The organism is Ochrobactrum sp. SFR4 (genome assembly GCF_019730395.1).
Taxonomy (GTDB): domain Bacteria; phylum Pseudomonadota; class Alphaproteobacteria; order Rhizobiales; family Rhizobiaceae; genus Pseudochrobactrum.
Genome location: NZ_JAAPBB010000007.1, coordinates 173,015 through 230,685, shown reverse-complemented (window position 1 = coordinate 230,685; position 57,671 = coordinate 173,015). Strand labels below are relative to the sequence as shown.

Sequence of the window (57,671 nt, the reverse complement as noted above, 5' to 3'; positions counted from 1 at the left end):
TGGCAGGGCTTTGCATAAAATTGTCATCCGAAAATCGAGTATATCTCTGTCCCTTCAAGTAAGGATACGTTTTTGAGTTCACATAATTCACAACCGTTATCGAGAAAAAAATACGCAGATATTAAAATACATAATGAGTGCAGGATGATGCTGGCAATTAAGGAAGCTCTCAACAACGCCTGCACACAAACAGCGAATGAATTAAAAGCCGCCGGCATTGAAAAAGATGCTCCGTCCCAAGATTATTATATCGCTGTTGCGCATCAGCAGTTATTCGCTCTCCTTTGTGGTGCCGATCCTGTTTCTCTTGAAGGGGGAAACCCTGAAATTGCAGAGTTTGTGATTAAAAATGCTCAAAATATTCGAGACCATTATTGGTTAAAAAATACCGAATAAACCGAGGATGATTATATAATCCATATGCATCATGTTAGCGTCCTAATGCATATTGAATTAGAGATTTTAAAAGCTAAAGCACTGTTTTGTATGCAGATTTATTGTGCCCCCTCGCAAATTAGGAGCATTAAATATTTATGAGCCCACTCCAAGCATGGGCTCATAAGGTAACCTCTTAGCCGAGGATTTTATTTATGGAATTTACTACCCAGATACATCATCCCAAGACCAATCACAGCCAATAATCCGCCTGCAAAAGACACAAAGGCATAGCCCAGTCCCATGCTGATTACCCCGGCTCCGATAGCTGCTCCCACTGCATTGCCAAGATTGAACGCTCCGACATTGATTGAGGAAGCAAGGCCCGGAGCCTCTGAGGCTGCCAGCATGACACGCATCTGAACAGGCGGAACAATAGCAAATGCAGCCGCGCCCCAAAAAAGCAGAGCAAGGGCAGCTCCGATATGCGTACTAAAAGCAAAAGGCAGCACAAACATAATCAATGCCAATGCGACGAGAAAAATCTTTGTCGCACCATCCAATGACCAGTCTGCAAGACGGCCACCCAACCAGTTACCAATGGTAAAGCCAACGCCAATCAAGGCTAGCCCGAAGGTCACAAACCGGCCGGATGCACCGGTCAAAGTCTCCAAAGCAGGCGCAACATAAGTGTACAAAGTAAACATGGAACCAGCCCCCATGACCGTAGTCGCCATAGCAAACAATACAGCTGGCCGTGTCAGAACCCGCAATTCCTGCCGGACATTAGACATACTTCCCCGCTCTCCATTGGGAAGAGCAAATAACAAAGCAAGAATAGCAACAACGCCGATCAGTGAAGTGCCGGCAAAAGCCATCCGCCAGCCAATTTGCTGACCAACCCATGTCGCAGTCGGTACACCGCCAATATTAGCGATGGTCAATCCCATAAACATTGCGGCCACAGCACTGGCCTGTTTCTCTTTCGGCACCACACTGGCCGCAACCACTGCCCCAAGGCCGAAAAATGCACCATGGTTTAAACTGGTTACCAGTCGCGCAAACAGCAAAGTATAATAACCGGGAGCCATGGCTGACATCAGATTGCCAATAGTGAAAATAGCCATAAGCAGGATCAGAGCCGTACGCTTGCCAAAACGACTGAAGGCAAGTGTCATAACCGGCGCGCCTGCCATTACGCCGATTGCGTAAGCGCTAATCAGCAACCCTGCGGCAGGAATAGAAACATCGACGCCCTCAGCAATAACAGGCAACAATCCCATCGGTGAAAATTCCGTTGTGCCAATGCCAAAAGCACCAATTGCAAGGGCCAGCAACGCCCAACGGGCAGACGGAGACGCTGCGGCCGTTTCTACAGCCGCCGGAGTATATGTGCTCATTGTGATAATTCCTTAGACATCCCAGACCGGAGCCAGCCCTTGCGGACTGACCAGACGACCATCCGGGCGCGCCAGTCCGGAAATGGCCGTCATATCGCTTTCATCGAGAGTAAAGTCGAATATTGCAATATTTTCAGCTGCACGCGCAGGGTTCGCTGTTTTAGAGAGCGCAATATATCCCTGCTGCACCAGCCAGCGCAGGCCGACCTGTGCAGCACTTTTACCGTATTTCGCACCAATCTGCTTCAAAAGTGTATCCTGAGGCACAGCGCCATCAGCCATACTATAATAAGCTGTTACTGCAACATCGCCGGCCTGCGCGGTCGCAGCCAGATTACGCTGTGGTAAATAAGGGTGGAGTTCAACCTGATTGGTGATGATTGGCGCAGCAGATCGTGTAACAGCTTCCTGCATCTGCGCAATATTGTAGTTAGAGACGCCGATAAATTTAGTCTTTCCGGCTTCTTTCACAGCATTGAGCATGTCAACCTGTGCAGCTACCGGCACCTGATCAGCAGGCCAGTGCAGAAGCAGCAGATCCACCTGATCCGTTTTCAGTTTATCGAGGCTTTCATCAACTGAAGCTGCAAAACGACTGATATCATAATTATCAACCCAGACCTTTGTGGTCAGAAACAGATCGTCACGACGTATTCCGGCCTCTTGCAAGGCTTTACCCAGTGCCGCCTCGTTCTGATAAATCTGGGCCGTATCAAAATGACGGAAACCAGCTTCAAGGGCAGCCGGAATAACCCGCTCCACCTCTGCGTCAGACATACGAAAGACACCGAAACCGAGAGCGGGAATAGTGGCACCATGTGTTTTAACAGCTTGCATAATATAATCCTCACGATGTGATCCGGCAGACCTGTCCGCGCCGCTCACAAATGATTTGTGTTGCAGCATTAAATAAAGCGTCTGTCAGGACTTGATAATCAGCTCAAATTCCACATCATCTGTGAAACAAAATCACAAGTGAGGTCATGATGGATAATCGTACCGGAGAAATGCAGGTCTTTCTGCGTGTGGTGGAAACGGGCAGCTTTTCGGAAGCGGCACGACTGCTGCGTATGACCCCGTCGACCATCAGCAAACTGATCTCCCGTATGGAGACGCGGCTGGGTGTTCGTTTGATTGAACGCTCGACCCGTCGTCTGTCGCTGACCAATGAAGGACGGTTCTACTATGAGCGCGGGCTGACATTACTGCGGGATCTCGACCAGATTGAACAGGAGCTTTCACAAGGAGCTGTAACAGCAAGCGGCGTTGTTCGGGTCAATGTTTCAGTCGGCCTGGGCGCACTCGGACTGGAACCATTATTGCCTGCATTCTGGGAAGCCTATCCGAATATTATCGTTGATCTTTCCTTGTCCGATGAACTCGTCGATCTCTATCTGGAGCGCACCGATATTGCATTTCGGGTGGCAACATTGCCGGATTCCGGCATGAGCGCACGGCGGATCGGAGTTGCTCGACGCAAAATCGTCGCCTCACCGGCTTACCTTGAACGCTATGGCATTCCTGAAAGCATTGAAGATCTGGCTCAGCATAATTGTATCGGCTTCAATTTCCGCCGCGCCGCTCCGGTCTGGCCATTGAAGGAAAGCGGACGGATTACAGACCGCGTGGTAAAAGGCTCATTACTTGCCAATAACGGCGAAACGGTCCGTCGAATGACATTGGCAGGCATCGGATTAGCACGCATGGGGGATTATCATGTTCGGGCAGATATTGCTGCGGGGCGCCTTATTGAGGTACTCGCCGATATAATCGAGCCCGATGAAGAAGAGATACATGCTGTTTTTCTCGGTACGCAACGCATGCCTCAGCGTGTTCGGCTATTTCTTGATTTTATTGTTCCAAGACTACAAGCTTTTCTTAAAGCACCCTGATACGAGCTCTTAAATAAGAGCCTCTTCGAGATGTTTGATGTCACATAATGATGATAGCGGACACGCTGGATCCGACGAACGGCTTCAGCCTATACATCTTCGCCTGAAGGACATTCTATCCTTAGCCACCGACCCTTTTAAGGAAAGGCGCATAATGTGACGAGCGAAAACACAGATCTGAAAGAGAAACTGCGTCAAATTCCATCACTTAAAGCACCGCTACCGGATATGAAGCTCGAAATATTTCCGGATACTCCGCATCAGGCCTTCTCCTTGTGGCTGGATGAAGCATTAAAGGCCGGAATACGCGAGCCGCATGCAATGACGCTTTCAACGACAGACGAAAATGGCTGGCCGGATGCCCGCATTCTGATTTTGAAAAACGTTGATGCGCGTGGCTGGCATTTTGCAATCAAGGCGGAAAGTCCGAAAGCAAGGCAAATTGCAGCCAAGCCGAATGTCGCTCTGACGTTTTATTGGCCAGTACTTGGCCGGCAAATCAGACTGCGCGGCCTGGCGACTTTACTTTCGGCGGAAGAATGCGCCGCAGACTATCTTGAGCGTCCGCAGCACTCTCGGGTAAGCGCGCTTGCTTCGCGACAAAGCACACAGCTTTCAGACACAACTGAGCTGGACAGGAATTTAGTAAAAGCAGAAGTATTCCTTGCTGCAAATCCGGATTATATTGCCCGTGACTGGCAGGTTTATGCGGTTGCCCCAACGGTTGTTGAATTCTGGCAAGGAGCAAGCGACCGTAACCACAAACGTCTATGCTTTACTCTCTCTGAAGATCATAGCAAATGGGATCGAGTCCGGCTTTGGCCTTAATTGCAAAAATGCTCTGCCGGATCGCTTTTAAAGCAGTTGTTATGAATTCTGTATGCCCAGAGCCTTTGGCCGGATGAAAAATAGTGAAACGAATTTTATGGATAGCATCACCGGGGATTGCGGTTATTCTGATCGCTATGTTTACCGTTGACCCGCTAAAAGCCAAACAATGGTCATTTATCGTCAACTGGGTCGGCCCGTTCTGGACGATTTGGATTTTCCGCAGTTTTTGCGTGTTTTATATCGTATTTTCCTTGGTAGCCGTCTGGAAGGGGTGGTTCAGAGGGGATCACAAAACCAGACAGAACACGCCAAGAGACTAACCGGCTTACGGATGAGACAGCCTTAGCCCGGTTGGATCGGCCCGCCAAACTGAACCTGACACCATCATAACGGCAAGCATTTGGAGCCTCCGTCATCATAGCATCTCAAACAGTTTTTCGATTTTACAGATGGCGTCATTTCTTTAATTATTATTATCGTGGCATTATGAGGAAGCGTTTCATTGATCTTTTTGCAGGATCAGAGATGCCATCGCTTGATTCAACTCAAACGAGATGACAGGGTATTTTGCAATCAAGAAAATCCAGATATGCTCTCTGCGTTAAAGCTCATCACGGGTAAACCCCGCCCCATCCTGCCAAATGACAAAGCGCGTCTTCAAGTCAGCAGCGTTTCATATACCGGTTATGACTGTTCTTATTAATCAACCTCATCCATCCGTCGACAAAACGTCAATCCAGACATTGGTTGCCAGATTTTACGGCCGTGCCCGTGAAGATGCATTAATTGGCCCGATTTTCGCCGATGCAGTGCATGACTGGGATCATCACATTGCGCAGATTTCAGAATTCTGGTCGGCGGTCATCCTCAAAACCGGCGGTTATGAAGGCCGTCCGATGCCGCCTCATCTGAAGCTCAATTTAAAACACGAACATTTTGACCGCTGGCTCAGCTTGTTTGAGCAAACTGCACGGGAAATTTTTCCTGAAGAAGCCGCTATCATCTTTATTGATCGGGCGCGCCGGATTGCCGACAGTTTTGAAATGGCAATCGCCGCCCATGCCGGAAAAATAATTGCACCGCGCCACACCCGCCGGATTACTTAACTGTTTCGCAAAAACAGGCACATCATACAGTCCTGACTGATTTCAGATATGAAACTGTATAGTCACTTCTTTTTTTGAATACATAAATTGCTACCGGCCGGAAGCTCGGAGAATAATTTTGCATCCATATCATAGCTATACGCGATGATATGTGTTGTGCAGCTATCCTCATACCGCGTGCAGGCTTGCATCGATACACAAAGATGGTCACGGACACCCCAGACTTTAGCGGGAGGTCTGTCGTAAATACCGTCATAAATAGTTTGTGACTGCTTCTCGCCATCGTGCCAGTGCACCATAATTTCCGAGCGAAAATGGTCATAACCGATACTGCTATATCCGACCTGATATTCAATAGTTACAGGCCTGGACATATATGCAGTGCCTGATGATATATTTTCCCAGTCTGCAATATCTTCGGAACTGGCAGAAGCCGGAACAAAAACAACAAAAGCGCAAAGCAGACAGACTGCCCCTCTTATACCTCTGCTGGCAGACAAAAGATAAGAAGCGTTTCCTGCGAAGAGCCGGCTGACAATCATAATGGTCCCAAACATCCTTTTATGAGTAGCCAGACACTTTACTTTGAGCTGGCACTGCACACACTACTCTTGCGGATCTTAACTGATTACCTGCCTGTAGAACAAAACTTTCATAGCGAACAAAACTACAGAAAATTATAGCTGGGCAACACACCCTCTGACTTGCCATTCTCCTCTGACAGGAGATTGTTATGGCAGGGTTTTGGATATGTATATTTGTGATACTCGCCATAAACGGGGTCATCGCACTTTATTATGTTGGTGACGGGCGTGACAGCTAAACCAGTCAGACTGATAACCGTTTTTTCTGTCCGGCCGTGGCAGCCCCTCACGCTATCGACTCTTGCTTTACTCCGGAAGTCGCGTTTTATTTCCCTCGGGCCTTAACAGGCATCCATATTTAAATCAGGGGGGCAGAATGCGGCACATTTATTTTCTATTGATGATTATAGGCGCAGCATTCCCTTTATATTTTTTCTGTCTGTTTCTGATCGAAAACGGGTTCAACTCAGTTTTATTTTTTGAGCATTTATTTGCAAACAACATCTCACGTTTTTTCGCAGCAGATGTCGCTCTATCCGCATTGGTGCTGATTGTTTTTATCATCCATCAGAGCCGGAAGCTTAAAATGCCTTACGGTTATTATGCCCTGCTTGGCTTAGCTGCAGGTGTATCCTTCGCGCTGCCGCTATTCTTATATCTGCGGGAAAGTCATATTGAGAAAATGAGCATCCGCACGGAACTGTAAGAGACCCGCCACCCTCAACTTCTTTGGAACATTCTGCAGATCACCACGTTTTCCTCTTCATCAGCACAAAGATGCGAGGAAGTTGATGGAAGCGTTTCAGACAGCAATCACAACTACGTTCAGCGCAGACAATTTCAATGTCTGGCCACATGTTATCGCTCTCGCAGCAGCCTATATATTAGCCCTGCCCATAGGCTGGCACAGAGAAAGAGAAGAGAGAAGCGCAGGGCTTCGTACTTTTCCGTTAGTCGCCGTCGCCAGCTGCGGCTTTGTTCAGGCAGCTGAAACTATCACCGCAGACAATCCGGAGGCGCTTGCCCGTATTATAGAAGGCGTCATTACCGGTATGGGTTTTATCGGCGGCGGTGCAATTTTACGCTTGAGCACTTCAGTCAAAGGGACTGCAACAGCCGCAAGTCTTTGGGCGACGGGTGCAGTCGGCATCGCATGTGCGATGGGTACGTTTGATGTCGCGATCATCATTGTCGTTTTTGCATTACTCACCCTGTGGATGTTCTCAAACGGAAAATCTCTGACAGATGATCCCGACACTTCTGCGCCTGAAACAGCGATCAATAAAAAAGGCAGCCAATAAATAGCTGCCTTTCCTATCTTGTAAGATCAAACCAGTCAGCGTCGAAAAATCACGGGCATTCCTGATCCCGCACAAAACGGGCTTTAACAAAACCGTGCAATGTCCCGTCTTCATAGGAATAGCTGACCGGACACCAGCGCTGTCCCCACGAAATTGTCTTTGGAGTGCATTCCCCTTTCAGAGCCAATACACCATAATTATTGGCAGGGATTGAAATCACAACTCTGCTTTTTGCAGAGGGTCTCGCACGGACATTCAGCGCATCACCGGCATCAACATTCACAACGCGAAGACAACCCGGCCCTGTTGTTGCATGTGAAGAAACCGGAAAAACAGCCAGTGCTAAAGCGATAATTATAGGTTTTGAATACATACCGGATTTCCTGTCGTGAATTACAGTTGTACTATAACATTCAAAACTGTACCGGGCATGAACATAGCTCCGGTAAGATCAGATTATCTAATTTATTTACTTTTTCGACACATGAAAGTTATACGCCCCTTTCATCAATATTCATAAATATGACTGAGGTAATATGTTAGGGCGTATTCTGAACGGTGTTGAACGCACATATCTGATCCGTGCCTGGTTCATTGGTGCTTGCTTCTTCGCTTTAATGGTCACGGTAGCTTTGCAGGCAAAAAACGGCGCACAGTTCGCCCCGCTTTTCTATTTTGCAATCTGCACGCTTATGTTCCCGTGTTCAAAACTCGTCTGGGATGAGTTGAAAAATCTTGTCATGGGGCAGAATATATTCCTGATGAATGCACTGATCCTGATGACGCTGAAAGTATTCATCAATGCGCTGCTATGGGCTTTCGCACCATTTATCGCCATCATTGGGATCGGATATATTTGGTATCGCACCAAATCGAATGATTGATGGCACTCAAAACCATCAGCAAAAAAGGCAGCCTTCGGGCTGCCTTTTTCATTTAGAGCGCCATGCGCCAGACTTGACACACAAAACTCGCTCTAACACTGTAAAATTAGAGCATAATTTTACCTTAAGCTGATCCAGGTTTAAGGAATTATGCTCTAATCACCGCTTTAAATGACCGTCAGCCTTTGGACATATCCAATGGCGGTTCAACACCTTCACTCAACGGGCTGATATAGGGTGTGCGGGCAGTCTGTGCCGCTAATGCAACCTTAGCATCCGCCATCAGCACCGGATCGCTCAGCACGGCAAGACCGGTTGCAGCCATTGCTTTTGCCACATGCACCATCGCTTTGTGTGCCGCCGGAGATTTACCCTGCGCCACCACCTGCCATGTATGGAAAGGCGTGCCGATGGCCACTGTCGGCGCATGAACCTGCACAGTCGGCACCACCCAGCTGACATCACCGATATCGGTCGAGCCGATCTGCGGCTTATGCGGCTGATCCAACGGCACTAAGAACTCTGCCAGCGGTGCATCCGTTTCCGGCATACCGATCACATTATAGACGGAAGAGATTTCTTCCGGTGAGAGGGTGGCACGGATTTTGCGGGCATAATCACGATCCTGATCGTCAAATTCCGGTGCCCCCAGCTCCTGCATGGTGCGATACAGTGCCTGTTCCAGCGGCTTGTTACCCAGCGTATTGGAAACCGCGCTGACGATCTTCATCTCCACGCGGGTTTCGGTCATCATCGCCGCGCCCTGCGCAATCTTGTTCACGCGGTTCACCAATGACAACATGGTCTGTAAATCCATCGCACGGATAGAATAGCGCACGCGTGCATGGGCTTGCACCACATTCGGCGCAATGCCGCCGGTATCCAGCAAAGCATAATGAATACGCGCATCAGACGGCATATGCTCGCGCATATAATTGACACCGACATTCATCAGCTCAACCGCATCAAGCGCGCTGCGACCAAGATGCGGCGCAGCAGCGGCGTGGGAAGCACGACCGGTAAAGATGAAGTCCGCACGGGTATTGGCCAGCGACAAAGCCGGAGCCACTTCCCAGAAGCTGTAAGGATGCCACGAGATTGCAACATCTGCATCGTCAAAGGCGCCGGCACGCACCATGAAAGCCTTGGCCGCACCACCCTCTTCCGCAGGACAGCCATAATAGCGCACACGCCCCGGGATTTTATGCTCAGCGAGATAGTTTTTGAGTGCAACTGCCGCAAGCAATGCGCCAGCGCCCAGCAGATTATGGCCGCAGCCATGGCCATGACCACCCGCATCAATCGGACTATGCTCGGACGCTCCGGCTTCCTGACTGAGACCCGGCAGCGCATCATATTCGCCCATAAAAGCAATAACCGGCCCGCCTTCACCTGCTTCACCGATCACAGAGGTAGGAATACCGGCAATGCCTTCGGTCACACGGAACCCATGATGCAGCAACTCGGCCTTATGTTCAGCCATAGAGCGCTCTTCGGTATAGCAAACCTCCGGCATTCCCCAGACGCGGTCGCTCATTTCGATGAGGCGCTGCTTTTCGTCCTCAACCTTCTGCCACAAGTCCTGACGGTCATTCATGCTCATTGATCATTCCTGCATAAAATTAGAGATTGGTTGCTTCTTCAAAGACCAGCTCGGATGCGGGCGGAATACGCCCCTCAAACCAGTAAGCCGCAGCTGCACGCGACATAGCCGCACCGTCATGGCCGACACCGGCCACATCAATCAACTTCCAGTTGAACGACATGCCTAAGCTTTGTGCTTGTTTCTTCGCAAAATCATAGACGAAATATGCGCGTTTATAGCGGGAAGGTCCCTGCGCGAATGCTTCCGGCTGATCCGGCAAATTGGGATCAGCCTCATCAATATCCTGATCACCGGCAAAAATATGCATCGGATAGGCAAACCAGCGGGCAAGCTGCGTCTCATCGAGACCAATGCCGCCCATACCTTCCGGAAATTTACGCGACAGATCAGGCAGTGTGTACCAGCCCGGATTGGCCGCAACCACATCCGAGAAAATACTGTGATCCTGCGTGGCAAGCAGACGATGCGAGAACTGCCCGCCAGCCGAATGACCATATAAACGCGCCTGTTTCTGCGTGGTCACACCTCCGGCCTGAAGGGCTGCAAGAACACGCGCAGGCACACCATAAAGCCAATCCTGCTTTTCACGCACAAGCCCTGCGCTCTCATCAAGGATCAGCCCGTTATTATAGCTTTCCGCCATCGGAAATTGCTCATCGGGGAAAGTCGGGGCAACAATCAGCAAACGGTGTTTTTCAGCCGCCGGAATCCAGAAATCACGATATTCATCGCCATTACGCAGCATACCATGCTGAACGATAATCACCGGATCTTCGGGGCGATAGCTTTCAGGGCGGTAGAAATTTACTTCCAGCGGTCTGTCCGGATGATACTGATCAATAAACGGCAGCGTACTGCGTCCGGTTTCTGGACGAAGAATGGTGGTAGTCATTATGTCTCCGGATTATGCAAGTGACAGGCAGCACTCTGGTCGGCTGTCACATCTTTTAGTTCGGGGCGGCGCTCGCGGCATACCGGCATGGCATGGGCGCAGCGCGGATGAAACGGACAGCCGGAAGGCGGTGCCAGCGGTGATGGCAGATCACCGGTCAGCGGCTGGAAATCACATTTACGACGGCTGATCGACGGGCTGGCATTAATCAGTGCCGCGCTATAGGGATGCGCAGGCTTGCTGAAAATTGCTGATGCGGAACCAATCTCAACGATACGGCCGAGATACATGATCGCAATCCGGTCGCTGATATGCCGGACAACGCCGAGATCATGGCTAACAAACAGATAGGTCAGCCCGTAGCGGGCACGCAAATCCATAAACAGATTGATCACCTGCGCCTGAATAGACACATCAAGTGCAGATACAGGCTCGTCGCAGACCAGAAAATCAGGCTTCACCGCTAAGGCACGGGCAATGCCAATACGCTGACGCTGGCCACCGGAAAACTGATGCGGATAGCGGTCACGATAGGCGAGATCAAGCCCCACCTCCTCCAATGCTTTGTTCACCGCACCGGCAATCTCGGCTTTCGGCATCAGGCGATGCACCTTCAGTGCCTCACCGACAATCTGATTGACCTTCATGCGCGGATCAAGCGAGGCGTAAGGGTCCTGAAAAATCATCTGTACTTTCAAAAGAAAGTCGAGTTTCTCACGGCCTTTGAGCTTTTCAACGGCCTGCCCGCCATAAAGCACATTGCCTTCGGTCGGCTGATAAATGCCTGTTGCCATGCGGGATAGCGTAGACTTTCCGCAGCCGGATTCCCCGACTAGCCCCAGCACTTCACCCCGTTTGATGCTCAGATCAACACCATCTACCGCACGCAAAACCCGCGCCGGTGCAGCCTGTCCTGTCAGACGCAGAATGCGGTCAGCCATTGTGGATTTGGAGTGAAAATGCTTCTTCACCCCGCGCATTTCAAAAAATGCATCACTCATGGTCTTGCCTCCTGAGTAAATGCCTCACGGACAGGCAGTGATACCGGATTGTGACAACGGAAAATCCGCCCGTCGATCACCTGCTGTTCGGGACTAACTTCTGCACAAACCGGTTTGACGCGCTCGCAGCGCGTGCGGAACGGACAACCGCTTGGCCGGTCATCAATACGTGGTGCATTGCCGTCGATCTGGTGCAGGCGTTCCCCCGGTTTTACCGTGCCGGAAGACGAATTCAGCAGACCTTGCGTATACGGATGCAGCGGTCTGTCCAGCACATCATCGACCGCACCGGTTTCAACAATCTGCCCCGCATACATTACCGCCACACGATCGGCGAGTTCAGCCACGACTGCAAGATCATGAGTAATCCACAGCACGGCCGTACCGGTTTCCCGTGCCAGCTTCTGCACTTCATAGAGGATCTGGCTTTGAATGGTTACATCCAGAGCCGTGGTCGGCTCATCGGCAATAATCAGATCGGGATTATTGAGCAATGCGGTGGCAATCGCTACGCGCTGGCGCATACCACCGGAGAACTCATGCGGATATTGCTTCAGCCGCACTTCCGGTGAGGAAATACCCACACGCCTCAACGCATCCGCAGCCTCTTTCATCGCCTGCGATTTGCCACAGGAACGATGCTCAAGGATCGCCTCGCACATTTGCTCACCAATGGTCAGCACCGGATTGAGCGTGGAGAGCGGATCCTGAAAAATCATCGCAATGCGGTCGCCGCGTAAATTACGCAAACGTTCATCGGATGCTTCACGCAGATTTTCACCATTGAACAGGATTTCGCCTTCAACAATTTCCCCCGGCGGATCAATCAGTTGCACCAGAGAAAAACCGGTGACAGATTTACCGGAGCCGGACTCTCCGACAAGGCACAGCACTTCGCCGCGCGCAATGCTCAGATCAATGCCGTCAACTGCCGACCATGCGCCACCCAGCAGATGAAATACGGTTCTTAAGCCCTTTACTTCAAGCAAAGCTGTCATCACACGCCCCTCACATTAAAGCTGCGACGCAGGCGGTCACCGACAAAATTGAGCGAGATAATCAGTAGAACCAGTGCAATCCCCGGAAAGACTGCAATCCAGTATTCGCCCGACAACAGATAATCAAATCCATTGGCAATCAGCAGGCCGAGCGACGGCTGCGTAACCGGCACACCAACACCGAGGAAGGACAAGGTCGCTTCCAATGTGATGGCACTGGCAATACTGATGGTGGAGATCACCAGCACCGAGCCGATAGAGTTCGGCAGCAAATGCCGGAGCATAATATAATGGGTCGGCAGGCCGAAATTGACAGCCGCTTCGATATATTCTTTACGGCGCTCAACCAGAGCGGAAGCACGCATCAGGCGGGCATATTGCGCCCATTGCACCAGAATAATCGCGAGGATCACTTTATCAACGCCGCGCCCGACAGATGCGAGCAGCACCAGTGCCACCAGCATTGACGGAAAGCCGAGCATAAAATCCACCACACGCATGATGATCGCATCGGCAACACCACCGAGTTGTGCGGCCAGCAATCCGGCACTCACACCGATGGTCATGGCACCAAGTGTCGACAGCAGACCGACCAGCAGGCTGGTACGCAAACCATAGAGGATGGCGCTGACCATATCGCGGCCTTGCGCATCCGTGCCCAGCCAGTAGACCGAACCCGTCATACTTGTTGAGCCCGGTGCAAGCCGGTTATCCATCACGCTCAAAGAGGCCAGATCATAAGGATCTTGCGGGGCAATAAAAGGCGCCAGCACCGCCAGCAGAACCAGCAGCCCGAGCAGGATACCCGCACCGCGTGTTGTCGGTTTGTTGCGGATGCTGCGCAGCACTTTCTGGCGTAGCGGTGTATTGGCATAATCCGGAATAATCGGCTTATTCATACCATATCTCCGGAAAGTTTTACCCGTGGGTCGAGAACCGCATAGAGCACATCGACCATGAAATTCACGGCGACGAACAGCAGCGTGGCCAGCAGCACATAGGCAACCACCACCGGCCGGTCGAGCTGGTAGATACTATCGATCAGCAGCTTGCCCATGCCGGGCCATGAGAACACGGTTTCGGTAATGGTGGAGAAGGCAACGAGACTGCCGAATTCAATACCGACAACAGTCACAACCGGTATCAGAATATTGCGCAACACATGGCGGTTGACGATACGTTTGCGACGCACACCTTTAGCGCGGGCGAATTTCACATAATCCTGTGTCATCGCTTCAGTAGTACCCGCGGCTACAAGGCGGATCATCAAAGCCATATTCGGAATAGCAAGATTAAGCGCAGGCAGGATCAGATGGCGCAGACCATTGGTGGTGAACAGACTGGTCTGAATGCCCAGCACTGAGACCGTTTCGCCCCGTCCTGCGGTCGGCAGCCAGCCAAGTGCCACGCTGAACAGCAGCACCAGCATCATGCCTTTCCAGAAACTAGGCAGCGAAAAGCCGATGACTGTTCCCGCCATAATGAAACGCGACGGGCGGCTGTCCGAATTGAGACCAGCCAACAGTCCGAGCGGAATACCGACAACGGCCGCAACTGTCATCGACAGCAGTACCAGTTCAAATGTAGCTGGCAGGCGGGCAAGAATAAGCGAGACCACCGGCACACCGTGAACGAAAGATGTGCCGAGGTCGCCTTTCAGGGCATTGCCCAAAAATGTGAAATATTGCTGCCATACCGGCAGATCGAGCCCCAGCCGCTTAATCAGAGCCAGCCGTTCGGCAGCACTCACCTGCGGCGGTACAAGAAGTTCAATCGGATCACCAATGCCATATACGGCAAAGAAAACAGCGACCGACACGGCAAGCAAAACCAATGCGCTCTGAATAAGTCGCTGTAGAATATAAGCTGTCATGACATGCTTCTCGGACTATCATTCTGTCAGGATGGCTAAGGCATGGCACAGTGAAAAACTGATTAAACTGCGCCATGCGGCCATGAAAGAATCCGGAGCGGTCTCAATATTCCAGCAGGAATGTAAACCGCTCTGGCTTAGCCTTCAGTTACTTGGCCGGCTTGGCAGACATAGCCATCGTGAACTGATCTGAACGACCGGTATAAGTGACATTGGCCTTATGCGCCCAGATACCGCTTTCGAAATGCAGCGGAATGAAAGCATAGTCTTTCATCACTTCGGTCTGCGCCTGCTGGAGCAGCTCCGAACGCTTATCATTGTCCATTGTTGCAACAGCTTCATAGATCAGCTTGTCAAAAGCAGGGTTGGAATAGCCGCCATAATTGGAGCCGCCCAAAGTGCCTTCTTCATTCGGTTTTGCCGGCCACTGACGCAGGAAGGATGAAGCCTCACCGCTGGTGGAACCCCAGCCGCCGATTGCCACACTCAGCTCCTTCTTGGAACGGCGCGGGAAATAGATGGCGCGGGTCATCGCATCCACATCCGATTTAATGCCGATCTGCGTCAGATATTGTGCCACTGCCTGCGTGATCTGGCTGTCATTGATATAGCGGTCATTGGTGGTGGAAAGTGTCAGCTGGAAACCGTCAGGATATCCGGCTTCAGCCAAAAGTTTCTTGGCTTCTGCAGGATCATAACGCAGTTCCGGCGGGTTTGGCAGTGTACCGAACATACCGGTCGGCAGGAACTGATAGGCAGGTTCCGCCGCACCGTCCATCAGACGGGAAACAATAGCATTACGGTCAATCGCCAGCGACATAGCCTGACGGACACGCACATCTTTCAGCGGGTTTTTACCGTCAGCAGCTTTGACATAAGGGCTTTCATCACGCGCCACATCAAGCTGGTAATAAATTACGCGTGTTGAAGGTGTGATCGTGTAGCCGAAACGCTTGTCATCCTTGATACGGGACAGATCGCGGGCAGCCGGATTTTCAATAATATCATAGTCACCGGCGAGAAGACCGGCGAGACGCGGACCGGCATTCGGAACCGGCAGGAAACGTACAGCTTCCCATGGCTCAGCTTCGCCCCAATATTTATCATTGCGTTCCAGCTCGATGGCAGAACCGCGCACATAGCTTTTCAGCTTATAAGGGCCGGTACCGATTGCAAGCTTGCCGTCATTGAAATCACCAACAACAGGCCACGCACCGGTCACACCGCAATTCTGTTCAGGTGCAAAACTGATCTTGTCGTGTTTAACGATTGAGGAACTCAGAATACCAACAGTGCCGATAAAGGTCGGAAGCAGCGGCTCAGGCGCTTTGGTCTTAATCACCAGTGTTTGCGCATCCGGCGCTTCAACAGACTCAAAATTCGCGGTAATGTCCGCAAAAGAACCGGCAATCGCTGTTTCATTTTTCAGCGTGCGGCAGAAAGTAAAAATCACATCATCGGCAGTAAAAGGTGAGCCATCAGAGAAAGTCACGCCTTCCCGTAATTTGAATGTCCAGGTATTCTTGCCGTCATTCTCCCATGAACTGGCCAGAGCCGGATGTACATTTTGCTTTTCATCCTGACGGGTCAGCCCGTCAAATATATGGGCTGCCAAAGCATTATTCGGTGTCAGATCATGATAATGCGGATCAATTGCAGTCGGTTCTGATCCAAGCGCAATACGCAGTGTTTCAGCAGATGCCGCACCGCTCATCAAAGCAGAGCTCAGCAGAGTTGTTCCCAGCAGACTCGCCACGAGCATTTTTTTATACATAAAAGTCTCCGTTCCCCAACGAATATCATTTTTGATATGATTGTCATTATATTTGACATGGTTATTTTCAAAAATAGAGTATATGAAAATTTTATGCCGTCAACACCGGAAACCATCATGTCGCAAACTTTGAATCCCAAGTCCGATTTTGCCAACCGCATGTCTGCGGCATATCCTTCTTTCAGCAAATCCTATCGCCGGATTGCCGATTTTGTTCTGGCAAAGCCGCTGGATGTTGTTGCCATGTCGATTGAAGGACTGGCTCATGCCAGTGGCAGCTCGACCGCCACAATCACCCGTTTTGTACGCGCGGCGGGCTATAGCGGCTATGGTGAATTCCGTGAAAAAATCGTCTCGGATTTTCAGTTTTCACCGTCAGTTAACAGATTAAACAGCGCTGAAAACGCCCAGTCCGGCCAGCAAAGTGCCTATTTGCATACTGTTCTGGCCGATTGTTCCGACAATATCAAAGACACGATTGCCAATATTGATACGCCTTCATCGGAGGCATTTATTGAAGCCATTATCAATGCCAGACGCATCATCATTCTCGGTACCGGCGCCAGCCATTATGCGGCTACACTGCTGGAAGAAGGACTGGCTCTTTATACGGAGAAAAATGTATCCAATATTCTGTCACGCGGCGCATCCCAGTATTCCAACAATTTTGTGCGATCGGTGGATGAAGGTGATGTGGTAATCGCTATCTCCATGCCGCGTTATTCCAACAATACCGTACAGCTTTCCAAAGCTGCCAAGCAAAAAGGCGCAGTGATTCTGGCAATCACCGACAGCCCGACATCACCGCTCGTTCAGGTTGCTGATACGATCTTTTTTGCACCGGCGCGGAACCGTTTGCTGCCGAATTCTCCGGCAGCAATCTTTGCGCTGGCAGATTCCATTGTGACGGCTGTAGCAGCACGTCGTCCCGACATTGTAGCCTCCACAATCGGAAGCCCACCGGAAGATCTGTTTTTGTAAACAAAAACAAAATCATCCGGCAAATTATTGAATCAAAATCAGATCTTTACCCGTTCGGATTTCGGATCATAAAGGCTGCGCAAATGCATCTGCGCAGGATAGTGCTGACCGGCAACATCAACCTCGAAATCCCCCTGCTCCAGCCAGTCTTTACTAACACCCTCCGCATGACTGACCAGCCCCAGCGCAACAGCACAGCCCAATGTATGACCATGGGCAGCAGAACGGATTTCTCCGGCAGGCACGCCATTGCGCAGGATCAGTTCCCCGCCCCACAAAACGGCATCTGCCTCATCGAGGGTCAGCTGCACAATGCGCCGCTTCAGAATATTATCAGCCTTGAACTTCACCAGCGCATCCCGCCCGATAAAACCGCCGGCCTTGTCCATCGCTACAGTAAAACCCAGTCCGGCCTCATAGGGATTAATATCCGGTGTCAGTTCGCGGCTCCATGCACGATAGCCTTTCTCAAGGCGCAGAGCTTCCAACGCATAATATCCGGCATCACGCAGGCCGAATTCCTGCCCCGCTTCCTGCAGCGCTTCATAAACACCAACGGCAAATTCCACAGGGACAATCAGCTCCCAGCCAAGCTCCCCCACATAGGTCATGCGGTTGGCAAAAGCGGTTGCATAGCCCACACCGATTTCACGCACCTGACCAAACGGAAATGCTGTATTGCTGAAATCCATATCACTCAGTTTTTGCAATAGGCTGCGGGATTGCGGCCCCATCAGTGCCAGCACTGCATAGGCAGAGGAAACATCGGTGACCGTTACATAATCACCTTCAGCAATATGCCGGTTAATCCAATCCGCATCGTGAACTGCCTGCGCGGAGCCGGTAATAATCAGAAACTTCTCCGCACCAAGCCGTAGCACAGTCAGATCTGTTTCATAACCGCCGCGCTCATTGAGCATGCCCGTATAAATTGACGACCCCACCGGCACATCAATATCAGCGACACAGAGATGATTGAGAACCCGACAGGCATCACGCCCCTGTATCAACAGCTTGGCGAAGGAACTCTGATCAAAGAGAGCAACACGCTCGCGTACAGCCTGCATTTCACGCCCGACATTCTCATGCCAGTTCTGCCGCCCGAAACTATAGACCGTCTCCGGCTTCTGCCCCTTATCCGCAAACCAGTTCGCGCGCTCCCACCCCATTTTCGAACCGAAACAAGCTCCCTTCGCCTCCAGAAGATGATAAAGCGGCGACCGTCGGAACGGCCGTGCCGTATCTAGCTCCCTGTTTGGCCAGGGCATGGCATAATGCAGACCAAGCGTTTCTTTAACCCGGTCATGTAACCAGCGCTGATTATTGTTGAAACCGGCAAAGCGACGAATATCCACCGGCCATAAATCCATTGTCGGAGCACCATTGATAATCCATTCCGCGAGCGCACGTCCTGCACCACCGGCACTGGCAATACCCATAGAATTAAAACCGGCGCCAACAAAGAAATTCTTCAGCTCCGGTGCCTCACCGAGAATAAAATTATTATCGGGAGTGAAGCTTTCCGGCCCGTTATAAAACTTCTTCACCTCAGCTTCCGCCAGTTGCGGCACGCGGATCAGAGCATTTTCCATCAACGGCTCAAACTGATCCCAGTCATCTTCCAGCAAAGCAAATTCAAACTTATCAGGAATCCCCTGCATACCCCACGGTTTGGCCTGCGGCTCAAAACCGCCCATGACCAGACCACCAACCTCTTCCTTGAAATAAATATAACCGTCCGGATCACGCATAACCGGTAAATCCGGATGCACGCCTTCAATCTTGCCGGTGACGATATACATATGCTCTGCCGAATGCAGAGGAATCGTTACGCCGCACATTTGCCCGACTTTACGCGCCCATTGCCCCGCGCAATTGACCACGATTTCTGCAATAATATTGCCGCGATCCGTCTCAACTCCGCAAGCACGACCGTTTTTCACGGTAATACCGGTCACCTGAACCCGTTCCAATATTCTGGCACCGCGCATTCGCGCGCCGCGCGCCAAAGATTGTGTCAGATCGCTGGGATTGGCCTTACCGTCATCCGGCAGCCAGACGGCCCCCTGCAAATCATCCGTCGCCATGACCGGCCAGAGATCGCCTGCCTCACGGGCTGAAATAACCTCGACATTGACACCCTGCGCACGGGCGGAGGCAGCCGTGCGCTTCAAAACAGTCATACGGTCTCTGCTACGGGCAACAGACAGGGAACCGCATTTTTTCCATCCGGTCGCTAAGCCGGTTTCCGCTTCCAGCTCACTGTAAAGCTGTGTGGAATAACGGATAAGGCCGGTCATATTGGCATGGCTGCGCAACTGCCCCACCAGTCCTGCCGCATGCCATGTTGTGCCGCAACTCAGACTGCCCTGCTCCAGCAACACAACATCGGTCCATCCCGCTTTGGTCAGATGATAGGCAACGGAACAACCGATAATGCCCCCGCCAATAATCACCACCCGCGCCTGAGACGGAAAACTATCTGCTTTGTTTTTGTGATCTGCCTTATGCTCTGTCATGACCTCACTCCCTCCGGTTGAGATCACTATAAAAACAAAACAACAAAAAACAACATTAAATGCAACAAAATATCACATTTATGAAATATGTAACCGAAGGCCCTTCTCAGCCAGTGCTGCCACAAAATGCGGCTCCGGTCTGTGATCTGTAATAATGCCTGCGGCTTGCTCATAATGTGCAACACGAAGCGGCGTCATGCGTCCGAATTTCTCTGCGCTGGCCAGAAACCATGCTTCACCGGCAACAACAGCCAGCCGCGAGCGCAATTCCGCACCGTTACGGGTAAAGTCCGTAATCTCGCCCTCGGCAGTAATACCGCCAGTGCCAAGAAATGCCAGATCAAACCGGAAATGCTCCAGCGCCTGTAATACATCAATACCGCCGCTGGCCTCTTCTTCAGGGCTGATTTCTCCGCCTAATATATGCACGCGAATGGTTTGCACATGACAAAGCTGTAATGCAATTCGCAGACTTGTGGTGCAAATTGTCAGGTTTTCCGGTGCTTTATCCTGTTGCGCTAAAGCCTGAGCAAGAGCCAAAGTCGTTGTGCCGGAGTCCAGAAAAATCACCATTCCGGAACGGATCAAGGTACAGGCGGCTTGACCTATCGCGGCCTTGCCTCCGCTATTTTCCTGACTACGCAGCCCGAAGGCCGGCTCATGAAGCTGGATTTTTGTAGCCCCGCCATGAACCAGCGCCAGCAATCCCCGCTGTGCCAGCAGTTTCAGATCACGGCGAATTGTCTCCCGTGAGACGTCAAAAAATGCAGCAACCTCACTGATCCCCGCCACGCCATCTTCATTCAGCCTGCGCAGAATTTCATCATGACGCTGCGATGCCAGAATGCGTTGCCCAGCTAGGTTTTGATGATCAGATTGCGATGAGGTTTCTGCCACAGACAACTCCAGATACAGAAATGTTGCATCTTGTGACTTTTAGCAAGAAACAGCCACGCAATGCAACATATTCTAAATCTTCAGATAGCCTTCAGCAACCTTAACCGCACTGCCGCCGATACGCGCACCGGTCAGCTTCTTCGCAGCCACATCCAGCTCCAGCCGGATGCGCGATGGTCTGCCCATCTGAATACCCTGCTCGATCCATAGCTGCGTAAGTCCGTCTACAGGCTGGTCAAATTCGTTGATTGCACCGGCAAAGGCGGCAACCGCAGAACCGGTGGCCGGATCTTCATAGACATGCTTGCCGGATGTGAACATCCGCGCATGATAATTGCTCTCAAAAAGCCGTGTCTCGCGGGTATAGATGTAGAAAGGTATCGCACGACCTTCAAAAGCCTGCATATGATCTTCAACAAAAACCGGATCGACCACAACTTTAGCAGCGGCAATCATATTCTTCACCGGCACCAGCACAAACGGCTTACCGCCGCTCCAGACCGAAGGCACGTGATTTTCAAAGCCGATTTCATGTGTATTGAGGCGCAAGGCAGCGGCGGCTTGCTCCTTCTCTACGGTGATATTCACGCGCTCAGGCAGGCGTGGCAGGTCAAATTCGGCGAAGGCAGCCGACTGCCCTTCCGTATCACCGGAGCCTGCGCAATGAACTGCAACACGCACCGGCCCGACTTTTTCCTCAAGCGTCATGATCAGATCAGTTTGAGGTTTTTGCCCGTTGCAATTCTTATAGGCCAGCGCAACCGCCGTACCTACAGTCGGATGACCGGCAAAATTCAGCTCATAATCCGGCGTAAAAATCCGTATCGAAGCTGTGTGTAGCGGATTGACTGCAGGAGCAACAAACACAGTCTCCGAGAGATTGAACTCGCGGGCAATGGCCAGCATCGTGGCATCATCAAGCCCTTCAGAATCATGAACAATAGCAAGCGGATTACCGCTTAGAGGTTTCTCGGTGAAAACATCATAGATCTCGTAGAAACGCCCCTGTACAGCCATGCCGTTCATATTCCCTGCCCTTTAAGATGATCCATGTCCGCCCCGCTCCGGAACTTTCAAAAGTACCGTATCTGATTCAACACATTTGCATTGCCGGTTAAAACATTCAAATGATTCATGAAGTGCATAATATGCAATTCAAATCTCAGCCGCCCGCATCATATGCCGTTACTATTGCGCAAAATACCAGTCGGTGAAAGTGCGAATATAATCCGGACTACGTTCATCCAATATGCCGCCCTGCCCGATCATCAGCACCCGCGATAATTCCGGCTGCCTTTGCGCTGCGATAAATTCCTCCGCCTGCGTCTGCAATTCATTCGCCGTGCGGTCGAAATAATAACAACGGAACAACGCCAGACTGCGATCACACATAACCAGACTATAGCCGCTGGTATGCACTGCATGGTTCAGATCAATTCCGGTTTCCTCCAGCACTTCACGTCTGGCATTTCCGTCAAGATCAACCGCGCCGTTAACAATATCCTGATCGTCATTGGAACCCGCCGGAAAATAAATCCGACCGCCGACAGCGTTGTGTGAGGCCATTTGTCCGAGCAATAGCTGATTATCGGAGGAGACGATGACACCGCTACCGAAAATATGAAACGGCTTATCCGTACTTTTATCTTTACGCCAATAGAGCAGACTGCGAAAACTGGTACGCTGATAGGGCGCACTCAGAATATCCTCAGACAGGCGCGCCTCTGCTGCCAGATAAATTTCTCCGTCATAGAGTGTCGGGTTGGCTGCAATTTCCTGCTGCCAGTTTTCATCAATAGCCTGCTGGTTCCGGACAACATAATCAGGAACACCGGCAACAACTTGTATCCTGACGTCACGGACAGGATAAACTCTGTTCTGGTTTCTGCTTTGCATTCGTCTGCTCCGTTAGACTGAGCCTGTCCTTAAAGCTCAAGTGTGACGGCAACAGGACAATGATCACTTGCCTTTGGTCTGTCCCAGCCAATACGCGGGAAACGCACCACATCCTGCCCTTCAGGAAATAAGGTGCGGTAAGGCTGACCATTGCGGATAATTTCCGGCACAGCCTGCGCATTACGCTGCGCCAGTGCCGGTGATGCCCAGATATAATCCAGCTGGCACAGATGACGCTCCTGCGGGCCACGTGTGTGATACAATGTCCAGCGATCAAGCACCGGCCGCCGCTCTACCAGATTAACCGCAAAACCGTCATTCAGGAAAACATTCAGGCAATTATCCGGCTCCTGAACCGGCGTAAAATTATAGCCGTCCCACTGGTCACCACTTATCGCAAGCTTCTCGTAATAATCATTAAAATCACCGCAGATCAGCCATGAAGCATCCGCAGCCCCGTCACGGCCAAATTTTCTCTCAATAATCATACGAACCGCCTGTGCCTCGGCCAGCCGTACCGGCAGCGTTGTCAGCTTCGGATCCTGACCATAGCGCACACCGCCCATGGATTTGAAATGCGTAACAAAGACCGTCAGCGGCTTGCCGCCGATGCGCAGATCCAGCATCAGGCAATCGCGTTTAAACACCCGCTCATGGGCTTCAATCCCCACTGAGGACAGCACCGGATCATAAATACCTAGATCCTGATAGGTCAGATGTGCATTGCTCTCCAGCTTCACCAGCTCAATCGCGTGGCCGCTGCGCGTTACGTCACGCATCATCACGCTGACATCAATACCGCGGCTGTCATTACCGTCGATCAGATATTTATGTTTGTAGCCCTGCCCCACCATCTTGAACAAATAGCCATATTCGAAAGCATTCAGCGCAGCGAGATCATCAACTTCCTGCAGGCAGAGAATATCCGCCCGTGTCTGCGCGATCGACAGAGCAGATAATTGCCGCGTATCATCCGTATGCGCCACCATCCGCGCCTGTTCGAGCTGCCGGTATTGTGTTTCATTATCAATGGCAAAGAGTTGTAATGAGCGATCCTGACGCAACTCATTGCGGTAACCGGTAAAATCAAACCGGCGCATCAGGTTTTCGATATTGAATGTCGCTAAGGTGAATAATACCGGCCCTTCCGGCAGAGCATTATCCATAACCGGTGTTGATTGCGCAGAAACCGTCTCAGACATTAAGCTACTCATCATTGTGTTCATATTACAGGATAAACCGGCGCTCCAGAGCATTTTACGCCCCGATTGGATCACAGTGCCCGCTCTATTTCCTTTTTTACGCATGCCATTATCGGAAAACCGGTGTCCGCTTTTCCGCAGCATGTGATAACTCAACCTAAACACCATATGTTGAATTGCAATCAGTGATATTGCCTGCAACTGATTTTCTTCAGAAAGCCTGCCCCTTAAATTGGCAGCATTTTTGCACTATATTAGCCTTAAGCTATATAAATTTACGAACGGATATCGCTATGTCCAGATTCATTCTGAAAACCGCATTCACAGTGGGCATTGCCCTGCTTTCCGGCGCATCGGCCTATGCAGGCGGTAACCAGATCAGCGGCGGCATTCCCTCTCTGAACCCGACCGGCCTTCTGATTGTCGGCGGCATTACCGGCGGCAATCGCGCAGACCCCGCCAGCCGTAACTGTTACGGCTCCACACTCTGCAAAGAAAGCGGCGCCTATTATACGGAAGACGGTGTACTGAATTACAAAAACGGCGATCCGCTGGTACAGCGCGGTGCTACAAAACGCATCGGCTCGGCAAAATCAGCCAATGCGGGTGATAATATCAACCATATGCAGTGGTGCAGCAATCAGTACCGCTCATATCGTGCGTCCGATAATACATATCAGCCTTTTGCCGGCAGCCGCACCACCTGCAATTCGCCATTCTGAAATTTGCTTCTCAAATAATTATGCCCCTTCAGCCAATGATCGCGGAAGGGGCATAAAATGTTTACAGCAGGTGCTGAAATTTAGTCTTTACTGACTTCGGTAATATAGTTAGCATCAGCCACCATATTGAAGTTCTTGACATTTTTGGCCGCAACAGCCGTTTCAATCTGCTGATAAAGCATCACGAACGGGCTTGTCTCCTGAAAATCCTTCTGGATTTTATGATACATCTGCTCGCGTTTTGCAGTGTCTGTTTCTTTTGCCGCATCCATGGTTTCCTTGGACATTTCAGGAATGTCCCACGAGCTGCGCCATGCTGTCGTTTTCATCGACACTTCATCGCTATTATCCGGATTATAGGAGAAGGTCGATGCATTGGTATGCGGATCCCAGTAATCAGGGCCCCAGATACCCAGCGAAAGCTGATGCTTGCGCGCACGTACTTTTGTCGTCGTCAGCTTGCCGTCACCCTGTAACAGCTCAACTTTAATACCGGCCTTCGCAAAAGTCTGCTGAATGCTTTCAGCAATACCAACGCCTGGCTGTGTATTACGCACATCGAGCGTCACACTGAAACCGTCTTGCAGACCGGCATCGGCCAATAGTTGCTTGGCCTTATCAACATCTAGTTTGAACGGCTTGTCATCAATCGCGCCGAACATACCAAGCGGCAGGAAAGACTGATGCGTGCGGCCAATACCTTTAATCAGCGTAGTTTCAATAGCGTCATAATCAACGAGATATTTCATCGCCTGACGCACTTCCAGCTTGGCAAGATTTGGCACATTCTGGTTGGCTGTCAGATAATAGGTGCGCCCTTTCGGAGCACTGAGAATATTGAAATCACTGTTCTTGGCAAATTCTGCAATATCACCCGGCTCAAGATTACGGGCAACATCAATATCACCGGCCTGCAACAGCAGACGCTGCGACACGCTTTCCTTCACATGACGGTAAATAGCGCGTTTTACAGCCGGTTTTGGTCCGCTATAGTTCTCATTGCGCTCCAGCAGGATCACTTCATTCGAACGCCACTCTTTCAGGTTGTAAACGCCGGAACCTGCATAATTACGCTTGAGCCAGTCATAACCAAAATCTGTATCAAATGGTTTAGCTTCTGTTTTCTCGGTTTTAACCGCATGTTCTTCAACCAGCTTGCTGTCGACAACAGAAGCCACACTGGAAGACAGCGCATTGAGCACGAAGCTCGGCGCGAAAGTTTCTTCCGTGGAGAACACAACCGTATAATCATCCGGCGCAGTCACCAGCTTTTCCACATTGTCTTTATTCAGACCAAACTGGCTGATGATGAATGCAGGGCTGAGATCAAGCTTGATCGCGCGATGCAGAGAATAAACAACATCCTGCGCCGTCAGCGGATTGCCAGAAGCAAATTTCTGCCCCTGCTTAACCTTGAAAGTAATGGTCTTGCCGTCTTCCGAAATCACCCAGCTTTCCGCAATCTGCGGAATGATCTTGGTCGGATCTTTCGGATCTGTGGTCACCAGACGTTCATAGGTATTGGTCAGAATTTCCGACGTGGTGATCTCGAAAATTTCTGCCGGATCGAGAGAAATCACATCATCAATGGCCATTGCCACAACCAGCGTATCCGCCGGCGTTGCCGCCTGTGCAGCAGCCGCCGACAGGCCAAGCACCGACGCGCAGGCCAGAGCCAGCGTGTATTTTTTAATTATAGTCATGAGTTTCCCCTCACTTTCCGCCTGAATCCTGTCGCTGTGTAAGGACTCAGATTTATAAAATTATAACAAGATCAGGCTACAGGATTGCCGGACAAAGCCAAGCATCTTTTTATAAAGAAAGCCGTAAATTCAGCATGTTAAGCACTGAAGCATATCGCAATTAAATACATCCATTTAACGGCGATATACTTCAGCTGAAACTCTGGCCGTGAAGATATAAAAAAGCCGGAGCAACGGGCTCCGGCTTTTTTTCATTCGTTGAGATTGCTTATTTCTCAATTTTTCTCATGGGCACGGATCAGATTGCCAAGGCGCTTGATGCCTTCTTCAATCATCTCGTCATTGGCACAGGAATAAGCGAGACGCAGTGTATTGGCACCGGTGCCATCTGCATGGAATGCTTTACCCGGAACAAAAGCCACTTTCTCTGTTTCAATCGCAGCGGCCAGAAGATCAGCGCCGTTCATATAATCCGGCAGATTGACCCAGACGAACATACCGCCCTCAGGCTTTGTCCATGTGGCCGATTTCGGCATATATTTATCCAGCGCTTCCAGCATTTTATTGCGGCGGCGCGAATAGACAGAACGGATTTTTGCAATCTGCGCATCAAAACCATTGGCAGCAACATGATGCACAGCCAGCTGATTGATGGTTGAGGAATGCAGATCAGCAGCCTGTTTCATCAGTACCAGTTTGCGGATGACTGTCGCATTAGCAACGACATAACCAACACGCAAACCCGGTGCCAGCGTCTTGGAGAAGCTGCCGGAATAGATCGTGCGGGTATTTTCAATCGAGCCTTTGCGCTCAATTTCCAGCGCCAGAACCGGCGGGATCGGTGTACCGTCAAAACGCAGATACTGGTAGGCAGCATCTTCGATCAGCGCGATATCCATTTCATCGCCCAGATCAATCAGCTTTTCGCGGCCTTCACGATCAATGGTTTCACCGGTCGGATTGCTGAAATCTGCCGAAAAATAAGCAAATTTTACCTTACCGCCAGCCTTCTCTGCAGCTTCTTCATAGGAAGCCGGAGTGCGGTTGCCGTTTGGCTGCAATGTATCATAGGTCGGCTCATAGGCATTGAAAGCCTGCAGTGCACCAAGATAGGTCGGACGCACAACCAGCGCCGTATCATTCGGCGACAGGAACAGCTTGCCGAGATAATCCAGCGCCTGCTGCGAACCCGAAGTGATGAAGATATTTTCGGCAGTGCAAGGCACGTCGATTTTTGCCATTTCACCCTGCAACCATTCGCGTAGCGGCTTATAGCCTTCACTTACCGAATATTGCAGCGCTGCATCGGATTTGCCCGTGGCGAAAATATCGGCATAGGCTTCTTTGAATTCTTCTGCCGGAAACAGTTTCGGATCAGGAATACCACCCGCGAAAGAAATAATATCCGGACGCTCAAGCAGTTTCAACAATTCACGAATTTCCGACGCTTTCATACGCGATGAACGTGTTGCGAATATTTTTTCCCAATCCAGCATGGGGGTTCCTCATAAAGTCAAAAGAGATGCCGTGAAATAGAACATAAAACTTAACTAAAAGCTGTGTGCCTTTGGTTATCACCTTATGCGTATTTCACAACAAAACAAGCAAAATATGTCAGCATTACTGACCTTTATTCATTTTATTGCGATTTGATGGATAATTTCGTTACATTCGAACAAAATCAGCCGCACAAAACTAACAATCATGCATTTTCAGCAAGCGATCGCACCATCATCACTTCGTCATACATTTCACCATTCAACGATATCCAGTTCGGCCGGCGTCCGAATTCCGTATAACCTTCGCGCATATAGAGCTGCAAAGCAGTTTTGTTTTCAGCAAGTACACTGAGTTCAAGCTGACTGAAACCATTATCACGCGCATAGATCTCAACAGCCTGCATCAGCTTCTGACCAATATTCCGGCCACGCATTTCGCTTTTCACATAGACCATCACAACAATCGCACGATGGGATGTCCGCGCACCGTCCTGAGGCCACAAACCAATTAGCCCGACAGCTTTATCGCCGTCGAAAGCAGCAAAAACCGGTGCATTTAACTTTGCACGCCAATCAGCTTCAGAGAACTTTACCCAGTCCTCATAGGCAGAACTATAGGCTTCCGGATGCAGTTGCAGAGCTTCCAGCCGGATGTCCCGAAGGATAGCAAAGTCATCGGACTTCAACTGCCGGATAGTAACTTCACTCATATTTCATTCCTCCCGTCAGCAGTACTGCCATAAATAATCAGGCCCGCACAAACAAAACTTTGTGCGGGCCTGATATTCAGTGATTAAGCAATGCCAGATTAGTTGCGAGCCTTATCAACCAGCTTGTTCTTGGAAATCCAAGGCATCATGCCGCGCAGCTTGGCACCAACTTCTTCGATCTGGTGATCGTCGTTCATACGACGGATACCCTTGAAGCGTGCAGCACCGGCACGGTATTCCTGCATCCAGTCGGATGTGAACTTACCGGTCTGAATATCGTGCAGAACGCGCTTCATTTCAGCTTTGGTTTCTGCAGTGATGATGCGCGGGCCAGTTACATATTCGCCCCACTCAGCAGTGTTGGAGATCGAATAGTTCATGTTGGCGATACCGCCTTCATAGATCAGGTCAACGATCAGCTTCACTTCGTGCAAGCACTCGAAGTAAGCCATTTCAGGTGCGTAACCACCTTCAACCAGCGTTTCAAAACCAGCGCGGATCAGTTCAACCAGACCGCCGCAGAGAACTGCCTGCTCACCGAACAGATCGGTTTCGCACTCTTCCTTGAATGTGGTTTCGATAACGCCGGAACGGCCACCGCCAACGCCCGAAGCGTAAGACAAAGCCAGATCATGGGCATTGCCGGAAGCATCCTGATGGATAGCGATCAGGCAAGGTACGCCGCCGCCCTTCTGATATTCGCCGCGCACAGTATGACCCGGGCCTTTTGGCGCGATCATTACAACGTCGACAGTCTTTTTGGTTTCGATCAGACCAAAATGAACGTTCAGACCATGAGCAAAAGCAATGGCAGCACCGTCGCGCAGATTGTCGTGGATGTGTTCTTTATAGATGTCAGCCTGCAATTCGTCAGGGGTTGCCATCATCATCAGGTCTGCCCATTTGGCAGCATCTGCAACGCTGAGAACTTCAAAACCGTCAGCTTCAGCTTTTTTAACAGTGGCAGAATCCATACGCAGCGCAATGCGGACATTCTTGGCACCGGAATCCTTCAGGTTCAGCGCATGGGCGCGACCCTGGCTACCGTAACCAACGATAACAACATTTTTGCCTTTAATCAGATTTACGTCTGCATCACTGTCATAATAAACGCGCATAGGATATTCCCTTCCTTCTATGCTATTAGTCTGTGCCGTTTTTCCTCAAAACCGGCACTATTCCACACCGGCAAAATCAGGCGCCGGCCTTATTTCCGTAAAGAGCAAAAAACTGTCGTGTTGCCGTTCTGGCATCGCGGATAATTTCTGCATCACTGACCTCATGGCGGTCGCCGAGCAGCAGACGGATCTGCATGTCGCGCACCACAAGGCCGAAGAACGAGGCAAAAGCCTCATCAATATCATCAAAGTCCAGCAGGCCTGCATCGCGGCCGGTCTCAAGTACCGGCTTGAGACGACGCGCCATAGCGATCGGACCATTATTCAGCACGATCTCACCGAGATCCGACTTACCGGAACCCGCATGGCTGACCGCTAAACGGTTCAGTGCGATGGATGTGCAGCCGGACAGAACCAGCAGCCAGTCGCGGGCAAAATGCTCCAGACTGGTAAAGAGCGATTCTTCATCCAGCCCTTCCCGCGCCACCGGCACAACACGCACTTTTGACGCCTGCCACTGCACAGTTGCGGTCAGCAAGCCGTCACGGTCAGTGAACCATTTATACAGTGTTTCCTTGGAGCAGCTTGCACGCCGTGCAACACCCGCCATCGTAAGACTGTCACCACCCTCAACGAGGAGCTCCAGCGCGGCATTCAGCACATCCTTCTGACGATCTGTCAGCTCTGTGCCTGTTCCGACATTGCTCACGACATTCTCAGGTTGCTGCAACTGCACGCTTCCACGCTCCTTAATTTTTGTCTGAACAGCAGCCTGACGAGATTCTCATCGTGCGTACCGTACGTTACGGTTCGGACTATGCCGCCAGTTTTACAACAATGCAAGAGGGATTTTATGCTGAAACAAATTTTATAGGCTATTTCCCCTGCCCGCTACAGGCAGGGGAAAATAATACAGCATTCTAAACACTGCAAAGGCCGGTTCATGCCTGAGGCCAATATTACCATTCGCAACCATGTCCGGTGTCTTTTTGGCCAGACACTCAGAGATTAACCTGTGTACCGATCTCCACCACACGACCAGTCGGAATCTGGAAATATTCCGTGGCATCTGATGCACTGCGGGCAAGCGTAATAAATAATTTTGCCTGCCAGAGCGGCATTGGTGAACGCGGAGAAATACGCAAGACGCGTCGCGACAGGAAGAATGACGTGGTCATGATGTCATATTTCCAGCCAAGCTTGCGGCAGATCCCCAGCGCACGCGGAATATTAGGCGACTGCATATAGCCGAAAGTCAGCGTCACCTGCATAAACCGGTCGCTATATTGCGATACGCGCGCACGGTCATCCTCAGCCACCCAAGGGCGCGGAGCTGTCACCACGGTCAGGATCACATTGTTCTCGTGCAGAACCTTGTAATGTTTGAGGCTGTGCATCAGAGCAGTCGGCACACTGGACGGATCACCGGTCAGGAACACCGCCGTGCCGGTCACGATAACAGGTTCCTTACGCGCCATCTGGCTGACAATAATATCCAGCGGCACTTCTGTTTTACGGGTTTTCTGAAACAGATGGCGGCTGCCGCGCACCCATGTCCACATCACCAGCAGCACCAGCGCGGCCACCACAATCGATGCCCAGCCGCCCTGATGCACTTTGACCAGATTAGCACTGAAGAACATCAGATCAACAATAGCGAAACCGGCAATCGTCAGCACCACAACCGGCAGGCTCCATTTCCAGAGACGACGCATAACAAAGAACAGCAGGGTCGTTGTCACCAGCATATTACCGGTAACCGCGATACCATAGGCTGCAGCCAGATTTGTCGACTTCTGGAAGGTCACCACCAACAGAACAACGGCAATACCAAGCAGCATATTAATGCGAGGCATATAAATCTGGCCGTGCAATGTTTCAGATGTATGCAGCACTTCAAGCCTTGGCAGAATATTCAGCTGCACCGCCTGCCGCGCCAGCGAATAAGTACCGGTCAAAACCGCCTGACTGGCAATAACTGTTGCAACAGTTGCCAATAGCACCATCGGCAGCAGTGCCCAATGCGGCATCATCTGGAAAAACGGATTGCGTACTTCCTCACCGCCCGCAGCGCTATGCGTCAGTATGAAAGCACCCTGCCCGAAATAATTGAGGATCAGGCTCGGAAACACAATCCACAGCCATGCCCGCACGATCGGCTTGCGGCCGAAATGACCGAGATCGGCATAAAGCGCTTCGGCACCGGTAACCGCCAGAAAGATCGCACCGATCGTAGCAAAGGACGTGGCCGGATTACCGCCAAGAAATGCAAAGGCGTAATAAGGATTAAGCCCGGCCAGAATGCCCGGATCATCAAAAATATGGATAAAACCTGTGAGGCCAAGTGCCAGAAACCAGATCAGCATCACTGGCCCGAAAATACTCGCCATACGTCCTGTGCCGTGCTTCTGAACAAAAAACAGCACAACCAGAATAGTGATCGTAATCGGCACGACATAGGGCGTCATATCCGGCGCAACAATTTCCAGCCCTTCCACTGCGGAAAGTACAGAAATTGCCGGTGTAATCACCGCATCACCAAAGAACAGTGATGCACCGACAATACCGATACCTAGAATAATATCCGGACGATTGGCAAAACTGGAGCGTACCAGTGCCATCAGCGAGAGAATACCACCTTCGCCATTATTGTCCGCACGCAGCACAAACAGCACATATTTCACGGTCACAATCAGCGCCAGTGACCAGACGATCAGGGAGATCACACCAAGAATTTCAATGCGCAACAAATTGCCGTCGGTGATAGAAGCGTGCAGCGCTTCACGAAATGCATAAATCGGGCTTGTACCGATATCGCCATAGACGACGCCAAGCGCGCCCATCATTAAAAGCTTCAGATTTCCCGAATGATTATGAGGATCAATAATTTCCTCATCTGCGCTGACCGGCGCATCCTGATTGGCAATATCTTCACGCTGCGCCTGATTCATAAAATACCTTTAAATACCTTTTGATACAGAATGAGCACAGATAGCCGGATATGAAGACAAGAAAACAGGCTGATCCGGTGCTCAGTATAACCAGGTTCCGGACATAAAGAAAACTGCCGGAAAGGCCGTATATAAATGCTCAATTTTGCACAAAAACAATGTGCATCAATGCATAACTGCCCTGATGAGGCATCACAAATACGGATAGCTCATCAGGGCAGAAATTAAACAAAATCAAAATATTAAAAGAAAAAACTGAATCAAAAATACAAAAAGCACTTTAGCCGAGTGCTTTGATAAAACGTTGCACCGACTGGCGCATACCATATTCCAGTGCATCTGCCGTCAGACCATGCCCGATTGAAACTTCGCTCAATGTCGGCATGACTTTTACCAGTGCGGGCAGATTAGCAACGGTCAGATCATGCCCCGCATTAATGCCCAATCCAAGCTCAACAGCCTTCAAAGCCGCGCGTTCCAGCAAGGCCAGTTCATGCGCCTGCATCTTTGGATCTGCATAGGCACCGCCATAAGGACCAGTGAAAAATTCCACACGGTCGGCACCGGTCTCTTTCGCAATCTCAAGACCATCCGGTGTCGGATCAGCAAACATTGAAACACGCATACCGCGGGATTTCAGCCGCTTGGTCACTTCGCTTAGGCTTGTTTTATGCTTGGCAAAATCCCAGCCGTGATCAGAGGTGTTCTGCTCCGGATCATCCGGCACCAGCGTGACCTGTTCCGGCTCGTGGCGCTCCACCAACGCAAGAAACTCTTCTGACGGATAGCCTTCAATATTGAATTCAGCCTGAGGGAACTCATCATCTATCAGTGCACGGATATCTGCCAGATCAGAAAAACGGATATGGCGCTGATCAGGGCGCGGATGCACAGTCAGACCGGAAGCACCGGCATCAAGAGCAACACGTCCCAAGCCTGTCACACTCGGCCAAGGCAGATCACGGCGGTTACGCAACATTGCCACCGCATTAAGATTAACCGACAGAGTTGCAACCATGATCCGAGCTCCCTGATCTGCTTATTTAGCGAACGATTGTTAGTTTTTCCGCCGCACGGGTAATTGCCGTATAGAGCCAGCGCTCACGCGTATCGCGGAAAGCATAGCTCTCATCAAACAACACCACATTATTCCACTGCGAGCCCTGCGCCTTATGGGTGGTCAGCGCATAGCCATAGTCAAAATCATCAAAACGCTTTTTAGTCTGCCACGGAATTTCCGCATCAGGATCTTCAAACTGCGCCTTCAGAAGCTTGATCTTGGCAACACCGCGACCCGGCTCTTCATCCTCCGGTGCAATCAGCAAATTAATGCCGGGCTTCACGGTTTCCTTGGAAGATGTCATTACCTTCCAGAGCGAACCATTAAGCAGCCCCTTGGCCGGATCATTACGCAGGCAAACCAGCTTATCACCGGATTGCGGATATTCTGCCGTAAAACCTTTGAGCTCGCGCAGCCGCTGATTATAACGCTTACGGGTGCGGTTAGTGCCGACAAGCACCTGATCGGCATCCAGCACCAGTTCCTGATTAACTTCCGCCTTGCTGATAACCCGTGCGGCACCGTAATCGCCATAAGGGATTTCACGGCCTTCACGCACATCCAGTGCCAAACGAATAATCGGATTATCCTGCGCCTGACGGTGAATTTCTGTCAGCAGATAATCCGGCTCATGTTCGGTAAAGAAGCCACCGCCGCTGATCGGTGGCAACTGCCCCGGATCACCCAGCACCAGAATAGGTGTGCCGAATGTCATCAAATCGCGGCCAAGCTGCTCATCGACCATAGAACATTCATCAACAACAATCAGTGCAGCTTTGGCAACAGGGCTTTGACGGTTGAGCGAAAAGGTCGGCGAGATCGAGGTCTTACCGGTTGTTTCGTCTTCAATCGCCTCTTCACCTTTCGGGCGATAAATCAGCGAATGCAGCGTGCGGGCATTACTCGCACCTTTGGAGCGCAAGACCTGAGCCGCTTTACCGGTGAAAGCCGCAAACTGCACCTCACCATCCACATGCTCTGCGAAATAGCGCGCAAGCGTGGTCTTACCCGTTCCCGCATAGCCAAAAAGGCGAAATATCGGTGAACGGCCTTTAGCCAACCATTGCGCTACAGCCTGCAGCGCGTTGTCCTGTTCCGGTGAAAATTCCATTATGCCTCTGCCATCATGCCTTCCATTGACCGGATTCGTCCCGAAAGAGCAAGGTTTATCACTTCAGCATCGGCCACAGGCTGACCACCAGCAGAGCTGCCATCGTCAGATTGAACCATTTAAGCCGCACCGGATCTTCCAGCCACTGGCGCAGCAGACTGCCAAAAGCTGCCCATGACGACACGCTCGGCACATTAATGACTGCAAACACAACACCGATCAGCAGTACGGAAAGCGAATAGGCATCATGCACTGTATAGCTCGCCATTGCTGTCACAGCCATCACCCATGCTTTTGGATTCACCCACTGAAACAGCCATGCCTGCATGAAACTCATCGGCTGAGCAGTTTCATCATCAACACGACCGACAGACGTCGATGTGGCGATTTTATAGGCCAGATAGAGCATATAGGCACCGCCGGCGAATTTCAGTCCCACATACAGCGCCGGCGCGGTTTCGAGCACAGCTCCCAGACCATAGCCGACACCAAGCAGAAGCGACAGAAAGCCAATGCCAATTCCCAGCATATGCGGAATGGTACGGCGGAAACCGAAATTCACGCCGGAAGCCAGCAACATCAGATTATTCGGCCCCGGTGTGATGGATGTCACAAAGGCAAACACCACCAAGGCCATAAAAACATCATAAGAAAGCAACATCTTGAAAACGCTCTCATTGCAAAGAACAACACCGCTGTCTCTATGCGGAGAACAGCGGTGCCGCTTTCAATCACTTATCAGAAAGAACTACATTCCTTCTGCACCGCGGATCATAGCAGCTACGCCGGTACGGCAAACCTCAATCAAGCCGAGCGGCTTCATAATCGCGATAAATTGATCAATCTTCGCGCCCTTACCGGTAATTTCAAAAATGAAATGCTCGACCGTTGCATCCACAACTTTGGCTTTAAAAGCATCAGCCAGACGCAGCATTTCTGCACGGTCATCACCTTTGCCCACCACTTTGATCAGCGCCAGTTCACGCTCAACCGGACGCTCATGACCAAGTTGCTGGGCATGATAGGTCAGATCAACCACGCGGTGCACCGGAACAATACGTTCCAGCGAGTGACGGATCTGATCCAGCACATTGGCTGTGCCGCGCGTTACAATGGTAATCCGCGACAGATGTTTTTCGTGCTCGGTTTCAGAAACCGTCAGGCTTTCAATATTGTAACCGCGACCGGAAAACAGGCCGATAACACGGGCAAGAACGCCCGGCTCGTTATCAACCAGTACCGATAGTGTATGTGTTTCAACTAGCTGGGTTTCTTCGGTCAGAAAGTAAGCTGAACCGGAAGCTGCATTTTGTGCGTTCATAATGAATATCCTTGTTCCGGTATTAGACGAGGTGACGGTCTTTAGCGTCAATGGCATTGGCAACAGCTTCATCCGTCGCTTCATCCGGCAACAGCATTTCATTATGCGCCTTGCCTGAAGGGATCATCGGGAAGCAGTTCGCCAGATTGGCAACGTGACAGTCAAAAATCACCGGACCGTCTGTTTCAATCATTTTCATGATTGCATCATCCAGCTCATCCGGCTTGGAGCAACGGATACCTGTGCCGCCATAGGCTTCAGCCAGTTTAACAAAGTCCGGCATCGCTTCTGTATAAGAATGCGACAGACGGTTACCGTGCAACAGCTGCTGCCACTGACGCACCATGCCCATATACTGGTTATTCAGAATGAAAATTTTGATCGGTGCATTATGCTGAATAGCCGCTGACATTTCCTGAATACACATCTGTACCGAAGCATCACCGGCAATATCAATCACCAGCGCATCCGGATGGGCAATCTGCACACCCAATGCCGCAGGCAGACCATAGCCCATGGTGCCCAGACCACCGGAAGTCATCCAGTGATGCGGCTCCTCGAATTTCATAAATTGTGCAGCCCACATCTGGTGCTGACCAACCTCTGTAGTGATATAGGTCTTGCGATCCTGTGTCAGTTCCTGCAGACGCTCCAGCGCATATTGCGGCATAATCACATCGCGGCTGTGCTTATAGGCCAGCGAATTGCGCGCACGCCATTTATTGATCTGCTGCCACCATGCGCTCATGTCCTTTTTGTCAGGGCGCTGGGCAGAGGCACGGTACTGGCGCACCATATCTTCCAGAACATGCGCAACATCACCGATAATCGGCACATCCACGCGAACGGTCTTGTTGATCGAAGACGGGTCAATATCAATGTGGATCTTCTTTGAATTCGGCGAGAAAGCATCAAGACGGCCGGTGATGCGGTCATCAAAACGCGCGCCGATACACAGCATAACATCGCATTCATGCATGGTCATATTGGCTTCGAATGTGCCATGCATGCCGAGCATACCTAGCCAGTTCTTACCCGATGCCGGATAAGCACCCAGCCCCATCAGCGTAGATGTGATCGGAAAATCAGTGATCTCAACCAGTTCACGCAGCAGTTTCGAGGCTTCAAGGCCGGAATTGATAACGCCGCCGCCGGAATAGATAACCGGCTTCTTCGCATTGGCCAGCAGTTCAACAGCAGTACGGATAGCACTCTGATCGCCGTTCAGAACCGGATTATAGCTGGTGCGCGGGCTGGTTGCCGGTGGCGTATACATGCCGGTGGCGAACTGGATGTTCTTCGGAATATCGATAACAACAGGACCCGGACGACCGGTACGTGCCACATGGAACGCCTCGTGCAGAACGCGCGCCAGATCATTCACATCCTTAACCAGCCAGTTATGCTTGGTGCAAGGGCGGGTAATGCCGACCGTATCAGCTTCCTGAAACGCATCTGTACCAATGAGGCTGGTCGGAACCTGACCCGTGATGCAAACCAGCGGGATGGAATCCATCAGCGCATCCTGCAAAGGTGTTACCGCATTGGTAGCACCCGGACCGGAGGTTACCAGCATAACACCGACTTTGCCGGTTGAGCGAGCATAGCCTTCAGCTGCATGGCCTGCGCCCTGCTCGTGACGCACCAGAATATGCTCGACTTTATCCTGCTGAAACAACTCGTCATAGATCGGAAGTACCGCACCGCCCGGATAGCCGAAAATATGCTCAACGCCCTGATCGATCAGCGCCTGCACAACCATTTCCGCACCGGTCATTTCCCGCTTGCCGGTTTCGTTCTGCGCTGCGGCTGTGGTGCCACTTGTATCTGTACTCATTGTCTTTCGATGTCCCGTCTGCTGTTCCGGTGATTACTTCCCTGATATCCACCGGAAGTCCCGTACTGTTTAGCTATATTCGTTGTGTGAAGATAATAAAAAAGGCCCCCTGAGGGAGCCTGTGTTTCGCGCATGGGAGCTTTCGCCGGATGGTTACACCATCCTGCCCATACGCTTACCCACCACGAGAATAATTTTCTTAGCCATAAGGGGAGATTAAACAGCTGTTTTTTTCACGTCAATGGCAAAAAACGTAATCTTGTTATTTTCTTTGCCAGTCTGCGCAGAAAAACACTCTGTTATGTAAAGCTTGCACCATTCGTGAATCTATCAGGCAAACAGGACATGTAAGCCATTGAAAGATATTAAAGAAAATCAATGACCCGCTAGCTTCTGCAAAGCAATACGCGCTTTTTTATAAAGAGTCGGAGCTTTTTCCTTACCATTCCATTCGGCAACTGCTGACACCGCATGAATATTATGGCTGTCATGCCCCATTCGTAATTCACAGGCTTCCAGCGCTTTGCAGATTCTCACCGCCATCTTCTCTGCATCACCTTCATGCAGATCCGGCACGATCAGGGCGAATTCACCATCGCCCATATGCGCCAGAACATCATGATAGCGGGTACAGTTGCGGATACATAAAGCCGCTTCCATCAGCAAGCGGTCGGCGGCATCACGGCCGCGCTGATCACACAGCAATTGCAGCTTCTCAATACCAATCAGCAAAATAGCGACAGGATGATTGATCTTGCCGAATTGCAGCAAATATTCGTGTAAAGCCGCATCGAAATAAGGACGGCTTTGCAACCCGGTCAAAGGATCATTAAAACTGATCTGGTCTAAATCTTTGGAGTTGCGCGCAATCATCCATGTGATGATTTTCAGCTGGCCTTTGTTTTTAACCTGCATACGGATTTGCGGCAACAGCATCAGGCCACCTGCTGCCCCCGCAGCCACGAGCAACAGCAAAGCAATGCCCAAAGGCGTATCAGATAAAGAACCGGATTTATACGGCTCACCAAGATCATGCATCAGCCGATACTGCATAAACAGCATCAGACCTGCGCCGCAGAGCAGCACAATCATGATGATGAAAAACAGTTCAGCCCGCAGATAACGCATAATCCCCCCGTTGACCCGTTGTATCACAACAACAGATTTACGTGGGAGATTAAATCTTAAGTGTTTCACCTGCGTTAACAACAAAACCTGCTCAGGCGAAGTAATCTTCTGCCCGTTCCAGCCGCCGCCAGTCATCACCAAACTGGTTACGGAACCACGTCATCTGCCGTTTGGCATATTGGCGCGTGGCAATCACTGACAGCTCTACAGCCTGCTCACGTGACATCCCGCCTTTGAGCCAGCTTTCAATCTCGCGCACCCCGATGGCTTTCATCACCGGCAGAGCCGCATCCGGTTGCAAAGCCAGCAGCGCCTGCACTTCCTGCACGGCATTGCCCTGCATCATCAGATCAAAACGCTCGGCAATACGCTGGCGCAGCCATGTCCTGTCCGGTATCAGCACCAGTTTCTCTGCGCTGTCGGGATCAATCAGCGCCTTACCCTTGGTCTCCTGCCATTCGATGAGCGAACGTCCGGTACTGTCAATCACTTCAAGTGCACGGACAATACGCTGACTATCCCCCTCTTTCAGCCGTTCTGCCATTACCGGGTCGCGTTTTTGCAATTCCTCATGCAGGAGCGGCGCACCATCTTGCGTCATGCGATTGCGCCAGTAGTCGCGCACTTCGTCTTTCACCTGCGGCATATCCGAGAGACCACCAAGCAGTGCTTTGAAATATAACCCTGTGCCACCGGTAAAGACCGGTATGCGGCCTTGCAATTCAGGTCTTGCCAGCAGTGCTTCTACCTCCTGAAGCCATCGGCCGGTGGAATAAAGTTGCAATGGCGAGACATGGCCGTAAAGATAATGCGGAACAGTTTGCAGGTCATCAGACTGCGGACGTGCCGTCAGCTGATCCAGCACATCATAAACCTGCATGGAATCACTATTTATGATATAGCCGCCGCAATCCCGTGCGAGGCGCAGTGCCAATGCTGATTTACCGCTGGCAGTCGGCCCCGCGATCAGAATTGCCTTTTGCCTGTCTCTCTGCTCTACCACTCATCATTCTCCAAACGCACAAAGCGGAACCGGTATTATGTCCCAGCCAGCCTCACTTGTTGCCACACTGATCTGCAATCCTGCCAATCCGGTTCTGACACCTGAATTGGGGCATAAAGCCTGCGAGGCGGCTGATACGCAAGCCCTTTACTGGCTGGCAGATGGTATTGCCTGTGATCTGCCGCTGAAAACCGGCACAGATATCACAGAAACAGCAGCAAAAATCAGAGCCGTTCTGGGCGACGCCCCTGTGGATATCGTTATTCAGGAGCAGGATACCCGCCGCAAAAAACTGCTGATTGCAGATATGGATTCCACCATGATCCAGCAGGAGTGCATTGATGAACTGGCCGAAGAAGTTGGCCTGCGCGAGCATATTGCCGGTATCACCGCCCGCGCAATGAATGGTGAGATCGCTTTTGAACCGGCCTTGCGTGAGCGCGTTGCCCTGCTCAAGGGCTTGCCGGTCAGCATTATTGATCAGGTTATCGCCAACCGCATTACTCTGACATCCGGCGGTAAAGAGCTGATCGCAACCATGAAGAAACACGGTGCCTATACGGCACTGGTTTCCGGCGGCTTTACCAGCTTCACTTCCAAAATTGCTGCACAGCTCGGCTTTGATGAAAACCGCGCCAATATTCTGCTCGATGACGGCACGCATCTGACCGGTCTGGTCGAAGAGCCGATCCTCGGTGCCGATGCCAAGAAGATCAGCCTTGATGAAATCTGTGCCAAACTCGGCATTACCGAGCAGGCAGCCATGGCAGTGGGCGATGGTGCCAATGATCTGCCGATGATTAAACATGCTGGCAGCGGCGTAGCACTCCATGCCAAGCCTGCTGTTGCAGCACAGGCGCGCATCCGCATTGATCATGGCGACCTCACAGCACTGCTCTATATTCAGGGCTATCGAAAAACGGATTTTGTAAAATGACCGCTATTATTGAAACGCCCCGCTTGATCCTGCGCAACTGGCAGGAAGATGACCGTGCATTTTTTCACGAGATCAATTCTGATCCGTTAGTGATGGAATTCTTCCCTGCCCTGCGCAGCCGTGAAGAATCCGATGCGCTGATGGATCGCGTCGTGGCCATGGTCAAGGAAGATAATTTTGGCTTTTACGCCGTGCAGGAAAAAGCAAGCGGTGATATCGTCGGCTTCACCGGATTGATGAAAACCGATCTCGAGCCTTTCATGCCAAAGGGCGTATTGGAAATCGGCTGGCGCTTAGCTCAACGCTTTTGGGGCAAAGGTTATGTCACCGAGGCGGCGCTTGCTTCTCTTGCCTATGCTTTCAACGAGCGTGGACAGGATGAGGTTGTGTCCTTTGCCGTTCATAATAATCACCGCTCCACGGCTGTAATGAAGCGCATTGGCATGGTCAACAAGCCGGAACGCGATTTCGATCATCCGAAGGTACCGGATACACATCCGCAACTGAAACGCCATGTGCTTTATACCATCAACAAACAGCAGTGGTTGAATCAACATGGCAAGTCCTGCGCCTAATCCGTTCATCTGATTCAAGTTTTTACAAATAAAAAGGCCGGAGGATGTACACATCCTCCGGCCTTTTCTGCATTCTTATTGATGTCAGCTCAATCGATACGCAGAGTTACAAAGCGCAGCTCACCGCTTGGCGCGGCCAGCATCAGCAATGCATTTTTACGTCCCTGCTGACGCAGCTTTTCGATTTTCTTTTGAATATCTGCAGGCGCTTTCACAGCTTCCTGCGCGAATTCAACAATTACATCACCTGCATTAACCCGCTTTTCTTCAGCGGCGGATTTGCCTTCAACAGCACTAATCACCACACCTTCCACATCAGCGGAGATTTCATATTGCTTGCGCTGCGCGTCATCCAGCTTGCCAAGTGTCATGCCGAGAACTTTTACTGTCTCAGCTTCTTTGGCTTTAGTGCTATCCTTGGCGGCCGCAGCTTTATCCTTATTCTCATAATCCTCAAGACGGCCGAGTTTGATTTTAACAGTCTGCTCTTTGCCTTTACGCAGCACCAGAACGCTGACCTCTTTGCCCACCGGACTTTCAGCCACAACGCGCGGCAGATCGCGGGCACTTTCCACATCCTTGCCGTCAAATTTCAGAATGATGTCACCCGGCATCAGTTCTTTATTCTCAACACCGCTATTGGCAATCAAACCGGCAACCAAAGCGCCCTTAGGCTCGCTCATACCAAAGCTCTCGGCCACATCATCTGTCACCGGCTGAATACGTACACCAAGCCAGCCGCGGCGGGTCTCACCAAACTCTTCCAGCTGCTGAATAACGGAAACAGCCAGTTCGGACGGAATAGCAAAACCGATACCGATAGAGCCGCCTGTCGGAGAAATAATCGCGGTATTAATGCCGATGACCTTGCCGTTCATATCAAAAAGCGGGCCGCCGGAATTACCACGGTTAATTGCCGCATCGGTCTGAATGAAATTATCATATGGCCCCGCCTGAATATCACGGTTGCGGGCAGAGATAATACCCAATGTCACAGTGCCACCGAGGCCAAACGGATTACCGATTGCCATAACCCAGTCACCGATCCGAGATTTCTCTGAATCGCCAAATCCTACTGCTGTGAGCTTGTGTTTCGTCGGATCAACCTTCAGCAATGCAATATCCGTTTTGGTATCCGTGCCAAGCAGTTCTGCTTTAAGCTTTTTACCATCGGTGAAATTCACCTCAATTTCATCGGCATCGGCAATAACGTGATTGTTGGTTACAACCAGCCCCTTCTCAGCATCGATCACAAAACCGGAGCCGAGCGACTGCATCTTGCGAGCAGCACTGCCACCGTCTTTCTGATTTTCCTCAGAGAAGAAATCATCAAAGAACTCCTGAAACGGCGATCCCTCCGGCAATTGAGGCGCAGGCTCTGCCTTTTCCTCTCCGTTTTCATCTTTCACGGTCTGGGATGTGGAAATATTGACAACAGAATCCAGCAATCCCTGTGCCAGATCGGCAATGGAAGCAGGTCCCGCAGTGGTCGCTCCGGCAGCCAGTCCGAGCGGCGCCAATTTTCCGGTAATAACCGGCTGAGGTGCCTGCGGCGGGTTTGCGGCTGTCTGCTCCTGTGCCTGAGCTGTCATGGCACCCAGCAGCACCGTGCTCACAGAAAGGGCGGCAAGTGCGGTACGCAAGGGAAATGAAACCGTGCTTTTATTCTGATTGCGAACCATCTGAAACTCCGCCTGTTTTTGTTATTTAGAGCGCCGTGCGCCCGATCGGGCGCACAAAGGTCGTTCTAACTCTGATGCTTACAACGGATTGCAAGCAAAATACGGCCAGAGCATGTCGCAATTAAATGTCTTCATTTAATATCCGCAACATACACTCACCTGCAATCCGCAACACCTGCCGTGAGCCGCCTGAATGCAATACGCTCTGGTTTAAACCCATTATTTAGAGCATAATTTCTTAAACTTGAATCAGTTTAAGTTTAAATTACGCTCTCCTTTTAAAGTGTTAGAGCGACCTTTGTGCACCCAATGGGGCGCACGGCGCACTAAAGCACATTATCAGAAGTTTGAAGCCCGCGCAGTCGTGATGATTAAATGCTGCAGGTTCTGAAATGAAAAAGAGGCGCATGAAATATCATACGCCTCTTTGCTATTTTATCCGGCAGATCCGCTTCTGACCAGCCATATCACCCCAACGCCAAGCGCCAGTGCAACAATACCTGCTATTCGCAGATAATTTTCCGGAGCTTCTGACACGTCTTTAGCCATACGTCTGGCAAAGTGCGGGAAGCCGCCATAGAGAAGCCCCTCTAAAACGAGGAGCAATCCTATGGCTGTAATCAGGTCACTCACAGCGGCATCCGGTCCTTACTGTGCGCTCTGACCGGCATTCGCAGGCTGCTGCGGCAGTTTACCGGCAGCATCCTTAAAGAAGCGGAAGAACTGGGAATCCGGCGACAGAACCATGGTTGTACCTTCAGCCTGCAAGGACTGACGATAAGCATTCATCGAACGATAGAATGCATAGAAGTCAGGATCCTGTTTTGCAGCTTCCGCAAAGATACGACCGCGCTCACCTTCGCCCTCACCGCGCAATACTTCAGAATCGCGGTTGGCTTCGGAAACGATTTCCACAACCTGACGGTCAGCAACAGCTTTGATACGCTGGGCTGCTTCACGGCCGCGGGCACGCAGACGCTCAGCTTCGGCAAGTCGTTCGGCCTTCATACGGTCGAAGGTCTGCTGAGAAACTTCAGCAGTCAGGTCAGTACGGCGGATACGCACATCCTCAATGGTCAGACCAAGGGATTCCGCATCCGGACGCAGCTGGTCGCGCACTTCACGCATCATGCTGCCACGCTCTTCCGACAACGCCGATTCAAAGCCGCGCAGACCATAGACCTGACGCAGAGCCGCATCGAGACGGGTACGCAGACGCTGTTCAGCAAGCATAGTATTTGCCGAAACAGTCTCACGGAATTTACGGGCATCGGTAATGCGGTAAACGAGGAACGCATCCACATCGTAGAATTTACCGCCGGAAACCTGAACGCGGATATCGTCCAGATCAAAACGCAGGCTACGGTCATCTATCAGCTGCACATTATCCGCTTCTGCAAAAGCAAACGGCAGTTTGAAATAAATACCCGGTTCGGTTTTCACATCAACGATCTGACCAAAACGCGAGACAATTGCCTGCTGGCGTTCGTTGACCACGAAAAGCGATGAATAAATCAGAAATGCGACAACAGCGATCGCACCAACGATAAAAGGCAAACGATTCTGATTCATTACTGGTTGCCTCCTGCTTTGCCCTGCTGACGCATCAGTTCAGTCAAAGGCAAATATGGCATGACATTATTGCCGCCTTCGATAATCACTTTATTGCTGTCTTTCAGCACCTGCTCCATGGTCTCAATGAAGAGACGGTCGCGGGTAACATCAGGAGATTCTTTGTAAATATTCAGGACAGAATTAAAGCGCTGGCTTTCACCTTCCGCTTCCTGAACCATGCGGGTTTTATAACCGGCAGCATCTTCACGAACCTGCGCAGCCTCACCGCGTGCCTGACCCAGCTTCTGGTTAGAATACTGGTTAGCTTCTTCTACAAAGCGGTCTTCATCCTGCTCAGCGCGCTGAACTTCATCAAAGGCATCAGCCACTTCACGCGGCGGTGCAGCATCTTCAATGGAAAGAGCTGTAATCTGAATGCCGGCGCCATAGCCGTTCAGCGTAGCCTGAACAATATCACGTACAGATTCAGCAATCGCCGCACGATTATCACGGAACACATCCTGTGCCGGACGACGGCCGACGATTTCACGGATCGCACTTTCCGAAACCTGACGAACCATATTGTCAGGATCCTGTACCTTGAACAGGTAAGAACGCGGATCAGAAACACGGTAAAGCACGGAGAACTGAACATTAACAATGTTCTGGTCACCGGTCAGCATCAGACCCTGTGTGGCACCGCGAGTGCCCTGACCGCCAATATTGATCTGGCGTTCACCGGTCGACACTTTTTCATAGGTTTCAATCGGCCAGAAATGGAAATGCAGGCCCGGTTCGGAAACAGTTTCTTTCGGCACACCGAAGCGCATTTCAACCGCAAGCTCATCCGGCTGCACGGTATACATGGACTGGAACAGCCAGAAACCAGCCAATGCGAGCGCACCAACCACATATAAAGCAGGGCCGCCGCCACCGCCGCCACCGCCCGGGATCACTTTCTTCAGGCGATCCTGACCTTTGCGCAAAATATCTTCGAGATCCGGAGGCGTTCCGCCCGAGCCACCAGGTCCGCCGCGCGGTCCTTTAGGGCCCTGTCCCCATGGTCCGCCCTGATTAGAGCCGCCATTATTGGAACCGCCGTTGCCGGATCCGCCATTCTTATCGCCGCCGCCCCACGGGCCGCCGCCATTTTGATTACTCCAGGGCATCCTCACCTCTCGTGCCAGATGTCAGAGGCGGAACACCTCTATTCATCAATCAGTATGTTCCGTTTATAGGTACGCAAAAGCAGTCTTTCAACGCAGGACACGCAGATTCATCACGCTTTTGTAATTTTATGGCAAAATAGTTGATCGACATGGTAAAAATAGCCGTCTTTTGAGACCGCCCTACCTGTTAGCGTCGCTCATAAACCACATAACGGGTCGCGTAATTATCTTTCTCGCCTGCCGGTACATCTTCTTCGTTGGTGACCTGCCAGACTTGCGGATCAACAGGACCGAAAAAAGCATCACCATCAATGCTGGCTTTAATATGCGTCACATGCAGTCGCGTAGCCCTATCCATTGCCTGCGCATAAATCTGCGCACCGCCGATAATGCAGATTTCATCAACACCGGATTCGCGTGCTGCTTTTTCACCGGCAATCAATGCCTTATCAACAGATGGCACAACCAGTGCACCTTCCGCGCTGTAACCGGCATCACGGGTAATCACGATATTGGTGCGGTTCGGCAGCGGGCGACCAAGGGATTCCCATGTTTTGCGCCCCATCACCACCGGCTTGCCGAGTGTGAGCTTTTTAAAGCGCTGCAAATCCGTGGAAAGACGCCAAGGCATACCGTTGTCACGTCCGATCACACCATTCTCTGAAACTGCGACTACAAAAGAAATAATCATAGCCATCACACCGCAATCGGCGCTTTGATGGATGGTTCAGCCTCATAGCCCACCAGCTTGAAATCCTCAAAGCGGAAGGCAAACAGGTCTTTTACTTGCGGGTTGATTTCCATCACCGGCAGTGCTTTCGGCTCACGGGTCAGCTGCAATTTCGCCTGATCAAAATGATTGTGATAGAGATGCGCATCACCAAGCGTATGCACAAAATCACCAGGTTTCAAACCGGCAACCTGCGCAATCATCATGGTAAGCAGCGCATAGGATGCGATATTAAACGGCACACCAAGGAAAATATCGGCTGAACGCTGATAGAGCTGACACGATAATTTGCCGTCCGCCACATAGAACTGAAACAGGCAATGACATGGCGGCAACGCCATTTCATCAACCAGCGCCGGATTCCATGCGGATACAATCAAACGTCTTGAATTAGGATTCTTCTGCAAATCCTTCATAAGATTCGCAATCTGGTCGATATGCGCACCATCAGGTTTCGGCCATGAACGCCATTGCGCACCGTAAACCGGACCGAGATCGCCATTCTCGTCTGCCCACTCATCCCAGATGCTCACACCATTCTCTTTAAGGTAGGAGATATTGGTGTCGCCACGCAAAAACCATAGCAATTCATGGATGATAGAACGCAGATGCAGCTTTTTGGTTGTCAGAACAGGAAAGCCCTGTGCGAGATCAAAACGCATCTGATAACCGAAAACCGAACGTGTGCCGGTACCGGTGCGATCACCGCGGTCAGTGCCATTGTCGAGAACGTGCTGAAGAAGATCAAGATATGTACGCATAGATGGTCTTTAGCCTTTTTCAGCGAAAATATCACGCGCAATTTGCGGCAATGCACAGTGTGGGCACGCACAGTTATTTGATCGCAGCAGCTATAAAAAAAGCCCCGCTGAATGCGGGGCTTTTTAAAAAAACTTATCAGAGGCTTTCCAGCTTACCGAGTGCCTTTGCAGTCAGGTAATAGAAGGTCACACGCTGCTTGCTGTGATCACCCTTCATGGTTTCAGCCACACTGGCGATAACCGCATTTGCCTTTTCAGCATCTTCAATACCGAGCTTCTTACCGATCCAGCTGGTGCGTACGCGCGCCAGTTCCTCAGGATCGGATGCAGCAACCAGAGATGCATCGCGGCTGCGCAGAGCAATGCCAAGATGTTTTACAATTTTAGCAACAACAGCCTCATCGGCAGCAGCATCGTAACGGCGTACATCGGCTAGATAATCAGTCATGAAACCAGTCTCCTTCAATCTGACCGCTTTTACGGCCGTTAAACCAGAAAAAGTAAATAGGACAATTGCTCAACATCATCGCTGAATCGGCATTCAGTCTATTTACCTCTGTATTATGGAAAGATTGACCAGCAGACAAAAGCTGTCAATGCCGTACAACCTCTATTCTTCCAGAAAACACACCAAACTGTTATTTCAGTCTTTTTTGATAAATGATTACCGGACAAAATCCGCCAAAGTTTTATATTTTTCACAGTTGAAAGATAAGGAAAGCCCTTTCCCCTCTTTTCAAGCGCACGGAAGCCACCTATATAAACCTTGTCGGCTTGACCGGCTATGGTGATAAATGGACTGCGTAATAAACCTATTGGACCCGGGGGCGGTACCCGGCGCCTCCACCAGAATACAGCTTAATTGGAAACGGTTGTATTGTGGCGGGGGCGAAACAGGATCGACAAGGGCGTAAAGGTTGATCTTTCACTCGGCATTGTACCACCGTTATCGGGCTATCTTAGTAGTTGCAAACGACAACTATGCGGAAGCACGTCTCGCTGCTTAATGCGGTGCGATAGCTTCACTTAAAGTCGCAGGCCGTCGCAGGTCTGTGCGGGGTTCGGAGGCACCTGGCAACAGAAGCCTTCACTTCTCCCCTTTAAAAGATGATATGAAAAAGGCACCGGAATTTCCGATGCCTTATTTTCTGTAACTCAGTGAATTTCTGTCACATGCGATGACGGCTTTTTAAGCCCGTGCCGCATGATGGTCAGATAGGTCAGCACCCAGCCGGAAAAACCGCACAGCGCAATGGCGACCAGCATCGGCAGAACATTCCCTGTCATTATGAATGAGCTGAGCCCCATAGCAGCCGCTGCGACCAGCAATTGCAAAGTACCGAGCAAAGCTGCAGCCGTTCCGGCAATCTCGCCATGATCATCCAAAGCCAGCACGCTGGTGCCCGGCAATACCAGCCCGAGAAAACCATTGCCGATAAACAGGAAAGTCATAATCATCCACAAGCTCTGTGTAAGGAATATGGCTGCAAGAACCATGATAACCATCGTCACCAGATAGCCTGTTACGGCATAGGAAACGACTTTGCCCAGCCCGTAACGGCTCGCCAGCATGCCATTGAGCTGCGACACACCGAAAAACGAAATCGCATTGAGCGAAAACACCAGCGAATATTCACGCGGGGTCAGGCCATATTTTTCAATGAAGATGAAGGATGAATTCGCGATATAGACAAAGAATGCGGCCATGCAGAAGCCGCCGATACAGGTCAGGCCGATAAATTTGCTGTCGCGGATCAGAAAAGCATAGCCCCGCAATGCACGCCCTACCCCGCCTGAAATGCGCTGTTCAACCGGACGTGTTTCTTCCTGCGCGAAAAAGACCAGCGCAAGACCGAGAATAGCCGCCAGCAGAACAGCCCAGAACACGCCGCGCCAGCCAAAATCCTCAATAATGAAACTGCCGGTTAACGGTGCCAGAATTGGCGAAATCGAGAAAACCAGCATCAGCATAGACATCAGCCGCGCCGCATCCACACCGGTATAAAGATCGCGAACAATCGCGCGCGGTACAACCATACCTGCGCTGGCGCCGACACCTTGTATGAAGCGGAAGAAGATCAGCATCTCAATATTGGTCGCCATAGCGGAACCGATACTGCCCGCAGCAAAGAGCGCAAGCCCCAGATAAAGCGGCAGTTTACGGCCGTAAATATCCGAAAACGGCCCGCAAAACATCTGCATCAAAGCTGTTGCCAGAAAAAACACCATCAGGCTCATCTGCACAGCGGCATCATTGGCGTGTAAATCTTTGGCAATTGTCGGCAATGCCGGCAAATACATATCAATAGCGAACGGCCCGATAGCCGAGATAAAACCGAGCACAAGTGCAGTGCGGTACAAACGAGCGGACATGCGTTTAACTTTCAGAAGCGCAATAAAAATGACGACAAATTATTTCTCCGCCTTTGCGCAGAGATCATTATCCACGAGATAAATCAGCCGCTTGTCATCGCATTCGGATTTGTCACATCATCCGGACTGACGGGAGCGCAAAAATAGAAGTGAAGCAGAAAATGGTCAACCGTCAATTTCAGGCGATATATCTTGTAGCGCATGGATCTGAACGGTAATTATTTGAGAAAGTTCTTTCACCTTTCATTACAGCGGTATATTGATAAATGAGACAGGGTTGCAGCATTTTTCTCGCACAAACGATAAAAGCTGCTGTATCAATCCATCAGATTATATTGTCTCGGCCAGAATGACCGGAACATTTCATTTCAACGGAAATGTCCTGATCCTTGATTATCAATTGATCATACGGCAATGCTGACTTAGACAACATATATGACAACACTCCTCGAATCCGCGGGATAAGGATTTAATGGTTCAGGATCTTATCCGTTACGATATTCTTGCTCAGGATGCGCTGCGCGGCGTTATCCGCAAAGTGCTTATGGAAGTGAATAAGGCCGGTCTGCCCGGCAATCACCACTTCTTCATCACCTTTCTGACTGAAGCACCGGGCGTTCGCATTTCATCTCGTCTTAAGGAAAAATACCCTGAGCAGATGACAATTGTTATGCAACACCAGTATTGGGATCTGGTCGTTACCGATCAGCTTTTTGAAGTCGGTCTCTCTTTTGGTGAAATCGCCGAAAAACTGGTCATCCCGTTCTCCGCAATCCGTGGCTTCTATGATCCGTCGGTGAATTTCGAACTGGAATTTGATGTGTCTGTTGCGCTGCCGACCGGCGACAATGACACGGAAAATCTGGAGATCGTATCAGAACTGCGTCTGCAGGATGATGCGAATGAAGATGAAACTGAAGCACCGGCCAAGCCTGCTAAAAAGCCAGCCAAAAAAGCTGACCGCAGCAAGACAACGGCCAAGGAAGACAGCAGCGAAACTACGGATAAAGAAGAGGCTCCGAAGCCTTCTGCCGATGTCGTATCGCTGGATGCTTTCCGCAAAAAATAAACAGATGCAATATTCCGGCCGGCAGCGGCCGGAATATATTTATGAAAAGATTCTATTTTGAGAGGGCATAGTCATGAGTGACATTATCAATCTCAAACAGTTCAAAAAGCGCAAAGCCCGCGCGACGAAAGAAGTTGAAGCGAACACCAATCGCATCCTGTTCGGTCGCACCAAAGCGGAAAAATCTTTCGATAAAAATCAAAATGAGAAGCAAGTCCGGTTTCTTGACCGGAACAGGCTGGAACCACGCGGCCCTGCCTCAGCTGATGAAACAGAATGAGCGATAAAACCGCCCGCCAGCCGCTAAGCACCGTAGCACGCAGCAAAGCACGGCTGCGCAAACACTCGATCACACTGCACGGCCACGCCACCAGCTTTTCGCTGGAAGATGCGTTTTATGACATCATCGTACAGATCGCCGCGCAAAACGGCCAGTCTCTGGCCTCACTCATTGCCATGATTGATGATGAACGCGATCGTAACAGCAACCTGTCTTCCAGCCTGCGCCTCTATGCACTGGACTGGCTGCTGAGCATTAAAGCACCTTAATAGCTCTAAAACCCAATCAAGCGATAATTTTACTGTAACTGTGTTTCAGGCAGAGTTTGCAGAAACTCATCAAGGCTTGGCTTGAAATCAGGCGCGGTATTTTGCTGCCGCGGTATTTCCTGCGGAAGCGCTGTTCCTGCCCCTGCGGCTTCTTCTGCGCGTCTGCGCAAAGCCTCTTCAGCTTCAACACGCTCGCGTTTGCGGGCTTCAGCCTTCGCAGTATAATAATCAGCTTCGCGCTTCAGGCGCTGCTTTTCAATAATCAAAGCCTGTGCCGCCTCTACCCGTTGTTGCTCCCGCAACAAGCCGCGCTGGGTCAGAAACTGCACCATTGGCTGATAATCAAACTGCAATTGTGGCTGCTGCCATCCGCCGGAAACAGTGAACTGCAATTGCGGGGTCACATCATTCCGCTCATGCGACGGCAGCACCAGATCCAGCCGCCCGCTGCCACCCCAGAGAAAACGGTTCAGATCAAACTGCAAATCCGCCTGCACAATGGCTCTTTCATTCTCTGCCTTAACAGACGGCGCACGAATAACTCCTCCGGCAAGAGACAAAGAAGTCTGTATCTGGGCAGTGTTTATCTGTCCGTCCTGCGTCAGGTTTTTCGATAACTGACTGCGTTCTGCCTCAGCCTGTTTTGGCTCAACCTGAGAAAGAGCAGTATCAGACAATTCATCAGAGCGTCGCAACAGATCCGGTAAGGCAGTAAGATTAAAGCCTGCAATGACAGGCTTTTCAACAGTCACTGTCCCCTCACCGGCCAGAGAATGCACCAGATCAGCCATCGACTTGCCGCTGCCCGTAAAGCCGAGCTTGATATCACTTGTACCACTCAATGGCGCCTGCATATTTTCCGGCTGATAAAGCACCTGCATATCCCCGCCGGAAAGACGCAAATCTCCGTTAGCGAGCAAAGTCCCGTTGGCGTTGTTCAACTCCAGCTTGCCGGATAATTTACCCTTGGCCCACTCTCCGCCAATTTCACTGATCTGTAATTGCTGGTCATTTTTGATAACACGGGCGGAGAAATCATTGAATGTTGTTGCATCAGTCAGTGCGGCCTGTGCAGCGCTCACTTTCAGATCCATCCCCAGCGGAAGATTGGTTCTGTTGCCAAAGCTCGTCTCAGACCAGCTCCGTCCGTCAGCACCAGTGATATCAGCAACGGACAGGCCGCTCATTGCCGCAAATAATGCAGCCAGATCAAAACGCTCCAGCTTTATCTCGCCACGCAATTGCGCAACCGACTGCTCGCTGAGCGAGCCGTCCAGTCTGGCACTGACAGTCTCATTATCCAGCTTGCCCTGCAAATTCGGCAGCCGGACAATATTTTTCCCAAACTGGAAATCACTGACAATATCCACCGGCAAACCTGAGCCAAAACCACGGCCAAATGGCAGGGCATAACCGGCAGTGGCCAGAAACGGCTCCAGATCATCACTTTTCAGCACGGCTTTGCCGCTGGCCGTCAGTTCATCGCCGGTCAGTGTAATCACACCATCAAGACGGGCATTACCATCATCACCGCTGATTTCCAGCGCGGTTTTCATTCCCGCAACCGGCGCACCCTGCGCCTGCAGATTAATCTCCGCCTCTCCCATCAGACCCAGCGGCACAACAGGCAGGCCGAGCAGCGCCAAGGCGGCCTCGCCGGAAGCGGCTTTGGCATTGGCCGTCAGCGATAATTGCATCGGCTCGGAACCGGCCAATGTCCCTTTTGATGATCCGGCAACAGACAGGATCAGCGCACCGCTCTGACCATTCAGACTGAAAGAAAACTCGGCAATATCGGATTTTGTACCATCTGCCGGATTGCTTCCCGCTTTGACGCGGCTGCCCCGCGCTTTGGTGTCTTGTGCTTCCGTTTTCTCTGTTCCGGTAACATCAGTTTTTTGTTCACCCGCCCCGTCACCGAACAGGTTAACTGCATTCACAAGCAGGTCGAGTTTGGTGCCGGCGAACAAATCCGGATAAGCATTGGCTCTGGCTGATAGTGCAGAAATAAGAGGCTCACGCGGGAAAGCTGCATCGAGCTGCCGTAATACGGAACTGAGATCATCAGCCAGAATTGTCGCATCGAGAGACGCATTGACCGAATTATCAAACGGCCGCAATGATCCGGTTGCCGAAACGGTTGCGCCTTCCAGACCACTGACCAGCAGCTTGTCAAAATCCAGCTTGCCATTGCTCAGACGAAATGCGGTATCCAGCTGCTCCGCTTCCAGTCCTGCAAATTTAACTGGGCCTGCCTTGAGATTGACGGTCAGATTTTCACCGGCAAGTGCCGACAGGTCACCTTCACGCAGGAACATTCCGCTCAGCAGCTGCATTGTACCCGCATCCAGAGCCTTACCTTGAATATTCAGAACCGAAGATGCCGCGCGGTTTTCCCCGCCGTTACGCTCAAAACTGCCCTGAAGAACGGTCTCACCCAGCACAATTTCCAGATCATCGACACGCTGGACATCATTATTCAGATTAATCTTGCCGGAAAATCCGGCAGCAGGAACCTGCCCCGTCAGCGCTTTGCCGCTATCGCCGGATAACCATGATGCAAATCCGGCAGGCTGGCGCGAAGCCAGCAGGAAGCTGCCGTCAAAACCGAAATTTGCCCCGAGCTGTAATTTACCTTTGGCCTCAATCTGGGTACGCCCCGGAAGATCCGCCTGTAACTGACTGATATTCCAAGAATCCTTGTCCGGCTCAGCACGGATAATCACAGAACGGATGGTTGTGCCGCTTGCGACAATAGCTGGCAGGCGCAGATCAATATTGCCCGGAATATCCGGCACCGGAATACGCTCCAGCAATGTCTGTAAAAAATCGATTTTCTGCCGGAAGGACATAACCGGTTGTGCCGGTGCAACTGCCTCATCTTTGAGGCTGATATCCGGTTTCATCCCGTCAAGATAAACCTGCTGGCCATCCGCACTAATCATGAAATGCGAGTTATCAGCCAGATCAAGCTGCGCTTTACCGTTAATCACATAAGGAGCATCGGCATCGCCCTGCTCCATCCGGAATTCTTCAATATTGAAGCCGCTGTTTTGTGCCTCGAATTTTCCGGTCAGCCGCAGCTTGTCAAAGGTAACAGCTGGGGTAACACCCTGCTTTTTCTGCTCATCATCACTCAGGGTAAGAAAAGAAAATTGTCCTTTATAAACAGGTTTGCCCTCTGTAACACTGACATCACCTTCAGCGCCAAGTGTCAGCGGCAGATCAGCAGGACGCAGACCGATGCGCAAACGCAGCGGATTATCCGGCTTTTTCTCAGCAGTATTGATATCAACATTGAAAACCTGCCCGTCGGCCTGCAGCGTGCCGTTGATACGCCACGGCCCCATCAAACTGTCCGCGGACAAGGTGGCATTGATGGATTGCAACTCCTGACGGCGCCCGCGCATTTCGTCTTGCAGCGTAATTTTCCCGTCCCGCAAAGTCAGCTTTTCCAGTTTTATTCTGGAACCCGTCAGGTCATTGTTTTCCGGTAAAACCCAGTTGAGATGTCCCTGCTTATCCAGCCCTGCAAAAAGATGCGGTTTTTCCATCCGCATATCAAAGATCAGAATTTCACCACGCAAGAAGGGCATTAATTCCGCATCCATGGAAAACTGATCCATGGTCAGGGCACTCTGACCGTTTTTCCCTTCAACACGCACATCGGAAAAAGTAACGGACGGAAACGGAAAAAGCCGTGCTTTGGCTGTCCCGTTCACATGCACCGGCCGGCCTAAAATCCGGCTGGCTTCCAGTTCGAAACGGTCGCGATAGCCTGTCCAGTCGATAAAAGGCGGTACGACCAGCGCCAAAGTCAGCACCAGTACCAGCAAACCACCGATAGCAACGAACAAACGCCCCAAAGTCTCACTCCGGCTGCTTTGCAGCCATCTATTAACAAAGCTGCTTTGCAGCCATTTACCAACAAAACTGTTTTGCAGTCATTGTCATTTATGAATCACATTTCAGCGCGCACCATAGCGGCTCGCAGCCTGCGACAACAAGGTAATTTCACTATGACAAAGGCTGTATGCACCTGAATAGAGCCGTAAACTCGTGCCCAAAGATACGGACACGGCTTGATCCTCTGGTATCTAACCGCTACAGCTGTCACATGACAGCCAATATCATTTTGTTTTCATATCTTCGGCCGCTTACGCTTCACACCCGAATTGACTTTATATCTGTGACATTATCATGAATTATTCAACGTCCGAGACCAATTCCCAACTTATGGAAACCATTCCTGATTTCTATGAGACAGCCGTTTTCAAGCGGGATATTTTCTCGGAAACCCGTGCAGGCTATTTTGTCGGCGAGCCGGAAACCCGTATCATCCGCCGTGTTGTCAGCGCAGCCCCGTGGTGGTCCAGCCCGCTGGCATGGTGGCTGGCGCGTCGAGAAATCCGCGGCCTCAAAAAAGTGCGCGGCATCAAAGGCACACCTCAGCTTCTTGCAACAGACAAACACGGATTGTTCCGCACATGGACAGACGGCACGCCGCTGCATCTGGCACGTCCGTCCCATCGCGAATGGTATTTGTCTGCACATCGTATTCTGCGTGATATGCGCCGCATGGGCGTTACTCATAATGATCTGCAAAAGCCGCAAAACTGGCTGATGACGCCGGAAGGCGAAGCCGCTGTGATCGACTTTCAGCTGGCTTCCGTGCATCGCCGTCGTGGCGCCTATTACCGTCTGATGGCTTATGAGGATTTCCGTCACCTCATCAAGCAGAAGCGCAATTTTGCACCTGATCTGATGACCCCGACTGAAAAACGCATTCTGGCACGTCGTTCTCTGCCGTCGCGTATCTGGCTGGCGACAGGCAAAAAAGCCTATAATTTTGTTACCCGCGGCATTTTCAACTGGTCTGATGGTGAAGGCACCGGCGACCGTATTGATAATGAAGGTCCGGCAATTATTGCGGCGCTGAAATCCGACCCGCGCGTGAAAGATGTGTCTCTGAGCCTCTATTCCCTGCCTGCAAAAGGTGTGGGGATTTATGCTTTTGTTGAAACACTCAATGCGGACGAAAAGTCACTGCGTACACGCCTTAAAGGTTATAAAGTCGAACTGATCCAACCAGCTGCACATTTACCGCGTCGTGAGGACGGTACTGTGCGGGAAGATATCCTGCGCCTTGTTGCTATGAACCAGATGACAGAACTGGACGATCTTCTGCTGCGTGAGCCGGATATGCGCCCGTTGGTAGAAGCGCTTGCCGCGCATCGTCTTAACTTCACGGATCGCCGTATCACGCAGATGGAATAGCATTTTCCAGCCTGCAAAACTTTAAAAACGCAACGAATGAAGTGCCTGCAAGCTCTGCAGGTACTTTATTTGTTCTGGTCTATGGCGTTTCGCTTAAGAATCATTACATTCGGAACTATGTCAGACTTTCCAGACGATATTCCCTTCTTCGGGGAGCCGGATGTACCGGCTACACCTAAACCGCAATCTGGTATTGCTGCGCGGGCTATGCAGGCGCGCAACCAGCAACGTGGCGAACCGCCCTATCTGCAAGGACTGAATCCTGAGCAGCGGCAGGCGGTTGAAACGACTGAAGGGGCCGTTCTGGTTCTGGCCGGTGCCGGCACCGGTAAAACCCGTGTTCTGACCACCCGTATTGCACATATTATTCAGCAGGGTATGGCCTATCCGAGCCAGATTCTCGCAGTGACCTTTACCAATAAAGCCGCACGCGAGATGAAAGAGCGTATCGGCCATCTTCTTGGCGGTGCGGTTGAAGGCATGCCATGGCTCGGCACATTCCATTCCATCGGCGTTAAAATGCTACGCCGTCACGCAGAACTGGCCGGCTTGCGTTCTGACTTTACCATTCTTGATACGGACGATGTGATCCGCCTGCTCAAGCAGCTTATTCAGGCTGAAGGGCTTGATGACAAGCGCTGGACCCCGCGCTCCTTCTCGATGATGATCGACGGCTGGAAGAACAAAGGTTACGGCCCGTCTGAAATTTCTGAGGGGGATGCCCGTGCCTTCGCCAATGGCAAGGGACGTGAGCTTTATTATGCCTATCAGGAACGGCTGAAAACGCTGAATGCCTGTGATTTTGGTGATCTTCTGCTGC

54 protein-coding genes, 1 other RNA gene and 1 pseudogene (1 of these 56 cut by a window edge) are annotated in these 57,671 nt (G+C 51.0%); 18 read left to right on the top strand and 38 right to left on the bottom strand.

What is annotated here, in order from left to right; all coding sequences use genetic code 11:
* Positions 1 to 144 precede the first annotated feature (144 nt).
* On the top strand, positions 145 to 396 hold the full coding sequence (locus tag HBA93_RS11360; RefSeq protein WP_221723349.1) for a hypothetical protein: 252 nt from the start codon (positions 145 to 147) through the stop codon (positions 394 to 396).
* Between the two features lie 188 nt (positions 397 to 584).
* On the opposite strand, the gene HBA93_RS11355 is transcribed toward HBA93_RS11360, so the two are convergent.
* Positions 585 to 1,775, bottom strand: coding sequence for an MFS transporter (locus tag HBA93_RS11355; protein ID WP_221723328.1), 1,191 nt, complete (start codon positions 1,773 to 1,775; stop codon positions 585 to 587).
* A gap of 12 nt (positions 1,776 to 1,787) precedes the next feature.
* Positions 1,788 to 2,612 (bottom strand): aldo/keto reductase, encoded by an 825-nt coding sequence (locus tag HBA93_RS11350; protein ID WP_221723327.1) that lies wholly within the window; start codon positions 2,610 to 2,612, stop codon positions 1,788 to 1,790.
* A gap of 149 nt (positions 2,613 to 2,761) precedes the next feature.
* Here HBA93_RS11350 and HBA93_RS11345 point away from each other — a divergent pair, with 149 nt between their 5' ends.
* The 4 genes from HBA93_RS11345 (at position 2,762) to HBA93_RS11330 (ending at position 5,604) form a co-directional block, all read left to right on the top strand.
* A complete protein-coding gene (locus HBA93_RS11345; protein ID WP_122092210.1) occupies positions 2,762 to 3,667 on the top strand; it encodes a LysR family transcriptional regulator in 906 nt (301 codons plus the stop codon).
* A gap of 156 nt (positions 3,668 to 3,823) precedes the next feature.
* Positions 3,824 to 4,495 (top strand): pyridoxine/pyridoxamine 5'-phosphate oxidase, encoded by a 672-nt coding sequence (locus tag HBA93_RS11340; protein ID WP_353619349.1) that lies wholly within the window; start codon positions 3,824 to 3,826, stop codon positions 4,493 to 4,495.
* 83 nt (positions 4,496 to 4,578) lie between these two features.
* The gene (locus tag HBA93_RS11335) at positions 4,579 to 4,818 is read left to right on the top strand and encodes a hypothetical protein (protein WP_221723326.1); all 240 of its coding nucleotides are present in this window, start codon (positions 4,579 to 4,581) and stop codon (positions 4,816 to 4,818) included.
* A 366-nt stretch (positions 4,819 to 5,184) separates the two neighbouring features.
* A complete protein-coding gene (locus tag HBA93_RS11330; protein ID WP_221723325.1) occupies positions 5,185 to 5,604 on the top strand; it encodes a group III truncated hemoglobin in 420 nt (139 codons plus the stop codon).
* Between the two features lie 62 nt (positions 5,605 to 5,666).
* On the opposite strand, the gene HBA93_RS11325 is transcribed toward HBA93_RS11330, so the two are convergent.
* A complete protein-coding gene (locus HBA93_RS11325; protein WP_221723324.1) occupies positions 5,667 to 6,146 on the bottom strand; it encodes a hypothetical protein in 480 nt (159 codons plus the stop codon).
* 343 nt (positions 6,147 to 6,489) lie between these two features.
* On the opposite strand from HBA93_RS11325, the gene HBA93_RS11320 reads away from it, so the two are divergent.
* Positions 6,490 to 6,894, top strand: a complete 405-nt coding sequence (locus HBA93_RS11320; RefSeq protein WP_221723323.1) for a DUF2834 domain-containing protein — start codon at positions 6,490 to 6,492, stop codon at positions 6,892 to 6,894.
* Between the two features lie 85 nt (positions 6,895 to 6,979).
* A complete protein-coding gene (locus HBA93_RS11315) occupies positions 6,980 to 7,489 on the top strand; it encodes an MgtC/SapB family protein (RefSeq protein ID WP_221723322.1) in 510 nt (169 codons plus the stop codon).
* 49 nt (positions 7,490 to 7,538) lie between these two features.
* Here the strand turns inward: HBA93_RS11315 and HBA93_RS11310 are convergent, their stop codons facing one another.
* Positions 7,539 to 7,862, bottom strand: coding sequence for a hypothetical protein (locus HBA93_RS11310; RefSeq protein WP_221723321.1), 324 nt, complete (start codon positions 7,860 to 7,862; stop codon positions 7,539 to 7,541).
* A gap of 163 nt (positions 7,863 to 8,025) precedes the next feature.
* Here HBA93_RS11310 and HBA93_RS11305 point away from each other — a divergent pair, with 163 nt between their 5' ends.
* Positions 8,026 to 8,373, top strand: coding sequence for a hypothetical protein (locus HBA93_RS11305; protein ID WP_221723320.1), 348 nt, complete (start codon positions 8,026 to 8,028; stop codon positions 8,371 to 8,373).
* Between the two features lie 178 nt (positions 8,374 to 8,551).
* Here HBA93_RS11305 and HBA93_RS11300 read toward each other — a convergent pair whose 3' ends face one another.
* The 7 genes from HBA93_RS11300 to HBA93_RS11270 form a co-directional block, all read right to left on the bottom strand.
* Positions 8,552 to 9,970: a M20 family metallopeptidase gene (locus HBA93_RS11300; protein WP_221723346.1), complete on the bottom strand. Its 1,419-nt coding sequence runs from the start codon at positions 9,968 to 9,970 to the stop codon at positions 8,552 to 8,554.
* Between the two features lie 25 nt (positions 9,971 to 9,995).
* Positions 9,996 to 10,871, bottom strand: a complete 876-nt coding sequence (locus HBA93_RS11295) for an alpha/beta hydrolase (RefSeq protein ID WP_221723319.1) — start codon at positions 10,869 to 10,871, stop codon at positions 9,996 to 9,998.
* Positions 10,871 to 11,872 (bottom strand): ABC transporter ATP-binding protein, encoded by a 1,002-nt coding sequence (locus HBA93_RS11290; RefSeq protein ID WP_221723318.1) that lies wholly within the window; start codon positions 11,870 to 11,872, stop codon positions 10,871 to 10,873. The genes HBA93_RS11295 and HBA93_RS11290 overlap by 1 nt, the downstream gene beginning before the upstream one ends.
* Positions 11,869 to 12,870, bottom strand: coding sequence for an ABC transporter ATP-binding protein (locus HBA93_RS11285; RefSeq protein ID WP_221723317.1), 1,002 nt, complete (start codon positions 12,868 to 12,870; stop codon positions 11,869 to 11,871). Before HBA93_RS11285 ends, HBA93_RS11290 begins: the two co-directional genes overlap by 4 nt.
* Positions 12,870 to 13,769, bottom strand: coding sequence for an ABC transporter permease (locus tag HBA93_RS11280; protein ID WP_075656207.1), 900 nt, complete (start codon positions 13,767 to 13,769; stop codon positions 12,870 to 12,872). Before HBA93_RS11280 ends, HBA93_RS11285 begins: the two co-directional genes overlap by 1 nt.
* On the bottom strand, positions 13,766 to 14,743 hold the full coding sequence (locus HBA93_RS11275) for an ABC transporter permease (RefSeq protein WP_221723316.1): 978 nt from the start codon (positions 14,741 to 14,743) through the stop codon (positions 13,766 to 13,768). The genes HBA93_RS11280 and HBA93_RS11275 overlap by 4 nt, the downstream gene beginning before the upstream one ends.
* Before the next feature lie 148 nt (positions 14,744 to 14,891).
* Entirely contained in the window at positions 14,892 to 16,517 is a 1,626-nt protein-coding gene (locus HBA93_RS11270) for an ABC transporter substrate-binding protein (RefSeq protein WP_121991418.1), read from the bottom strand.
* A gap of 117 nt (positions 16,518 to 16,634) precedes the next feature.
* Here HBA93_RS11270 and HBA93_RS11265 point away from each other — a divergent pair, with 117 nt between their 5' ends.
* The gene (locus HBA93_RS11265; RefSeq protein WP_221723315.1) at positions 16,635 to 17,498 is read left to right on the top strand and encodes a MurR/RpiR family transcriptional regulator; all 864 of its coding nucleotides are present in this window, start codon (positions 16,635 to 16,637) and stop codon (positions 17,496 to 17,498) included.
* Between the two features lie 38 nt (positions 17,499 to 17,536).
* On the opposite strand, the gene HBA93_RS11260 is transcribed toward HBA93_RS11265, so the two are convergent.
* The 5 genes from HBA93_RS11260 to HBA93_RS11240 form a co-directional block, all read right to left on the bottom strand.
* On the bottom strand, positions 17,537 to 20,017 hold the full coding sequence (locus tag HBA93_RS11260) for a GcvT family protein (RefSeq protein ID WP_221723314.1): 2,481 nt from the start codon (positions 20,015 to 20,017) through the stop codon (positions 17,537 to 17,539).
* Between the two features lie 78 nt (positions 20,018 to 20,095).
* Positions 20,096 to 20,914 (bottom strand): DeoR/GlpR family DNA-binding transcription regulator, encoded by an 819-nt coding sequence (locus HBA93_RS11255; protein ID WP_221723313.1) that lies wholly within the window; start codon positions 20,912 to 20,914, stop codon positions 20,096 to 20,098.
* 72 nt (positions 20,915 to 20,986) lie between these two features.
* Positions 20,987 to 21,940, bottom strand: a complete 954-nt coding sequence (locus HBA93_RS11250; protein ID WP_121991421.1) for a PhzF family phenazine biosynthesis protein — start codon at positions 21,938 to 21,940, stop codon at positions 20,987 to 20,989.
* A gap of 162 nt (positions 21,941 to 22,102) precedes the next feature.
* Positions 22,103 to 22,810 carry an NUDIX hydrolase gene (locus HBA93_RS11245; protein WP_221723312.1) on the bottom strand — a complete coding sequence of 236 codons (708 nt, stop codon included), beginning with the start codon at positions 22,808 to 22,810 and terminating at the stop codon, positions 22,103 to 22,105.
* A gap of 29 nt (positions 22,811 to 22,839) precedes the next feature.
* A complete protein-coding gene (locus HBA93_RS11240) occupies positions 22,840 to 23,976 on the bottom strand; it encodes an endonuclease/exonuclease/phosphatase family protein (RefSeq protein ID WP_502910092.1) in 1,137 nt (378 codons plus the stop codon).
* A 329-nt stretch (positions 23,977 to 24,305) separates the two neighbouring features.
* Here HBA93_RS11240 and HBA93_RS11235 point away from each other — a divergent pair, with 329 nt between their 5' ends.
* Positions 24,306 to 24,734, top strand: a complete 429-nt coding sequence (locus HBA93_RS11235) for a BA14K family protein (RefSeq protein ID WP_122092224.1) — start codon at positions 24,306 to 24,308, stop codon at positions 24,732 to 24,734.
* A gap of 80 nt (positions 24,735 to 24,814) precedes the next feature.
* On the opposite strand, the gene HBA93_RS11230 is transcribed toward HBA93_RS11235, so the two are convergent.
* From HBA93_RS11230 to miaA, 13 genes are all read right to left on the bottom strand, one after another.
* Positions 24,815 to 26,437, bottom strand: coding sequence for an ABC transporter substrate-binding protein (locus tag HBA93_RS11230; protein WP_221723311.1), 1,623 nt, complete (start codon positions 26,435 to 26,437; stop codon positions 24,815 to 24,817).
* Positions 26,438 to 26,712: 275 nt separating this feature from the next.
* Positions 26,713 to 27,933 carry an aminotransferase-like domain-containing protein gene (locus HBA93_RS11225; protein ID WP_221723310.1) on the bottom strand — a complete coding sequence of 407 codons (1,221 nt, stop codon included), beginning with the start codon at positions 27,931 to 27,933 and terminating at the stop codon, positions 26,713 to 26,715.
* Positions 27,934 to 28,139: 206 nt separating this feature from the next.
* Positions 28,140 to 28,646: a GNAT family N-acetyltransferase gene (locus HBA93_RS11220; protein ID WP_122092225.1), complete on the bottom strand. Its 507-nt coding sequence runs from the start codon at positions 28,644 to 28,646 to the stop codon at positions 28,140 to 28,142.
* Between the two features lie 98 nt (positions 28,647 to 28,744).
* Entirely contained in the window at positions 28,745 to 29,764 is a 1,020-nt protein-coding gene (ilvC, locus tag HBA93_RS11215) for a ketol-acid reductoisomerase (protein WP_121991427.1), read from the bottom strand.
* Between the two features lie 76 nt (positions 29,765 to 29,840).
* Positions 29,841 to 30,473 (bottom strand): TetR/AcrR family transcriptional regulator, encoded by a 633-nt coding sequence (locus tag HBA93_RS11210; RefSeq protein ID WP_121991649.1) that lies wholly within the window; start codon positions 30,471 to 30,473, stop codon positions 29,841 to 29,843.
* Between the two features lie 292 nt (positions 30,474 to 30,765).
* Entirely contained in the window at positions 30,766 to 32,610 is a 1,845-nt protein-coding gene (locus HBA93_RS11205; RefSeq protein WP_286201882.1) for a potassium transporter Kup, read from the bottom strand.
* A gap of 385 nt (positions 32,611 to 32,995) precedes the next feature.
* Entirely contained in the window at positions 32,996 to 33,733 is a 738-nt protein-coding gene (locus HBA93_RS11200; protein ID WP_221723308.1) for a pyridoxine 5'-phosphate synthase, read from the bottom strand.
* Positions 33,734 to 33,758: 25 nt separating this feature from the next.
* On the bottom strand, positions 33,759 to 34,886 hold the full coding sequence (locus HBA93_RS11195) for an ATP-dependent DNA helicase (protein WP_022711406.1): 1,128 nt from the start codon (positions 34,884 to 34,886) through the stop codon (positions 33,759 to 33,761).
* A 58-nt stretch (positions 34,887 to 34,944) separates the two neighbouring features.
* Positions 34,945 to 35,547, bottom strand: coding sequence for a LysE family translocator (locus HBA93_RS11190; protein WP_121991430.1), 603 nt, complete (start codon positions 35,545 to 35,547; stop codon positions 34,945 to 34,947).
* 87 nt (positions 35,548 to 35,634) lie between these two features.
* A complete protein-coding gene (gene ilvN, locus HBA93_RS11185) occupies positions 35,635 to 36,207 on the bottom strand; it encodes an acetolactate synthase small subunit (RefSeq protein ID WP_022711404.1) in 573 nt (190 codons plus the stop codon).
* Between the two features lie 22 nt (positions 36,208 to 36,229).
* A complete protein-coding gene (locus HBA93_RS11180) occupies positions 36,230 to 38,044 on the bottom strand; it encodes an acetolactate synthase 3 large subunit (protein ID WP_121991431.1) in 1,815 nt (604 codons plus the stop codon).
* Positions 38,045 to 38,419: 375 nt separating this feature from the next.
* Positions 38,420 to 39,172, bottom strand: a complete 753-nt coding sequence (locus HBA93_RS11175) for a GGDEF domain-containing protein (RefSeq protein ID WP_221723307.1) — start codon at positions 39,170 to 39,172, stop codon at positions 38,420 to 38,422.
* A gap of 91 nt (positions 39,173 to 39,263) precedes the next feature.
* Positions 39,264 to 40,175, bottom strand: a complete 912-nt coding sequence (gene miaA / locus HBA93_RS11170) for a tRNA (adenosine(37)-N6)-dimethylallyltransferase MiaA (RefSeq protein WP_221723306.1) — start codon at positions 40,173 to 40,175, stop codon at positions 39,264 to 39,266.
* Positions 40,176 to 40,212: 37 nt separating this feature from the next.
* Between miaA and serB the strand changes: the two genes are divergently transcribed.
* Together serB and HBA93_RS11160 are read left to right on the top strand one after the other, a co-directional pair.
* On the top strand, positions 40,213 to 41,112 hold the full coding sequence (gene serB, locus HBA93_RS11165; RefSeq protein ID WP_221723305.1) for a phosphoserine phosphatase SerB: 900 nt from the start codon (positions 40,213 to 40,215) through the stop codon (positions 41,110 to 41,112).
* Entirely contained in the window at positions 41,109 to 41,687 is a 579-nt protein-coding gene (locus HBA93_RS11160; protein WP_221723304.1) for a GNAT family N-acetyltransferase, read from the top strand. The genes serB and HBA93_RS11160 overlap by 4 nt, the downstream gene beginning before the upstream one ends.
* Positions 41,688 to 41,776: 89 nt before the next feature.
* On the opposite strand, the gene HBA93_RS11155 is transcribed toward HBA93_RS11160, so the two are convergent.
* The 7 genes from HBA93_RS11155 to HBA93_RS11125 form a co-directional block, all read right to left on the bottom strand.
* Positions 41,777 to 43,369 carry a DegQ family serine endoprotease gene (locus HBA93_RS11155; protein ID WP_286201873.1) on the bottom strand — a complete coding sequence of 531 codons (1,593 nt, stop codon included), beginning with the start codon at positions 43,367 to 43,369 and terminating at the stop codon, positions 41,777 to 41,779.
* 435 nt (positions 43,370 to 43,804) lie between these two features.
* Positions 43,805 to 44,002, bottom strand: coding sequence for a DUF2065 domain-containing protein (locus HBA93_RS11150; protein WP_121991436.1), 198 nt, complete (start codon positions 44,000 to 44,002; stop codon positions 43,805 to 43,807).
* A 15-nt stretch (positions 44,003 to 44,017) separates the two neighbouring features.
* Positions 44,018 to 44,941 carry a protease modulator HflC gene (hflC, locus tag HBA93_RS11145; protein ID WP_121991437.1) on the bottom strand — a complete coding sequence of 308 codons (924 nt, stop codon included), beginning with the start codon at positions 44,939 to 44,941 and terminating at the stop codon, positions 44,018 to 44,020.
* Positions 44,941 to 46,092 carry an FtsH protease activity modulator HflK gene (gene hflK, locus HBA93_RS11140; protein WP_121991438.1) on the bottom strand — a complete coding sequence of 384 codons (1,152 nt, stop codon included), beginning with the start codon at positions 46,090 to 46,092 and terminating at the stop codon, positions 44,941 to 44,943. Before hflK ends, hflC begins: the two co-directional genes overlap by 1 nt.
* A gap of 187 nt (positions 46,093 to 46,279) precedes the next feature.
* Positions 46,280 to 46,792 carry a dihydrofolate reductase gene (locus HBA93_RS11135; RefSeq protein WP_221723303.1) on the bottom strand — a complete coding sequence of 171 codons (513 nt, stop codon included), beginning with the start codon at positions 46,790 to 46,792 and terminating at the stop codon, positions 46,280 to 46,282.
* Positions 46,789 to 47,583, bottom strand: coding sequence for a thymidylate synthase (locus tag HBA93_RS11130; protein ID WP_121991439.1), 795 nt, complete (start codon positions 47,581 to 47,583; stop codon positions 46,789 to 46,791). The genes HBA93_RS11135 and HBA93_RS11130 overlap by 4 nt, the downstream gene beginning before the upstream one ends.
* Positions 47,584 to 47,719: 136 nt before the next feature.
* The gene (locus HBA93_RS11125; RefSeq protein ID WP_022711394.1) at positions 47,720 to 48,031 is read right to left on the bottom strand and encodes a DUF2853 family protein; all 312 of its coding nucleotides are present in this window, start codon (positions 48,029 to 48,031) and stop codon (positions 47,720 to 47,722) included.
* Positions 48,032 to 48,312: 281 nt separating this feature from the next.
* Here HBA93_RS11125 and ssrA point away from each other — a divergent pair.
* Positions 48,313 to 48,675: a transfer-messenger RNA gene (ssrA, locus tag HBA93_RS11120) on the top strand.
* Between the two features lie 63 nt (positions 48,676 to 48,738).
* Here ssrA and HBA93_RS11115 read toward each other — a convergent pair.
* The gene (locus HBA93_RS11115; protein ID WP_122092235.1) at positions 48,739 to 49,956 is read right to left on the bottom strand and encodes a multidrug effflux MFS transporter; all 1,218 of its coding nucleotides are present in this window, start codon (positions 49,954 to 49,956) and stop codon (positions 48,739 to 48,741) included.
* A gap of 472 nt (positions 49,957 to 50,428) precedes the next feature.
* On the opposite strand from HBA93_RS11115, the gene HBA93_RS11110 reads away from it, so the two are divergent.
* From HBA93_RS11110 to HBA93_RS11100, 3 genes are all read left to right on the top strand, one after another.
* Entirely contained in the window at positions 50,429 to 51,025 is a 597-nt protein-coding gene (locus HBA93_RS11110; RefSeq protein WP_221723302.1) for an SspB family protein, read from the top strand.
* 73 nt (positions 51,026 to 51,098) lie between these two features.
* Positions 51,099 to 51,305, top strand: coding sequence for a DUF4169 family protein (locus HBA93_RS11105; RefSeq protein WP_221723301.1), 207 nt, complete (start codon positions 51,099 to 51,101; stop codon positions 51,303 to 51,305).
* Entirely contained in the window at positions 51,302 to 51,574 is a 273-nt protein-coding gene (locus HBA93_RS11100; RefSeq protein WP_221723300.1) for a ribbon-helix-helix domain-containing protein, read from the top strand. The genes HBA93_RS11105 and HBA93_RS11100 overlap by 4 nt, the downstream gene beginning before the upstream one ends.
* A 29-nt stretch (positions 51,575 to 51,603) precedes the next feature.
* On the opposite strand, the gene HBA93_RS11095 is transcribed toward HBA93_RS11100, so the two are convergent.
* The gene (locus HBA93_RS11095; RefSeq protein ID WP_221723299.1) at positions 51,604 to 55,440 is read right to left on the bottom strand and encodes an AsmA family protein; all 3,837 of its coding nucleotides are present in this window, start codon (positions 55,438 to 55,440) and stop codon (positions 51,604 to 51,606) included.
* Between the two features lie 334 nt (positions 55,441 to 55,774).
* Here HBA93_RS11095 and HBA93_RS11090 point away from each other — a divergent pair, with 334 nt between their 5' ends.
* Both HBA93_RS11090 and HBA93_RS24745 read left to right on the top strand, forming a co-directional pair.
* Positions 55,775 to 56,851: a serine/threonine protein kinase gene (locus tag HBA93_RS11090; protein WP_221723298.1), complete on the top strand. Its 1,077-nt coding sequence runs from the start codon at positions 55,775 to 55,777 to the stop codon at positions 56,849 to 56,851.
* A 117-nt stretch (positions 56,852 to 56,968) separates the two neighbouring features.
* Positions 56,969 to 57,671, top strand: a pseudogene (locus tag HBA93_RS24745) (ATP-dependent helicase) (its annotated part continues 149 nt past the right edge of the window); the annotation flags it as partial.

Bases quoted from the DNA above. Each gene is read 5' to 3' on its own strand.
- HBA93_RS11360 (WP_221723349.1), top strand. From the start codon at position 145: ATGATGCTGGCAATTAAGGAAGCTCTCAACAACGCCTGCACACAAACA.
- HBA93_RS11355 (WP_221723328.1), bottom strand. From the start codon at position 1,775: ATGAGCACATATACTCCGGCGGCTGTAGAAACGGCCGCAGCGTCTCCG.
- HBA93_RS11350 (WP_221723327.1), bottom strand. From the start codon at position 2,612: ATGCAAGCTGTTAAAACACATGGTGCCACTATTCCCGCTCTCGGTTTC.
- HBA93_RS11345 (WP_122092210.1), top strand. From the start codon at position 2,762: ATGGATAATCGTACCGGAGAAATGCAGGTCTTTCTGCGTGTGGTGGAA.
- HBA93_RS11330 (WP_221723325.1), top strand. From the start codon at position 5,185: ATGACTGTTCTTATTAATCAACCTCATCCATCCGTCGACAAAACGTCA.
- HBA93_RS11325 (WP_221723324.1), bottom strand. From the start codon at position 6,146: ATGATTGTCAGCCGGCTCTTCGCAGGAAACGCTTCTTATCTTTTGTCT.
- HBA93_RS11315 (WP_221723322.1), top strand. From the start codon at position 6,980: ATGGAAGCGTTTCAGACAGCAATCACAACTACGTTCAGCGCAGACAAT.
- HBA93_RS11310 (WP_221723321.1), bottom strand. From the start codon at position 7,862: ATGTATTCAAAACCTATAATTATCGCTTTAGCACTGGCTGTTTTTCCG.
- HBA93_RS11305 (WP_221723320.1), top strand. From the start codon at position 8,026: ATGTTAGGGCGTATTCTGAACGGTGTTGAACGCACATATCTGATCCGT.
- HBA93_RS11300 (WP_221723346.1), bottom strand. From the start codon at position 9,970: ATGAATGACCGTCAGGACTTGTGGCAGAAGGTTGAGGACGAAAAGCAG.
- HBA93_RS11295 (WP_221723319.1), bottom strand. From the start codon at position 10,871: ATGACTACCACCATTCTTCGTCCAGAAACCGGACGCAGTACGCTGCCG.
- HBA93_RS11290 (WP_221723318.1), bottom strand. From the start codon at position 11,872: ATGAGTGATGCATTTTTTGAAATGCGCGGGGTGAAGAAGCATTTTCAC.
- HBA93_RS11285 (WP_221723317.1), bottom strand. From the start codon at position 12,870: ATGACAGCTTTGCTTGAAGTAAAGGGCTTAAGAACCGTATTTCATCTG.
- HBA93_RS11280 (WP_075656207.1), bottom strand. From the start codon at position 13,769: ATGAATAAGCCGATTATTCCGGATTATGCCAATACACCGCTACGCCAG.
- HBA93_RS11275 (WP_221723316.1), bottom strand. From the start codon at position 14,743: ATGACAGCTTATATTCTACAGCGACTTATTCAGAGCGCATTGGTTTTG.
- HBA93_RS11270 (WP_121991418.1), bottom strand. From the start codon at position 16,517: ATGTATAAAAAAATGCTCGTGGCGAGTCTGCTGGGAACAACTCTGCTG.
- HBA93_RS11265 (WP_221723315.1), top strand. From the start codon at position 16,635: ATGTCGCAAACTTTGAATCCCAAGTCCGATTTTGCCAACCGCATGTCT.
- HBA93_RS11260 (WP_221723314.1), bottom strand. From the start codon at position 20,017: ATGACAGAGCATAAGGCAGATCACAAAAACAAAGCAGATAGTTTTCCG.
- HBA93_RS11250 (WP_121991421.1), bottom strand. From the start codon at position 21,940: ATGAACGGCATGGCTGTACAGGGGCGTTTCTACGAGATCTATGATGTT.
- HBA93_RS11245 (WP_221723312.1), bottom strand. From the start codon at position 22,810: ATGCAAAGCAGAAACCAGAACAGAGTTTATCCTGTCCGTGACGTCAGG.
- HBA93_RS11240 (WP_502910092.1), bottom strand. From the start codon at position 23,976: ATGGATAATGCTCTGCCGGAAGGGCCGGTATTATTCACCTTAGCGACA.
- HBA93_RS11235 (WP_122092224.1), top strand. From the start codon at position 24,306: ATGTCCAGATTCATTCTGAAAACCGCATTCACAGTGGGCATTGCCCTG.
- HBA93_RS11230 (WP_221723311.1), bottom strand. From the start codon at position 26,437: ATGACTATAATTAAAAAATACACGCTGGCTCTGGCCTGCGCGTCGGTG.
- HBA93_RS11225 (WP_221723310.1), bottom strand. From the start codon at position 27,933: ATGCTGGATTGGGAAAAAATATTCGCAACACGTTCATCGCGTATGAAA.
- HBA93_RS11220 (WP_122092225.1), bottom strand. From the start codon at position 28,646: ATGAGTGAAGTTACTATCCGGCAGTTGAAGTCCGATGACTTTGCTATC.
- ilvC (WP_121991427.1), bottom strand. From the start codon at position 29,764: ATGCGCGTTTATTATGACAGTGATGCAGACGTAAATCTGATTAAAGGC.
- HBA93_RS11205 (WP_286201882.1), bottom strand. From the start codon at position 32,610: ATGATGGGCGCGCTTGGCGTCGTCTATGGCGATATCGGTACAAGCCCG.
- HBA93_RS11200 (WP_221723308.1), bottom strand. From the start codon at position 33,733: ATGGTTGCAACTCTGTCGGTTAATCTTAATGCGGTGGCAATGTTGCGT.
- HBA93_RS11195 (WP_022711406.1), bottom strand. From the start codon at position 34,886: ATGGAATTTTCACCGGAACAGGACAACGCGCTGCAGGCTGTAGCGCAA.
- HBA93_RS11190 (WP_121991430.1), bottom strand. From the start codon at position 35,547: ATGTTGCTTTCTTATGATGTTTTTATGGCCTTGGTGGTGTTTGCCTTT.
- ilvN (WP_022711404.1), bottom strand. From the start codon at position 36,207: ATGAACGCACAAAATGCAGCTTCCGGTTCAGCTTACTTTCTGACCGAA.
- HBA93_RS11180 (WP_121991431.1), bottom strand. From the start codon at position 38,044: ATGAGTACAGATACAAGTGGCACCACAGCCGCAGCGCAGAACGAAACC.
- HBA93_RS11175 (WP_221723307.1), bottom strand. From the start codon at position 39,172: ATGCGTTATCTGCGGGCTGAACTGTTTTTCATCATCATGATTGTGCTG.
- serB (WP_221723305.1), top strand. From the start codon at position 40,213: ATGTCCCAGCCAGCCTCACTTGTTGCCACACTGATCTGCAATCCTGCC.
- HBA93_RS11160 (WP_221723304.1), top strand. From the start codon at position 41,109: ATGACCGCTATTATTGAAACGCCCCGCTTGATCCTGCGCAACTGGCAG.
- HBA93_RS11155 (WP_286201873.1), bottom strand. From the start codon at position 43,369: ATGGTTCGCAATCAGAATAAAAGCACGGTTTCATTTCCCTTGCGTACC.
- hflC (WP_121991437.1), bottom strand. From the start codon at position 44,941: ATGAATCAGAATCGTTTGCCTTTTATCGTTGGTGCGATCGCTGTTGTC.
- hflK (WP_121991438.1), bottom strand. From the start codon at position 46,092: ATGCCCTGGAGTAATCAAAATGGCGGCGGCCCGTGGGGCGGCGGCGAT.
- HBA93_RS11130 (WP_121991439.1), bottom strand. From the start codon at position 47,583: ATGCGTACATATCTTGATCTTCTTCAGCACGTTCTCGACAATGGCACT.
- HBA93_RS11125 (WP_022711394.1), bottom strand. From the start codon at position 48,031: ATGACTGATTATCTAGCCGATGTACGCCGTTACGATGCTGCTGCCGAT.
- HBA93_RS11115 (WP_122092235.1), bottom strand. From the start codon at position 49,956: ATGTCCGCTCGTTTGTACCGCACTGCACTTGTGCTCGGTTTTATCTCG.
- HBA93_RS11110 (WP_221723302.1), top strand. From the start codon at position 50,429: ATGGTTCAGGATCTTATCCGTTACGATATTCTTGCTCAGGATGCGCTG.
- HBA93_RS11105 (WP_221723301.1), top strand. From the start codon at position 51,099: ATGAGTGACATTATCAATCTCAAACAGTTCAAAAAGCGCAAAGCCCGC.
- HBA93_RS11100 (WP_221723300.1), top strand. From the start codon at position 51,302: ATGAGCGATAAAACCGCCCGCCAGCCGCTAAGCACCGTAGCACGCAGC.
- HBA93_RS11090 (WP_221723298.1), top strand. From the start codon at position 55,775: ATGAATTATTCAACGTCCGAGACCAATTCCCAACTTATGGAAACCATT.